This is a genomic window from Acinetobacter tjernbergiae DSM 14971 = CIP 107465 (assembly GCF_000374425.1).
Taxonomy (GTDB): Bacteria; Pseudomonadota; Gammaproteobacteria; order Pseudomonadales; family Moraxellaceae; genus Acinetobacter; species Acinetobacter tjernbergiae.
Genome location: NZ_KB894367.1, coordinates 1 through 57671, shown reverse-complemented (window position 1 = coordinate 57671; position 57671 = coordinate 1). Strand labels below are relative to the sequence as shown.

At 37.8% G+C, this 57671-nt stretch carries 55 protein-coding genes and 2 pseudogenes (1 of these 57 running past the window's edge); 40 read left to right on the top strand and 17 right to left on the bottom strand.

Features of this window, described 5'->3' with window-relative positions; genetic code table 11:
* The 15 genes from C502_RS0111855 to C502_RS0111785 all read left to right on the top strand — a co-directional run.
* Positions 1-870, top strand: partial view of an IucA/IucC family protein gene (locus C502_RS0111855; protein WP_018679037.1) — the end only. 915 nt of this gene lie to the left of the window's left edge; only the last 870 of its 1785 coding nucleotides appear in the window; its start codon lies beyond the left edge, outside the window; it ends in the stop codon at positions 868-870.
* Positions 863-2344 (top strand): lysine N(6)-hydroxylase/L-ornithine N(5)-oxygenase family protein, encoded by a 1482-nt coding sequence (locus C502_RS0111850; protein ID WP_018679036.1) that lies wholly within the window; start codon positions 863-865, stop codon positions 2342-2344. The genes C502_RS0111855 and C502_RS0111850 overlap by 8 nt, the downstream gene beginning before the upstream one ends.
* Positions 2341-4158: an IucA/IucC family protein gene (locus tag C502_RS0111845; protein WP_018679035.1), complete on the top strand. Its 1818-nt coding sequence runs from the start codon at positions 2341-2343 to the stop codon at positions 4156-4158. Before C502_RS0111850 ends, C502_RS0111845 begins: the two co-directional genes overlap by 4 nt.
* A 33-nt stretch (positions 4159-4191) precedes the next feature.
* On the top strand, positions 4192-4839 hold the full coding sequence (locus C502_RS0111840) for a GNAT family N-acetyltransferase (RefSeq protein ID WP_018679034.1): 648 nt from the start codon (positions 4192-4194) through the stop codon (positions 4837-4839).
* Positions 4836-5207: a hypothetical protein gene (locus C502_RS0111835; protein WP_018679033.1), complete on the top strand. Its 372-nt coding sequence runs from the start codon at positions 4836-4838 to the stop codon at positions 5205-5207. Before C502_RS0111840 ends, C502_RS0111835 begins: the two co-directional genes overlap by 4 nt.
* Complete coding sequence (locus C502_RS0111830; RefSeq protein WP_018679032.1) at positions 5204-6454, top strand: MFS transporter; 1251 nt, start codon at positions 5204-5206, stop codon at positions 6452-6454. The genes C502_RS0111835 and C502_RS0111830 overlap by 4 nt, the downstream gene beginning before the upstream one ends.
* 9 nt (positions 6455-6463) lie before the next feature.
* Positions 6464-8719 (top strand): TonB-dependent receptor, encoded by a 2256-nt coding sequence (locus tag C502_RS0111825; protein WP_018679031.1) that lies wholly within the window; start codon positions 6464-6466, stop codon positions 8717-8719.
* Positions 8720-8770: 51 nt separating this feature from the next.
* Entirely contained in the window at positions 8771-9991 is a 1221-nt protein-coding gene (locus C502_RS0111820; RefSeq protein ID WP_035308176.1) for an MFS transporter, read from the top strand.
* A gap of 221 nt (positions 9992-10212) precedes the next feature.
* Positions 10213-12342, top strand: a complete 2130-nt coding sequence (mtlD, locus tag C502_RS0111815) for a bifunctional mannitol-1-phosphate dehydrogenase/phosphatase (RefSeq protein WP_018679029.1) — start codon at positions 10213-10215, stop codon at positions 12340-12342.
* A gap of 79 nt (positions 12343-12421) precedes the next feature.
* Positions 12422-13045 carry a 2'-5' RNA ligase family protein gene (locus tag C502_RS0111810; protein ID WP_018679028.1) on the top strand — a complete coding sequence of 208 codons (624 nt, stop codon included), beginning with the start codon at positions 12422-12424 and terminating at the stop codon, positions 13043-13045.
* Positions 13046-13047: 2 nt separating this feature from the next.
* Positions 13048-13575 carry a bifunctional adenosylcobinamide kinase/adenosylcobinamide-phosphate guanylyltransferase gene (cobU, locus tag C502_RS0111805; protein WP_018679027.1) on the top strand — a complete coding sequence of 176 codons (528 nt, stop codon included), beginning with the start codon at positions 13048-13050 and terminating at the stop codon, positions 13573-13575.
* The gene (gene cobT, locus C502_RS0111800; RefSeq protein ID WP_018679026.1) at positions 13568-14638 is read left to right on the top strand and encodes a nicotinate-nucleotide--dimethylbenzimidazole phosphoribosyltransferase; all 1071 of its coding nucleotides are present in this window, start codon (positions 13568-13570) and stop codon (positions 14636-14638) included. Before cobU ends, cobT begins: the two co-directional genes overlap by 8 nt.
* Positions 14628-15224, top strand: coding sequence for a histidine phosphatase family protein (locus C502_RS0111795; protein ID WP_018679025.1), 597 nt, complete (start codon positions 14628-14630; stop codon positions 15222-15224). Before cobT ends, C502_RS0111795 begins: the two co-directional genes overlap by 11 nt.
* A 145-nt stretch (positions 15225-15369) precedes the next feature.
* Positions 15370-16950, top strand: coding sequence for a histidine-type phosphatase (locus tag C502_RS0111790; protein WP_018679024.1), 1581 nt, complete (start codon positions 15370-15372; stop codon positions 16948-16950).
* 102 nt (positions 16951-17052) lie between these two features.
* Entirely contained in the window at positions 17053-17793 is a 741-nt protein-coding gene (locus C502_RS0111785; RefSeq protein ID WP_018679023.1) for an adenosylcobinamide-GDP ribazoletransferase, read from the top strand.
* A 56-nt stretch (positions 17794-17849) separates the two neighbouring features.
* Here C502_RS0111785 and C502_RS0111780 read toward each other — a convergent pair whose 3' ends face one another.
* From C502_RS0111780 to C502_RS0111765, 4 genes are all read right to left on the bottom strand, one after another.
* Entirely contained in the window at positions 17850-19316 is a 1467-nt protein-coding gene (locus tag C502_RS0111780; RefSeq protein WP_018679022.1) for a PepSY domain-containing protein, read from the bottom strand.
* Positions 19317-19319: 3 nt separating this feature from the next.
* Positions 19320-21431, bottom strand: coding sequence for a TonB-dependent receptor family protein (locus C502_RS0111775; protein WP_018679021.1), 2112 nt, complete (start codon positions 21429-21431; stop codon positions 19320-19322).
* Between the two features lie 75 nt (positions 21432-21506).
* On the bottom strand, positions 21507-22007 hold the full coding sequence (locus C502_RS0111770) for a hypothetical protein (protein ID WP_018679020.1): 501 nt from the start codon (positions 22005-22007) through the stop codon (positions 21507-21509).
* 130 nt (positions 22008-22137) lie between these two features.
* Positions 22138-22755, bottom strand: coding sequence for a TetR/AcrR family transcriptional regulator (locus C502_RS0111765; RefSeq protein ID WP_018679019.1), 618 nt, complete (start codon positions 22753-22755; stop codon positions 22138-22140).
* 139 nt (positions 22756-22894) lie between these two features.
* On the opposite strand from C502_RS0111765, the gene C502_RS0111760 reads away from it, so the two are divergent.
* The 3 genes from C502_RS0111760 to C502_RS0111750 are packed head-to-tail and all read left to right on the top strand — an operon-like array spanning position 22895 to position 26444.
* Positions 22895-23725, top strand: coding sequence for an enoyl-CoA hydratase-related protein (locus tag C502_RS0111760; RefSeq protein WP_018679018.1), 831 nt, complete (start codon positions 22895-22897; stop codon positions 23723-23725).
* A gap of 42 nt (positions 23726-23767) precedes the next feature.
* Entirely contained in the window at positions 23768-25288 is a 1521-nt protein-coding gene (locus C502_RS0111755; protein ID WP_018679017.1) for a phytoene desaturase family protein, read from the top strand.
* Positions 25281-26444: an FAD-binding oxidoreductase gene (locus C502_RS0111750; protein WP_018679016.1), complete on the top strand. Its 1164-nt coding sequence runs from the start codon at positions 25281-25283 to the stop codon at positions 26442-26444. Before C502_RS0111755 ends, C502_RS0111750 begins: the two co-directional genes overlap by 8 nt.
* 61 nt (positions 26445-26505) lie before the next feature.
* Here the strand turns inward: C502_RS0111750 and C502_RS0111745 are convergent, their stop codons facing one another.
* From C502_RS0111745 to C502_RS0111725, 5 genes are all read right to left on the bottom strand, one after another.
* The gene (locus tag C502_RS0111745) at positions 26506-27597 is read right to left on the bottom strand and encodes a 3-deoxy-7-phosphoheptulonate synthase (RefSeq protein ID WP_018679015.1); all 1092 of its coding nucleotides are present in this window, start codon (positions 27595-27597) and stop codon (positions 26506-26508) included.
* 117 nt (positions 27598-27714) lie between these two features.
* Positions 27715-28602: a sulfite exporter TauE/SafE family protein gene (locus C502_RS0111740; protein WP_018679014.1), complete on the bottom strand. Its 888-nt coding sequence runs from the start codon at positions 28600-28602 to the stop codon at positions 27715-27717.
* A 459-nt stretch (positions 28603-29061) separates the two neighbouring features.
* Positions 29062-29343 (bottom strand): hypothetical protein, encoded by a 282-nt coding sequence (locus C502_RS0111735; RefSeq protein ID WP_018679012.1) that lies wholly within the window; start codon positions 29341-29343, stop codon positions 29062-29064.
* Positions 29340-30896 carry a PepSY-associated TM helix domain-containing protein gene (locus C502_RS0111730; protein WP_018679011.1) on the bottom strand — a complete coding sequence of 519 codons (1557 nt, stop codon included), beginning with the start codon at positions 30894-30896 and terminating at the stop codon, positions 29340-29342. The genes C502_RS0111735 and C502_RS0111730 overlap by 4 nt, the downstream gene beginning before the upstream one ends.
* A 2-nt stretch (positions 30897-30898) precedes the next feature.
* Entirely contained in the window at positions 30899-31192 is a 294-nt protein-coding gene (locus C502_RS0111725; protein ID WP_018679010.1) for a hypothetical protein, read from the bottom strand.
* Between the two features lie 248 nt (positions 31193-31440).
* On the opposite strand from C502_RS0111725, the gene lpxB reads away from it, so the two are divergent.
* Positions 31441-32619 (top strand): lipid-A-disaccharide synthase, encoded by a 1179-nt coding sequence (gene lpxB / locus C502_RS0111720; RefSeq protein WP_035308164.1) that lies wholly within the window; start codon positions 31441-31443, stop codon positions 32617-32619.
* A 33-nt stretch (positions 32620-32652) separates the two neighbouring features.
* Here the strand turns inward: lpxB and C502_RS0111715 are convergent, their stop codons facing one another.
* Positions 32653-33522 (bottom strand): DUF2797 domain-containing protein, encoded by an 870-nt coding sequence (locus C502_RS0111715; protein ID WP_018679008.1) that lies wholly within the window; start codon positions 33520-33522, stop codon positions 32653-32655.
* Between the two features lie 38 nt (positions 33523-33560).
* On the opposite strand from C502_RS0111715, the gene C502_RS0111710 reads away from it, so the two are divergent.
* Together C502_RS0111710 and C502_RS0111705 are read left to right on the top strand one after the other, a co-directional pair.
* Positions 33561-34022 (top strand): DUF6231 family protein, encoded by a 462-nt coding sequence (locus C502_RS0111710; protein WP_018679007.1) that lies wholly within the window; start codon positions 33561-33563, stop codon positions 34020-34022.
* Positions 34023-34136: 114 nt separating this feature from the next.
* Positions 34137-34763 carry a YidB family protein gene (locus C502_RS0111705; RefSeq protein WP_018679006.1) on the top strand — a complete coding sequence of 209 codons (627 nt, stop codon included), beginning with the start codon at positions 34137-34139 and terminating at the stop codon, positions 34761-34763.
* Between the two features lie 60 nt (positions 34764-34823).
* Here the strand turns inward: C502_RS0111705 and C502_RS0111700 are convergent, their stop codons facing one another.
* From C502_RS0111700 to C502_RS0111690, 3 genes are all read right to left on the bottom strand, one after another.
* Positions 34824-35915, bottom strand: coding sequence for a porin (locus tag C502_RS0111700; protein WP_018679005.1), 1092 nt, complete (start codon positions 35913-35915; stop codon positions 34824-34826).
* A gap of 254 nt (positions 35916-36169) precedes the next feature.
* Positions 36170-36583: an HIT family protein gene (locus C502_RS0111695; protein ID WP_018679004.1), complete on the bottom strand. Its 414-nt coding sequence runs from the start codon at positions 36581-36583 to the stop codon at positions 36170-36172.
* 93 nt (positions 36584-36676) lie between these two features.
* Positions 36677-36946, bottom strand: coding sequence for a YARHG domain-containing protein (locus C502_RS0111690; RefSeq protein WP_018679003.1), 270 nt, complete (start codon positions 36944-36946; stop codon positions 36677-36679).
* 240 nt (positions 36947-37186) lie between these two features.
* Here C502_RS0111690 and C502_RS0111685 point away from each other — a divergent pair, with 240 nt between their 5' ends.
* Complete coding sequence (locus C502_RS0111685; protein WP_018679002.1) at positions 37187-37423, top strand: hypothetical protein; 237 nt, start codon at positions 37187-37189, stop codon at positions 37421-37423.
* An 86-nt stretch (positions 37424-37509) separates the two neighbouring features.
* Here the strand turns inward: C502_RS0111685 and C502_RS0111680 are convergent, their stop codons facing one another.
* Entirely contained in the window at positions 37510-38382 is an 873-nt protein-coding gene (locus C502_RS0111680) for an NAD(P)-dependent oxidoreductase (RefSeq protein WP_018679001.1), read from the bottom strand.
* Between the two features lie 3 nt (positions 38383-38385).
* Entirely contained in the window at positions 38386-39471 is a 1086-nt protein-coding gene (locus C502_RS0111675; protein WP_018679000.1) for an alpha/beta fold hydrolase, read from the bottom strand.
* A 134-nt stretch (positions 39472-39605) separates the two neighbouring features.
* On the opposite strand from C502_RS0111675, the gene C502_RS0111670 reads away from it, so the two are divergent.
* The 6 genes and pseudogenes from C502_RS0111670 to C502_RS18300 all read left to right on the top strand — a co-directional run.
* Positions 39606-40793 (top strand): O-succinylhomoserine sulfhydrylase, encoded by a 1188-nt coding sequence (locus C502_RS0111670; RefSeq protein ID WP_018678999.1) that lies wholly within the window; start codon positions 39606-39608, stop codon positions 40791-40793.
* 12 nt (positions 40794-40805) lie between these two features.
* Complete coding sequence (locus C502_RS0111665; protein ID WP_023274592.1) at positions 40806-41135, top strand: YbaB/EbfC family nucleoid-associated protein; 330 nt, start codon at positions 40806-40808, stop codon at positions 41133-41135.
* Between the two features lie 84 nt (positions 41136-41219).
* Complete coding sequence (gene recR, locus C502_RS0111660) at positions 41220-41816, top strand: recombination mediator RecR (protein WP_018678997.1); 597 nt, start codon at positions 41220-41222, stop codon at positions 41814-41816.
* Between the two features lie 279 nt (positions 41817-42095).
* Positions 42096-43238: a ribonuclease D gene (locus tag C502_RS0111655; RefSeq protein WP_018678996.1), complete on the top strand. Its 1143-nt coding sequence runs from the start codon at positions 42096-42098 to the stop codon at positions 43236-43238.
* A gap of 376 nt (positions 43239-43614) precedes the next feature.
* Complete coding sequence (locus tag C502_RS0111645; RefSeq protein ID WP_018678994.1) at positions 43615-43929, top strand: hypothetical protein; 315 nt, start codon at positions 43615-43617, stop codon at positions 43927-43929.
* Between the two features lie 11 nt (positions 43930-43940).
* Positions 43941-44159, top strand: a pseudogene (locus C502_RS18300) (hypothetical protein); the annotation flags it as partial.
* Positions 44160-44237: 78 nt separating this feature from the next.
* On the opposite strand, the gene C502_RS0111635 reads toward C502_RS18300, so the two are convergent.
* Complete coding sequence (locus C502_RS0111635) at positions 44238-45758, bottom strand: jacalin-like lectin (protein ID WP_018678992.1); 1521 nt, start codon at positions 45756-45758, stop codon at positions 44238-44240.
* 357 nt (positions 45759-46115) lie between these two features.
* Here C502_RS0111635 and C502_RS19540 point away from each other — a divergent pair, with 357 nt between their 5' ends.
* From C502_RS19540 to aroC, 10 genes are all read left to right on the top strand, one after another.
* Positions 46116-46331 (top strand): hypothetical protein, encoded by a 216-nt coding sequence (locus tag C502_RS19540; RefSeq protein ID WP_023274591.1) that lies wholly within the window; start codon positions 46116-46118, stop codon positions 46329-46331.
* Positions 46332-46345: 14 nt separating this feature from the next.
* Positions 46346-46825, top strand: coding sequence for a hypothetical protein (locus C502_RS19535; RefSeq protein ID WP_228129337.1), 480 nt, complete (start codon positions 46346-46348; stop codon positions 46823-46825).
* A gap of 563 nt (positions 46826-47388) precedes the next feature.
* Positions 47389-47694, top strand: a complete 306-nt coding sequence (locus C502_RS0111625) for a YcgL domain-containing protein (protein ID WP_023274589.1) — start codon at positions 47389-47391, stop codon at positions 47692-47694.
* Complete coding sequence (locus C502_RS0111620) at positions 47687-48073, top strand: hypothetical protein (protein WP_018678990.1); 387 nt, start codon at positions 47687-47689, stop codon at positions 48071-48073. The genes C502_RS0111625 and C502_RS0111620 overlap by 8 nt, the downstream gene beginning before the upstream one ends.
* A 41-nt stretch (positions 48074-48114) precedes the next feature.
* Positions 48115-48966, top strand: a complete 852-nt coding sequence (locus C502_RS0111615; protein WP_018678989.1) for an AAA family ATPase — start codon at positions 48115-48117, stop codon at positions 48964-48966.
* Positions 48967-48978: 12 nt separating this feature from the next.
* Positions 48979-50166 carry a vWA domain-containing protein gene (locus tag C502_RS0111610; RefSeq protein ID WP_018678988.1) on the top strand — a complete coding sequence of 396 codons (1188 nt, stop codon included), beginning with the start codon at positions 48979-48981 and terminating at the stop codon, positions 50164-50166.
* A 36-nt stretch (positions 50167-50202) separates the two neighbouring features.
* On the top strand, positions 50203-51408 hold the full coding sequence (gene trpB, locus C502_RS0111605) for a tryptophan synthase subunit beta (RefSeq protein ID WP_018678987.1): 1206 nt from the start codon (positions 50203-50205) through the stop codon (positions 51406-51408).
* A 171-nt stretch (positions 51409-51579) separates the two neighbouring features.
* Positions 51580-52593 (top strand): 50S ribosomal protein L3 N(5)-glutamine methyltransferase, encoded by a 1014-nt coding sequence (gene prmB / locus C502_RS0111600; RefSeq protein WP_018678986.1) that lies wholly within the window; start codon positions 51580-51582, stop codon positions 52591-52593.
* Positions 52594-52604: 11 nt separating this feature from the next.
* The gene (locus C502_RS0111595; RefSeq protein WP_018678985.1) at positions 52605-52970 is read left to right on the top strand and encodes a hypothetical protein; all 366 of its coding nucleotides are present in this window, start codon (positions 52605-52607) and stop codon (positions 52968-52970) included.
* 15 nt (positions 52971-52985) lie between these two features.
* The gene (aroC, locus tag C502_RS0111590; RefSeq protein WP_018678984.1) at positions 52986-54077 is read left to right on the top strand and encodes a chorismate synthase; all 1092 of its coding nucleotides are present in this window, start codon (positions 52986-52988) and stop codon (positions 54075-54077) included.
* A 79-nt stretch (positions 54078-54156) separates the two neighbouring features.
* Here aroC and C502_RS0111585 read toward each other — a convergent pair whose 3' ends face one another.
* Positions 54157-55386 carry a GGDEF domain-containing protein gene (locus C502_RS0111585; protein ID WP_018678983.1) on the bottom strand — a complete coding sequence of 410 codons (1230 nt, stop codon included), beginning with the start codon at positions 55384-55386 and terminating at the stop codon, positions 54157-54159.
* Positions 55387-55719: 333 nt separating this feature from the next.
* Between C502_RS0111585 and C502_RS0111580 the strand changes: the two genes are divergently transcribed.
* Entirely contained in the window at positions 55720-56469 is a 750-nt protein-coding gene (locus C502_RS0111580) for a TenA family transcriptional regulator (RefSeq protein WP_018678982.1), read from the top strand.
* 122 nt (positions 56470-56591) lie between these two features.
* Positions 56592-56842 (top strand): annotated as a pseudogene (locus C502_RS19530) (phage/plasmid replication protein, II/X family); the annotation flags it as partial.
* Positions 56843-57671: the final 829 nt, after the last annotated feature.

Below are 57671 nucleotides of genomic sequence, written 5' to 3'. Positions count from 1 at the left end.
AAAGAATGCCACCGTGGTGAACTGACACATCGTCTATGGCACAGTGAATTGGGTCAGAATATTTTAAAACAGTGCCCAAGCTTAAAAGCGGTGAATGATCCAGCGTGGATTGCTTTAAAAATTGATGATGAAGTGGTGAATGAAAGTATCTGTATTTTCCGCGATCAGCCATTCCATCCACAGCAACAAGTGACTTGTATTGCTTCTTTATGTCAGGATCATCCAAGTAAACCGCTCAATCGTTTTAATACTTTATTTGCAAAAATCGCAAAAGCACATCATGAAACTGATTTTTCAGAGATTGCGCTAGATTGGTTTAATCGTTTCCTTGAAGTCAGTTTGCAACCTTTAATGTATGTCTACCATCGTTATGGTATGGCTTTTGAATCACATCAGCAAAATGTGTTATTGGAGCTAGAGAATCATTTTCCAAAAACCTTGTGGATACGAGATAACCAAGGTTTCTATTATATTGAAGAGTTTGCCACTGAAATTCTGCAAGCCTTACCTGAGCTGAAAGAAAAAGCTTTTGCTGTTGGCCCTAAAGATTTTGTCGATGAACGTTTTAGCTATTATTTTTTTGGTAATACCTTGTTCGGCATAATCAATGCGATTGGTGCAACAGGCTATATCACCGAAGATGAATTGCTTGAACATTTAAAAACTTTCTTACAGGTGCAATTACAGCAATATCCAGACAGTACCTTATTACAGGGGTTATTGTTCAATCCAACTTTACCTTATAAGGGTAATTTACTGACTCGTTTGCATGAGTTAGATGAACTGATCGCACCTGTCGAAAATCAATCTGTCTATGTACAACTGCCAAATCCGCTGCGTATTTCACAGAAGGATGTCAGTTATGCTTGATTTTATTGGAATTGGTCTAGGACCATTTAATTTAAGTCTTGCCAGTCTGCTACAGAATAAAAGTGCATTAAACTATGCATTTTTCGAGCAAAAAGCTCAATTCGATTGGCATGCAGGAATGCAGTTACCCAATACGGTATTACAAGTGCCATTTATGGCGGATTTGGTGTCGATGGTTGATCCAACCAGTCCATTCAGTTTCTTGAATTATCTGCGTCATCATCAACGTTTATATAAATTCTATTTCTTAGAGCAACCACATATTCCACGTTGTGAATATAACCATTATTGCCAATGGGTTGCAGAACAGCTTGACTGTATTGAATACCAATCTCGTGTTTTGATGATTGAACCTCAAACCATCGGTTTTAAGGTACTAGTTGAGTCAGAAGGGATTCAGCACAGTTATTTATGCCATCATTTGTTGATTGGAAGCGGCAATGTGCCTTATTTGCCTGAATGTCTGGCAAAAGTTCAGCAACAGCAACCACAAAAATGTCTGCATTCAGCTCAATATATGACGCATGCTGATACGGATTTACATGGCGATGTGGTGGTGCTTGGTTCAGGGCAATCTGCGGCTGAAGTCTTTATTGATCTGTTTGATAAACAGCAAGATGAGGCAAATCATTCATTTGATTTGCATTGGTTTACCCGCTCTCAAGGTTTTTTCCCAATGGAGTATGCACCATTGGGACTGGAGCACTTTAGCCCTGACTATGCGCAGCATTTTTATGATTTGCCAGTCGAGAAAAAAGAGCAGCAATTGCAGCAGCAAGCTTTGTTGTACAAGGGGATCAGTGCAAAAACCATTCGTGAAATCTATCAAAAGTTTTATCATCGCAGCATCGCGGGTCAAAGTTTACAAACACATTTACATAGCCAATGTGATTTGAAAGATGCCGAAGTGTTGGATACACAAAAGATTCGACTGCATTTCCAACATCGTGCCACGGCGCAAAGCTTCCATCTTGATTGTGATTTCCTCGTTGCAGCAACAGGTTATTTTACGCCTGACTTTGGTTTTATGCAGTTGCTGAAACCTTATATTGAATTTGATCATAAACAGCGCTGGCAAATTACCGAGGACTATCGGGTTGTACATCATCTGAATGGTCATATTTTTGTTCAAAATCAAGAAATGCATAGTCATGGGGTTGGTACACCAGACTTAGGTCTTGGCGCTTATCGTGCAGCTACGATTATTAATCAATTGGCTGAGCGTCAGATTTATGAGCTTGGGCAACAGGTACAGACTTTCCAGCATTTTAACCTCTCTCAAAATCCTAAAATTTGTATTTCAGACGATAAAACACGTTCTGATGACTGTCTTTGTGAAAAAGCGGTCAGCAAAAATCACTCAATTTTAAAGAAAACAGAACAGAACGCGATTACGACACATTCGGGTAATCGTTCTGCAAACACGCGGACACAGACTGCTTCTGTACATTCAACTTATGAGAAACTGATATGAACTTTGCAACTTTAAAAATTAATCAGCAGCAATGGCGTGCCGCTGGGCAGCGTCTCATTGAAATGGCGATTGCAGAGTTTCTATATGAAGAAATTATTGAAGTTAAAGCCTTATCAGTAGGACGTTATCAGCTCGATCTCGGCAATCGTCATTATGAATTTCAAGGTCATCAATATCGACTTGGGCACTGGAATATTCAGGAAGGTTCGGTACGTGATGTAACCAATGGTCAGCAGAGTGATCAGCCTGCTTGGAATTTACATGAGTTTATTGTCGCAATGTCTGACAGTTCCAATGTAAAGCCATTCACCAAAGCGTATTTGATTAAGGAAATGAATAATACTTGGTTGGCAGAAGCACATTTGTTCAATGAAACGCGTTTGCCAAGTGCTGCGGTTTTAACTGAATCGCATTATAAAGTTGAAGGCATGTTACGCGGTCATCCTTGGTTGATTATGAGTAAGGGGCGTATGGGCTTTGGTTATGATGATTATTTAAGTGCTGCACCAGAGCTATCACCAGAAGTCAAAGTATTATGGTTGGCAGTACATCGTAATTTGGCTGAGTTCCGCAGTACTGAACAATGGGATGCTTGTGCTTTGTATCAACATGAGTTTGATGCAAATGAACTTGAACAATTCATTGATGTTCTAAAAGAAAAAAATCTCGACCCTCAAAATTATTTTTTGATTCCTGTGCATGCTTGGCAATGGCATCAATGGCTCGTTCCAACTTATGCCAATCAAATTGTCGATCAAAAAATTATTGAGTTGAATATTAGCCAAGATAGCTATGTGCCCATGCAGTCTATTCGCACACTATGTAATACATCCAACTTACAACGTCATTACATTAAACTGCCAGTGAGTATTTTTAACACGGCTGTTTATCGTGGATTACCTTCAAAACGTAATCTTGCAGCGCCTGCTGTTACTGCATGGTTAAAGCAAATTCATCAACAAGATCAAGACTTACAAAAAACAGGTGTGATTTTCTTGGGTGAAGTGGCGACCTTAACGATTCATCAACCGTGTTTTGACCAAATTGAAGGTGCGCCTTATCAATTTAAAGAACTCTTTGGCTGCTTATGGCGTGAAAGTGTCGGTCGCTATGTTGACCCATCACAGCAAGTACTTTCTCAAGCAGCGCTATTACACCGAGATATTTCAGGTCAATCCATCCTCAGTGTACTGATTCAAGCATCAGGTTTAAGCCCTTTAGCTTGGTTAGCGCAATTTGCGCAAGTCTGCTTAAGTCCGTTATTGCTTTGCCTGTATCGCTATGGTTTAGCTTTTTCACCGCATGGTGAGAACACCATGTTGGTGCATGAAAATGGCGTGCCGAAAGCATTGGTTTTAAAAGACTTTATCGATGATATCAATTTGGTGGATGAAGATTTCCCTGAATTAGGTCAACTGCCATCTGAAGCTAATTTGTTATTACGTCATGAAGCAACCGATTTAAGTCATTTCATTTTCACAGGTCTGTTCATGGTGCATTACCGTTATATCTGTAATGTGTTCTTGCAAGATTATCCTGAATATTCAGAACTTGATTTCTGGCAAACCATTTCCAACGTTATCGTTGAGTTTAACCAACAGCATCCTGAATTGGCTGAACGTGCTGAAAAATTTGCCATGTTACGACCAACTTACACCAAGATTTGTTTGAACCGTGTGCGTCTATTTACCACAAGTTATAACGATGAAGCAGAACGTCCTGTGCCTGTTTTCCTAGATCCAATTGCAAACCCTGTGAGCCCAGAGACATTGGCGGAATGGGGTACTCAACAAGCTAAATCTAAAGCTGGCTAACTATTTCTAAGATTGAATAAATAAAGGTCTGATATGAACACAATCTCTCAGCGACTCCCTGATTATTATGAATACCATGAGAATGGGACGCAATATTATTTAAGACAAGTGCAATATCCACAAGATATTCCTTTATTACATCAATGGATGCATGAGCCACATGTGATTCCACAATGGCAATTGAATAAATCTGCACTGGATTTGCAGGTGTATTTCGACAAGATGCTTGCAGATGACCACCAACGTTTATTGATTGTGGGTGTGGATGGCAAAGATGTGGGTTATACCGAAATCTATGAAGGTAAACGAGATCGTTTAGGTCGTTATTACGAGGGTGATGACCATGATCTAGGCTGGCATCTACTTTTTGGCGATAAGTCTGTATTTGGTAAAGGATTTTTGCGTCCAACTATTCGCTTGCTCAGTTTCTATATTTTTGAAAATTCTCAAGCCAAAAAAATTGTGGGTGAACCAGATCATACGGTTAAGCCTTATGCAGCAGTGGTCGAGGAGATGTGCTACGAAAGCCAACGTCTCATTCCAATGGCTGAGAAAACTGCCATGTTGTACTACTGCTTTAGAGAAACTTTTTATAACAAGTTTGGTCAATCTCTCCAAACATCACAGCAATTACAACAACAGCTCGCAGATCAGCCAGCCAAAGTCCTGAGTGTTACATGAGTTTATCAATCAATGAGATGCACATCTTAGACATGCGTTTTGCCGCGCATGTCTCGGTGGCAGAATTTGAACAATGGTTAGCGCATATTCAACAATATTTCGAGCAAAAAAGAAATTTTGTGCTGATTATGCAAACTGAGGTGAATACCGAATTTCCCGAAGAATATCGAGCAATTCAAGCGAAATGGTATAAGCAATATAAACCTGATTTTTATCAACATTGTTTGGGATTTGCACGTATTGCTCAAGATGAAGCAGATCGGATTCGATTGGACACGCCAGCTTTGCAAAAAGCGTGGCATGTGCCTTATTTCGTCAGTTTGAACCAAGCCGATGCTGTGCAATGGGCTGTGCAGAGGTGGTTATGAATCAACAATTGAATCATGACAATGCCTTCCCAATCAAAACAGTATCCACACTGAGCCTATCGGTTGTGGTGGTACTGTACCTAGCACATGCCTTACCACTGTATTTTTACAATGTGGCTTTACCTACGATTCTACGTCATCAAGGCGTGGATTTACGTTGGATTGGAATGTTGTCGCTATTGTATATCCCATGGGCGTTTAAGTTTTTTTGGGCACCATTGCTTGATCGTTTTTATTTGAAATCACTTGGTAAACGCAAAACTTGGCTGCTATTTACTCAGATTGCATTGGTTTTGGGCGTGGTGGCTTTGGCATTGACACAGTTTGACTATGGTTTAAGTGTCTTTGTGATTGTCGGTTTATGGATTTCAACCTTTGCTGCAACCCAAGATATTGCGATTGATGGTTATACCGTCGAAACATTTTCCGAGTCTGAATATCGCCTTGGCAGTATGGCGCAAAGTATTGGGGTTGCTTTAGGCAGTATGGTGGGGGGTGCTGGCACTTTATGGTTGTATCAACTCTATGGTTGGCAAACGGCATTGATTGCTTTAGCTGCAATGACAGCACTCACAATGTTGGCTATTTTCCAAATCAAAGAAAGATCGAATACAGAAAAAATTGCCAAGCAAGCACCGAGCCTCATCCGAGCATTTAAACGCCCTGAAATGTTATGGGCTTTGGCTTTGATTGTCTGTTATCGCGTGGTTGAAGCCCCCGCGATGGCCATGCTCAATCCCATGTTGATTGATCAAAAGTGGTCATTGGCACACATTGGCGTACTGATGTCTGTAGTCGGGGCTGGTGTCGGTTTATTGGCCGCAGTATCCGCAGCATTTTTATTAAAAAAATTAGCAGCGACTCAATTATTGATTTGGGCTGGTTGGGCACGAACTTTGATTTATGCCTTGCTTGGGGCTGCTGTCTTACTGAGTTGGTTTGATCAATGGCAAATGTTACTTGGTGTATTTGTCGTGGTCATTTTAGCCATTCGTTACGTTGCAATGACCGCTTTATATGCTCATTTCATGCAAACCAGTTCTAAGGAGCAAGCAGGAACAGACTTTACGATTTTAGTCTGTTTTGAGCTGCTTGTTTATTTCATTGGCGGAGCGATGTCGGGTTTCTTGGCTAAGGCATTTGGCTATGGAAATTTCTATCTCATTCTCGCAGCCGCATCTGTACTGAGCATCTTGCTCAGTCAAGTTCTAGTTCACAAAGCAAAACAAACGCAACAACATACCTAGGGGTAATTTATGAAAGTTCGTTCACTTTCGACATCATTCACACTGTTGAGCTTAGCCATAAGTACACAACTTTATGCTCAAACTGTTGAAACAGCACCATCTACTCAAGCAGTTGTTGTAGAAAGTCAAAAAACAGCACAACTTGCACCGATCGTAGTGACAGCAACTCGTTCAGCTCAAAGTATTGCGGAAATTGCGGGGACAGTACAATCAATTGAACAAAAACAAATTGAGCAACAAGCTGCTGCTGGGCGAAAACTTGCAGATATTTTGGCTCAACTCGTTCCTTCACTGAGTCCAAGTAGTGGTACAACCACCAATTATGGTCAAACGATGCGTGGTCGTCAGGTACTGGTTTTGATTGATGGTGTCGCACAAACAGGTTCACGTGATGCTGCTCGTCAACTGAATAGTATCAGCCCAGACTCAATTGAAAAAATTGAAGTGGTTTCAGGTGCAAGTAGCATTTATGGTTCAGGGGCAACAGGCGGTATTATTAATATTATTACTAAAAAAGGTACTGGGGAAGGTTTAAGCTTTGAATCAAAAGTTGGCGTGACCTCTGGTGATAATTTTAAAAATGATGCACTTGCTTATGAGGCTTATCAATCAGTCGCATTTAATCAAGGGGATTGGAATGGTTTCTTAGGTGCAGGCTATACCAAACGTGGGGAAATCCAAGACAGTCATGGTCATCGTATTGGGCCTGAAATCGCACAAACTGATCGTCAAGACACTGAGACAGTCGATGTAAATGGTCGTTTAAGCTGGCAATTAACAGACAAGCAAAAGTTAAGCTTTGGCGCTCAATATTATGATGATCAACAAGATTCAGAATATGGCCCTGATTATGGTACAAACTTTGCTGTTTTAAGAGGAAATGCCCCGAGCTTAAAAGCTTTAAAAGGTTTCGAAATCGATAAACAACCCTTTACTAAACGCTATGCGGTGAACGCACAATATCAAAATACGGACGTGTTAGGGCAAGAACTGAACGTTGAAACTTATTACCGTAATGAAAAAGCAAGATTTTATCCAACCATTTTAAGCAACTTTATTCCAGCAGGCTATTATTTAGCATACCAATCAGAATCTGATATTGATGTTGCGGGTGTGCGTGCAGCCATGACATCAAAACTGAACCTTATTGATCGTGATTTAAAACTCACTTATGGTCTTGATTATGACCATGAGAAAGATAAGCAAACAGCAGATCTCTATAGTTTTACCAATAACGGGCTGAAATATAAAAATACAGGTCGTAGTTATGCTTTTGGTCCAGATGCAACCATTAAAAATTTGGGCACATTTATTCAAGCGAATTATGATTTAACCGATGCTTTGAATGTTCAAACAGGCATACGTTATCAACGTATTGAAAGTGATACAACAGCATTTAAACCAACCGTTGCAGCGATTCAAGGGGATATTACGGGACAACCCGTTGGAATGGTTGCGGCTGGTTCAGTCAAACATGATAAAACTTTATTTAATTTAGGTGCTGTTTATAAATTAAATGATCAACAACAAGTGTTTGCTAATTTCTCACAAGGCTTTAGTTTACCTGATATTCAACGTGTATTGCGTGATGTTTCAGCAAGTTACGTTGTGCGTTCTGAAAATGTAAATCCAATTACCGTTAACAACTACGAGTTGGGTTGGAGAATGCAGAATGATCATGGAGCGAATTTAGGTTTAACCTCGTTCTACAATACATCTGATAAGGTGATTCAGTTTAAAGCCGATCGTTCCGTGACTGTGGCTGACACAGACCAGCGAGTTTATGGTTTAGAAGCAAATGCAAGTATGCCAGTACTCGATCAATTTAATGTTGGTGGAACAGTTTCTTATACTAGAGGTCAATTTAAAGATGCTGCTGGTACTTGGCGAGAGCTAAATGCTTTACAAGTTTCTCCAATCAAGGGAACAGTATTTGGTGAATGGCAAGATAATCAAGGCAATGGACTACGAGTACAGATGCTTGCAGTCAAAGGAACAGATAAAGCCTATGAAGACGCTTTAGTTGCTAAATACGATACCAATGTTCGCCCTAACGCTGCGACCAAAATCAAAGGCTATGCTGTGATGGATGTGATTGCCAATGCAAAAGTAGGCCCTGGAACAGTTGGTTTTGGTGTCTATAATGTTTGGAATACAGAATATAAAACGGTATACAGTCAAGCTGCTGAAGCTGTATATGGTGCAATCTCAAGTTTAGCTGCACAAGGTCGTACTTATGGTTTGAGCTATACCCTCAAATACTAATTCAATCAAAAGGCATCTTTTTAGATGCCTTTTCTTTTTATGACATTCATTATGCAAAGAAATTTTAAATTATTGGCTTGGGCAACTTTAGCCAACGGCACTTGTTTTTCCATGATTTTGCCTTTACTTGCACCTTTAATTCGGCAGTTACACTTAACCGAGCTTCAGGGGGGCATGATTGTATCTGCGGGTGCGATTTGTATGGCAATTGCTTCAATTTTTATTGCTAAGCATCAAAAAATACAAACACCATATCAATTGATGAATTATGGTTTTTGGGGGATGACCATTACATGGGCGATTTTTACACTCATCCTTTATTTTGGCATCAATCAAAGTTTAGCTCCTGTCGCAATTTTTATACTTCTTATACTCAGCCGTTCAAGTACAGGGGCATTCATGGCAATGCCACAAATTGGTTTACAAAGTTATGTGATGCAGCATGTCATTAATACAGAACAACGAAGTCAGAAAATGGCAATGTACGGTGCAATGAACAGTTTAGGGATGATCATTGGGCCATTTGTAACTTCTATTTTGTTGCTAGGTGGGATTTTATTGTCAATGTGGGTGGCTGTTATTGTATTGATGATCTTTAGTGTTTTACTGACCGTATTTTTTCATAAAGACACGATTGCTCAGATCAATTTAATACAACAACAAAGCTTAAAAGATGAATCAACAGCGTTTTCAATCAAGCCAGCTTTACCGTGGTTAATCCTTGGTTTTAGTACTTATATGGCAATCGTGACTTTGAATATGACAGCAGGATTTTATATTCAGGATCGCTTTCAACTCAACATACAGCAGAGTGCAAGCTACTTTTCTCAGTGTATGTTAATTGTTGGTTTTAGTTTGGTTCTGACTCAGATTATTATCGTGAAAATTGTCAGATTAAGCTTACAAGCCTTGGTAGGCTTAGGGATTACGGCAATGCTTGCTGGTTTATTATTGTCGTTAAATGCAGATCAAATCATCTTTTTCCAAGCCAGCTATATTTTATATGGAATAGGGGTTGCAAGCCTGCTTCCTGCATTTACGACAGGGGCAGCACAATCAGTGAGCCAAAGTGCACAAATTAAAATGGCAAGTTTATGTACTGCAATTCAGGCGCTTGGTTTAATTGTTGCACCTTTGCTCAGTACATTTTTATATCACTATGCGATCAATTTACCTTTTTATTTACTCAGTGTGTTAATGCTCAGTGTGGGTTTGTATTTGGCTTGGATATTAATCCTACAGAATAAAACATCGACTAAGCTCGTGATTTAGATTCGAGTTTATAAGCACAAACATTTGCCATTTTTGCTTAAAAACCAAGCATATTTTTTGGGGTAATGCAAATTATTAACAAAATGAGAGGCTCTTGAATCAAAAAATAACCATTTTAGTGTGTTTTTTGATCAAATTTATTTCATTTATTTACGCCTTGGATTTTGATGCATTTTTTTAGTTAACCTAAGAAAAGTCTGGTTCATAGCAAAGGAGTAAAAATGTTAATTTTTCATGATTATCCTGTCCAAGGGGCACTTTTTGATATGGATGGAACAATGTTTGATACTGAGCGTTTGCGCTTTCAAACATTGAAACAGGCCTCCAATGAGTTGATTGGACAGGAGTTCTCAGATGAATATTTGATGCAGTGTCTAGGGTTAAGTGCAAAAGCATCTGAACAACTGGCACAAAAGTTTTATGGTACAGATGTTCCTTATACTGCTATTCGCAAACGAGCAGATGAAATTGAACTGGCGTTTGTTCGTCAAAATGGTGTTCCCATTAAAAAGGGCTTAATCCAAGTTTTAGAGCGTCTGCGTAAGTCTGGTTTAAGAATGGCAGTTGCAACATCGAGTCGTCGTGCGATTGCAGAAGAATATCTAATTAATGCCAATGTCTATAAATTTTTTGACTTATTGGTTTGTGGTGATGAAGTCGAACAAGGGAAGCCACACCCTGAAATTTTTATCACAGCAGCACAAAGACTAAATCTACAACCGCAACAGTGCCTTATGTTTGAAGATTCAGAAAATGGGATTAATTCTGCATCTGAAGCAGGTGGAGTCACAATTTTACTTAAAGATATCAAAGAGCCGAGTGATCAGGTGTTGGCTCAAACAAGATTCTATTATCAGGACATGAATGAATGCCTGAATGCTTTAGATCAATATATTCCTGAAATGGGCATGCCGCAGTTGCAAGAATCTTTTCCACAAAGTTTGAATCAATTAACCGTTGGGATTCATGGTTTTGGTGCGATCGGTGGTGGATATCTTGCACAAGTATTATCACATTGGGATGGTTTTACTCGACCTCAGCGAATCTTGGCATCAACTAGAAATCGTTTATATCTTGAATCTGTAAATAGTTTCGCAAGCTATAGTATTCGCTATAACCAGTGTTCTTATGACGAACGTATCGAAAATCTAACAGTGATTGATGCGGATAATCAGCCGCAAATGTTAGACATGTATATGCAATCGAGTTTGATTGTGCTGTGTTTACCAGAACAGGCGATTCCATCTGAAGCAAAAATAATTGCAAAAGGCTTGCTCGCACGTTTTATGTCACAAGAGATACAAAATGATGAGCCAATTACTTTCTTAATTGTGTTGAATAAAGTTTGTGCAAAATATTTGGTACTGAAGCACCTCCGTGAAGCTTTGCTTGAAATAACAGATGAAGATATTGCTGAGCATATTTTAACTGAACATTATTTCTGTGATACGGTCGTAAACAGGATGGCTTCTAAACTTACAGATCAGGCGTTGTATCGCCAACTCAATATCAAACACCAATTATTTAAACAATATCAGTCTGATTTAAATGAAGATAGCATTGAACTCTCAGATGAAACGGCTTTAACTGAGCAACAAGAACAATACCTGAGTTCATGCTTAGACGATATGAAAGGGCAATTCCAAGCCGGCCAGTTCCTACAGAATATGGACTTAATTTTGTTTCATAGCGAAACGGATATGCCAATTTATGTAGAGAATCGCAGTCCATTACTTCATAAAATGCGTCAAATGATTCTGGTTGATCAGATTTCGGATATTCAAATCATTAAAAATCGTTTGTGGAATGGTTGTCATGCCATGCTTGCTTGGTATGCCAGTTTAAATGGGCATGAGACGATTGGTATTGCAATGGCTGATTTAGCAGTTCGACAATATGCTGAAAGACTGGTTGATGAAGTTAAATTAGGTTTAGCTAATTTAATCCCAAATCAGAAAAAGCAATTGGATCGAATGGCTGAAAGTTTTTTAAACTCATGTCGATCTGCTTATAAAGATCCGTGTGAACGTGTTGCAAGAGAGCCGTTAAGAAAGCTTAATTTTAATGAGCGTGTTTTAGGAAGCTTAGAGAATCATATTCAACAACAGTTGCCTCATCAAAATCTCTTAAATGGGGCAATTTATGGATATGCCCATGCTTTGAAGATACTTGAATTAGACGAAATATTGATTGTTCAACACATTCAAAAAAATGTCGCCTACATGGATGTGACCGAAACTCAAAAGAAACAGTTGTTAGATCAGCTTTATCAAGGTATTCAACATGAATTAGCCGATGTCGATTTAGCGTTTAACGAGATGTTTGGGGAGATCAAGTCGGAGTCTGTTTGAAATGAAATATTGAAAAGAACTTTAATGTTTTAATTGATTTGTGTTTGAATAACACAACTTTAAAGATGATTTAGACGTTGTGTTATTACAGGCATCTACTCAACTGATTGCAACTGAACTGCGAGATTATCCTGAATGGCATTTGGGTCGTTCAGACTATGGGCTGTGGTATATCGAAATTGATCAACCTGAATTGATTCGGTATCTAGATCAGCTCAGAACACCATTTTCAAATCTTCTCATCCCATCAAATCAGCGCCAGTATCACATTACTTTGTTTGTTTGCGGTTTTTTGACAGCAGATTTTAAGAAATATGATGATGATTTCCAGCTTGTACAATTAAATCGACAGATCGACTTACTTAAACAATTGCAGTTAAAGCCATTTGAACTAGAAATCACCCAGATTGATAGTTTTAGTAGTGCTTTATTTTTACAGGTCAATGATACCAATAACACACTGTCTAAAATTCGCCAACAGCTTGCTCAAGGTTCAAATGAAATTGCAGCACTCGATTATTGCCCACATATCACGTTAGGACTTTATCAACAGACATGGCAAAGTGATATCGTACTGGAACGCATCAAAAATTTAGCGACTAGACAGTTTAAAATTCAGGTCAATCATTTAACTTTCGGCTATTATAAGGCACAGATTTTACAAGGATTACTGTATCCTTATCATCAAATGAGATTAGGTTAAATATGTTACAGCTCATCTTAGGTGGTGCTCGCTCAGGTAAGAGCCGCTTGGCTGAACAAATGGCGAAAGAACAAGGTGTCACTGTTGTCTATGTTGCGACTGCACAAGCGTTAGACCAAGAAATGCAGCAACGGATTAAGCATCATCAACAACAACGTCCTGATGATTGGCAATTGTGTGAAGAACCTATTTTTCTTGCGGATCAACTGTTGCAATTAGATCAAGAGAATCAAGTGATCTTGGTGGATTGTTTGACCTTATGGCTCACCAATTTATTGTTATCCGATCATGCTGAATTACAACAGCAGCAAACAGACAAATTTTTAAACCTATTACCCCAACTCAAATCACACATTATTTTAGTGAGTAACGAAACTGGACTGGGTGTAGTTCCTATGGGTGAAATTAGCCGTCAATTTGTGGATGAAGCAGGACGTTTACATCAAGCTTTAGGGCAGTTAGCAAATAAAGTGGTGTTCTGTGTGGCAGGTTTTCCAATGATTTTAAAAGATGAGAAAGAACATGACTGAACAAGTAACTTGGTACTTAGAACCGATTCAACAACCTGATTTAGATGCGAAACAGCAAGCAGAACAACGTCAACTGCAATTAACCAAACCAACAGGTGCATTGGGTGATTTAGAAACAACGGCAATTCAACTCGCAAATTTGCAGGGTACAGTTCACCCTAAAATTCAACAGCCTTGGATCACGATTTTTGCAGGTGATCATGGTGTCGTGGAAGAAAATATCTCGGCTTACCCACAAGCAGTTACGCGTCAAATGCTACAAAATTTTGCTTCAGGTGGTGCAGCGATTAGTGTGATTGCCAAACACCATCAAGCACATTTACAAGTTGTTGATTGCGGTACTGTCGGTGAGACCTATAATTATGTTGGCGTTGAGCGTCATTGTATTCGAGCTGGTACAGCTAATTTTGCGCAACAAACAGCCATGACTGAGCAAGAATGCCTTGCCGCGCTTGAACTGGGTAAAAATAGTGCGGATCTCGCAAAAGCGCAGGGAAGCGATATTTTTGTTGCAGGTGAAATGGGCATTGGGAATACCTGTTCAGCTTCAGCACTTGCCTGTTTGTTACTGAATGAATCAGCGCAGCAGCTTACAGGCTTAGGCACTGGAATCAATATTGAACAATTACAACATAAAATTAAAGTCATTGATCAAGCGGTCAAGCTCCATAGACCTCATGTTGCGAATGATGCTTTAAAAATCCTAGCGGCTGTTGGTGGCTTAGAAATAGCTGCCATGACAGGGGCTTATTTACGTTGTGCGCAAATTGGTTTGCCGATTGTGGTGGATGGTTTTATCAGTTCAGTTGCAGCTTTATGTGCGATGCGTATTCAATCTCAGAGTCGTGAATGGATGTTATTTGGACATCAATCAGCAGAATATGGTCATCAACGTATCTTAAAAGAACTTGCAGCACAGCCAATCCTCAAAATGAATTTACGTTTAGGGGAAGGCAGTGGTGCTGGTGCGGCATTATCTATGATCCAACTTGCTTGTGTATTGCATAATCAAATGGCAACTTTTGCGGAAGCGGCAGTAACAGGTGATAAAGTTGCAGATTGATTTACTGCGACATGGTGAAACGACTTTAAGCCATACGCTACGTGGGCATTTGGATGATGATCTGACTGAACAGGGTTGGTTGCAAATGCAATCAACCATTCAGCAGTACATGACTACTTCAGTGGATTGGGATGTGATTATCAGTTCACCTTTGCGGCGTTGTCGTCGCTTTGCAGAGCATTTGGCAGATCAACTCGGATTGCCAATGCGGGTCAATGAGCATATCAAAGAAATGTATTTCGGTGATTGGGAAGGTATTTCAACCCAAGCCATTTATGAAGCCGAACCTGAGCGATTAGCAAACTTTTGGCAATTTCCTACGCAATATCATGCGCCAAATGGTGAGTCTTTAACCCAGTTCCAACAAAGAATTTTCATTGGTTTTGAGCAGATTTATACTCAAATACAAGCACAAAATGGGCAAAAGGCTTTAGTCATTACGCATGGTGGTGTCATCAAATTACTCACCTGTTTAGCACAACAACAAAACCCAGATGATTTATTAAAAATGCCTGCCGAATTAGGCAAGTTATATTCATTTTCCTTATCAAAATATCACGAGAAAATGCAGTTCGAAATTCTATAACTTTTGAGATTGAATCAGAAAATGATGTAATTATTGACTAAAAGTTAAATAATTCTTTAAAGGGAAATGTTAATTGCTCAATGTAACTGAACTGTCATTACTGTTTCCTATGATACATAGCACGTATAATCAAATTGACCATTCTATGAATATTTTATTTAAAAGCAGTATGTTATGTGCAAGTATATTATTGGCAGCATGTAATAATAATGAGCAACAATCACAGTCTAGCCCTGAACAAAATACCTCATCAAAATATTATCAAACCAAAACACCATATCAACCTCAACAAGACCTTAAAAAATACGAAGCAATTCCACAAGGTTTTAAACCTGTTTTTACAGAGTTAGTAGCACGTCATGGCTCAAGAGGATTATCGAGTATTAAATATGACTTGGCACTTTATAATTTATGGAAACAAGCCAAGGCCGAGAATGCTTTAACGCCTTTAGGTGAAAAACTAGGTGCCGATTTAGAAACTATGATGAAAGCCAATATTCTGCTTGGTTATGGGGTGGACGGAATCCGTCAGTATGGATATGGCAATGAAACGATGCTCGGTATTCAAGAACATCGTGGTATTGCAGACCGTCTTTTACAGCGTTTACCTGAGCTATTTAAAATAGCAGCGACACAACCTGAATCTATTTTAGTTCAAAGCTCAGGCGTAGATCGTGCGGTTGACAGTGCCAAGTTCTTTACTGCTGAATTGATTCAACAGCAACCCCAATTGAAAAATCAAGTTACACCTGTTTCATATACCAGTTTAACCAGTACCAGTATCCCCTCTATTGAGGATGGCGGCGTAGATCGTTTTAAACTTTATTTCCATAGCTTGAATAAAGATCAAGATTTGGTGAGTCCATTATCAACTCAGCAACAAGCAATCTATGATGCAAGTCAAGCCTATCAAAAATTTGAAGCTGAAGATGTATATCTAAAAAATAAGTTAAATGATTTGGCAAAAGATACACGCGCACAGCAAATTGCAATGAATGTACTTAACCCAATTTTTAAGCCTGAATTTCTCAAAAAATTAGGTACGACTGGTTATACTTTCAGTAATAACGGTGCTTATACCGTGACATCACCAAAAGGTGAAACCATTACTGAAAAAGGGAAAGGAAAAAATACCATTGCAAGTGCTGTGGATGCAGCAGCTTATCTTTATGAGTTGTATTCAATTTCTGGTGGTATGCAGCTTGAATTAAAAGATGTAAATTTTGATCAATATATGCCTGTAGATGCAGCAAAATTCTATGCTGAATTTAACGATGCAAATGATTTTTATGAGAAAGGGCCAAGCTTTCAAGAATCAAATGCTGTCACCAGTAACATTGCTCAAGGTCTAAAACAAGATTTGTTTAAGCAAGTAGATGCAATTGTCGATAAACAACAATCCCACCGTGCTGTGTTACGCTTCGCACATGCAGAAATCATTATTCCACTGGCGACTAGTTTGGAATTACATGACATGATGCAGCCTTTGCCTTTACATCAAACATATAACTACAGCAATAGTACGTGGAGAGGTGAAGTAGTATCGCCAATGGCTGCGAATTTACAGTGGGATATTTACCAAAATGCTCAAGGCACAACTTTGGTAAAAATGCTCTACAATGAAAAAGAGACCTTGTTTAAATCATCATGTAAATATGCACAATATAGTACCAACAGTTTTTATTATGACTATCTGAAGCTTAAACAATGTTATCAAATTCAATAATCTAGTTGATTTATCATTTTAATTTGGGAATAGGGTTCTATTCCCATTTTTGTTTCTTCATAATCTGTAAATCATCAATATTGTTTGACTGAGATTTCTTGCATGACAGCTTTTTGGATTGCTTTGCAATTTTTAACAGTTTTGCCCATTGAATTAAAAACAATGCCAAGTGCAAAGCAAAATGGTCAAGCGATCTTATTTTATCCATTTGTGGGTTTGTTGATCGGACTCGTACTGCTTGGTGTGTCTCTGATTTTAGTCAAACTGCCAATTTTATTGATTGCCAGTATCATTTTAGTGTTATGGATATGGCTCACGGGTGGGCTCCATCTTGATGGTTTAGCCGATACAGCAGACGCTTGGGTGGGTGGTTTTGGTGATCCTGAACGTACACTCAAAATTATGAAAGATCCAAGCTGCGGTCCAATCGGTGTGCTGAGTCTGGTTGCTGTTTGTTTACTTAAATTTGCTACGCTGTATGTGCTGCTTGAGCAGCACTTCAATGCGTTTTTGATTCTAGTTCCAATGCTTGGGCGTAGTGTTCCATTATTTTTATTTTTAACCACAGCTTATGTTCGTGATAAAGGGCTAGGACGTTCAATTACTGATTTTATTCCAAAGAAACTTACATGGACTGTTTTTGTCATTACAATTTCATTACTTTGTGTGTTCGAATGGTTGGGATTGGTGACTTTCATCTGCTTTATTGCTGTATTATTTTATTTAAGAGCTTTATTTATCAAAAGAATTGGTGGGATTACTGGTGATACTGTTGGTGCTGCAATTGAGCTGATTGAGACAGGATTAATGCTAAGTTTTGTGGTTGCTTCATTTTATATTTGATGGGTTTAATTTTAAAAAATTGATCCTCCTTAAATTAAGAAGGATCAACACAGAACTTAGGATGCTTTTCGGGCTGCTAATCTACAACCTAAGATCACCAATAAAGCGATGAGTCCAGCAATACTACTTAACAAAATATCCCTGAGTGTTTTATCTAGTGGTAGCCATGTCCACTTATGTAGATATGCAAAACTAAAACCTTCTAAAGCATCTTGTTGAGTGACTTGCGCTGCAATCACACCGCTACTTGGCTCAATATACAGCCTGAGTTGATCACTTAAATTGCTTTCAACTTTTACTACGGGTAAACGTTTGTTGATGAAACCATATTCACCACTAAAACTGGTGACCCAAGAGCTTTGAGTAAAGTGATCCACTGGTAAATGTAAATAGTCGGCAGTCAACTGCTTACTTTGCTCAAGCGTATTTAATTTTGTAGCGGTATGTGCATCAATCAATTCAATTGCAGGGGCAGCGCTTTTAGAATGATTATGATGATCATGTTCTTTGGCCGCGGTCATGCTGCCTTGTAGCTGTGGTTTGTCTGTCAATTGAACCATCCAACCTGCTTGAGCGTGATCTTGAGCAAAGGAGATCGGTACAAGGTTAAGGCGTTGTATTGGCTGTTGAACAGCCGTTTTCCATGCGATAGCACTTAAACTCTGTGTATAAAACATCGGTTGAATGTTCACAATCTCAGATTTTTTATGCCAAACATGATAGAAACCACTGAATATCCATAGCAAGATAAATACACTTAAACTGATGCCTAAATAGCGATGTAAAAAGCGAATCGGCTTGTGAGCTAAACGATGGTTCTGGCGATTACGAATCTTAAAAAATAATCCAATTCCCATGCAGGTAAGAACTAAAATGCCAATTAAGGCAATTTGCATCAGTATACTTTGTCCTGTCCACGGTTGATCGCCCCAAGTCCATGTATGACCTAAACGAAATATTTTCGCCATCCACATTTTTTGGTCATTAGATAGCGTGGCTAATCGAGATTGTGATGGATCGACATAAGCCCTTAAACCATTGTCAAAACTTACACGCCAAACAGGCAATAAACGATTCACACTTGGATAGTCATCACTAAACTCAGTGATCAGTTCAGTCGAAACGATCTGTTGTTTGGCTAAACCCGTATACCAAATTGCAAGACGTTTTACATCTTGTTGCTCTGCATCTTCAATGAGTTGACCCGATCGACTATCAAAATACTCCGCAATGTTTTGATTTGGTTTTAAAACTCGATAAGCCACAAGTTCAGGTTGTAACTGAATGGCTTGTAATGCGGAAAACGCTGTAATTTGATGTTGTTGCAATACTTGAGGTGCAGACAAAGCATTTTTTAAGTTGAGTTGCTGAGATGGTGGCATTCGTTTGACGGGTTGAGGTTGTGTTGCGCTCATGATTGGATGCAACACACCTGTTAAAGACCACATCAAAACCAAAATGCCGAGCACCATCCCCAAGCGACGATGTAATTTCAGTCGTTTTGTGAGTTGGCTGGCATTCATTGTTTATTTCCCAAAATGATAACGTAAACCTAATAAATAAGTTCGTGGTGCAGCTGGGGTATAACTAGCTTGGTTATTGCTATATGACGTGCTTTCAGCATAATGCACGTCTGCGGCATTGATGATTTGCCCATAAACCTCATAAGCATTTTTACGATAATTGGCGCGTAAATTTAGAATGGTATGCCCATCATATTTTTCGGTATTGGCATCATTGATCCAGTAAGAGCCAACATAAATACCTTCAGCCGACAGCAATAATGCTGGAATAGGTTTGATTTGATACTCAATCGTGCCAAAACTTTTTGGTGAGCTTGGCATCGTATTATCGCTATAGTTGAGCGTAGATGAAGGCTGAAATTCTTTATATTCGTGTTTGGCGATACTTCCAGAAACTTTCAGGCGTTGATCATATCGTTCACTCAGTTTCCAAGTTCCACCAATCTCAATGCCTTGATGTAAAGTTTTTCCTGCATTTCGTGGTTCACGAGTATTATCAGGTTTTGTATAACTTAGAACTTCATCCTTACCTTGTAAACGATACAAGGTAATTTCACCATCCAGTCGATCATCTAAAACTTTGAAACGTAAACCTGCATCAATATTATTAAATGTTGCTTCTTTTAAGTCTGGTGTGACGAGATTTGCACCATATAAACTACTGACCTCTGGTGGCACAAAACCTTGTGACCAGTTGCTATACAGATCTAATTCGGGTGTGATGTTCCATACAAAACCAAGTTGAGGGCTTGCCTTATGAAAACTGCGCTTTCCATCTGGCGCACCTGTAACTTTTGATGGGACAAGTTTGTTATCAAAGTCATAACTGATCCAATCATAGCGAGCGCCACCGACTAGATTGAGGTTGGGCAAAGCTTGCCAATTTGCTTGTGTATAGAATGCTTGGTTATTGACATCAACTTTGAAGTCACGTAATAACTGACGTTGTTTGTAACCTGTATAAACAAGCGTATTTGGATCACGAAAGACTTCAATATCATTGGTTTGAGCTTGGTTTGGAGAATGATCTGCCATCGCCCCAACGATTAATTTTACCTGATCAAAGCTAATCGAATGTTGTAAATTTAAACCATAAGATTGAAAAGCGTTATAGGTGGTTTGCCCACTATAAGTTCCTGTAGGTTTTTTATCTTTTACATCAGTGCGAATATTGTAGCTCGGATTTTGATCTGTCGTATTATCACGATAATACACGGTTAATTGGCTTTGTTGCTGATCATTCCATTGATGGTTAATCTGTGATGAAAGACGGGTTGAGTCTACTTCTCGATATGTAAATGTTTGATAACTATAACCTGGACGTTTGTTAAAATCTTCAGCATTAAGGCTACCCGTCATATCGGTTTTTAAATGGTTGTAGCTGAAAATATTTTTGATTTGAGTGGCATCTGATATACGCCAATCATGTCTTAAAGTCACACTTTGCTTATTACTTTCAGCATGATCTTGCCAGCTATCACCACGATCACTGGCATAGGCAGACAGTCTTAAACCATGTTCACCGTACTCAGTATCAAATGTATTGGATGCACCAAAGTCTAAACGGCGATAACCTTCAGAGCTTGCACTCAGACCTAAATCAGCTGTTGGGGTTAAACTCGGCGCTTTGGTGAGGAAATTAATCGTGCCACCAATTGCATTACTTCCATACAAGCTACTTGCTGGACCACGCAAAATTTCAATGCTATCAATTCCAGCTAAATTTACTTCATATAAAGCATTGTGGTTAAACACACCGACTGGACGGATCGAAATACCATCTTCTAAATATTGATAAACAGCAGAAGTCGTGATGGGTTGACGAATCGACATCATGTGTTGTTCGTTACCCAAATCATTCATCAAAACACCAGGCGTCTGATTGAGCAACTGACCAATAAAAGTGGCATGTTTATTTTCAATGTCTTGACTGGTAATTTTGCTAATTGCAGCAGGGGTATTATTAATAGATTCGCCTTCACGACTTGCTGTTACCACGATTGTATCTAGCGTTTTAGTCTGATCTTGAGCTGATGTTTCAGCTAAAGCCATAGAACTATAGGTAATCGATAGACATGCTGTCGTTAATACTGACAAACGAAATTGAGTATTCATATTTAACTCTATAAAAAGCAATAAACGAGGCTGTACCGCAGTGAGACACTGGATACGAAATGTTAAAAAAGCATTTTATAGAGCGAGCGGTGGTGCTTGTTTAATTGGAAAGATATAGAAGATACGTGGAATTTGCAGATCTTCTGACCACGTATAACATAGGCATCGTACACGACTAAACCAAGCCAGTACAAAGATTAAAATAAATGCAATTAAAGGAATAATTGCAACAGCATCTAAACCATGTGTACATAAAGGACAATGCTTCATGATTTGACTAGCAAGGGCAAAAACCTCTTTGGCATAATCACTGAGTTGATCATGCTGAGTCGGTTGTGAATGCTGTTGGTGATGCATTTCATGCATGGCATGATGGTGACTTGAATGAGATTCAGACAACATCAAACTATTTTTAATATCTGTGACTTGGCAATGTGTAGGCATTGCATAGAGTGCAGGTACGACCCCAGTATGTACCATCGTTGGTAAGAAGATATGCCAGAGTAAACAAAGCAAAGTAATCGCACCGAGCGAGGCGCGCCACTTTAGCAACTGTTGACGAAAACTGGACTTCATATCAGCGATACGTCGTAGGGGAAATGTGGCAGCAGTATAATTAAAAAAATGTTACGGTTCAAAACAAATCAGATACGTTGTGCAGAATACGTGGCGAGATTTATGCATTACCCATCGTAATTTTGAATTTTTATGGCATTAATGAAAACAAATGTTTAAGACTTTGCAAGGCATTTTCAACCAATTGTTCTTCATCAATAGTTTCAGGTAATACAATCACCTGATGAATCAATAACGATGCCATACCATGAATATGTGACCAACTGGATAAAGCTGTTATTCGCACCATCTTTGAATGAATTTCTTGATCAAGAATTTGAGCAATGGTCTGTTTTAGAACCTGAAATGCTTGTTCTCTCGCACGTTCTAACTCAGGCGTTAAAGTCGCTTGTGTGATCTCTGAGCCAAACATCAGTTGATACATTGTAGGATTACGTTTAGCAAAACGAAAATAAGCCAAGCTAACTTCTTTTAAAATTGTTGTTGCTGTACTCTCAGCTAAAGCTTGATTTAAAACAAATTCTAATTCCGAAAATCCTGTTGCAGCCAATCGGCTCAAAAGCTCATCTTTATTCGCAAAGTGATAATAGACGGCTGTTGCACTCACACCCAACTGTTCTGCTATTGCTCTGATCGAAATTTTAGTAGGTCCAACTTCTTCAAGCATGCGTTTGGCTTGAATCAACAATTGTGGTTCAAGATTACCGACATGATACGTCTCACGTGGTTTAGCTGCATTTCTTGGCATGTAAAAAATTATAAATTTGAATGATGTCTTTATCTTAGCATATCAAATTAATCTTTTTGATGTTAAGTATCTTTACAGTGTAAAGATTAAAACATACACTGTCCTTGTTCTATTTTCACTCAACAAAAGGAAAAGCAGCATGGAGAAGTGCTATGAGTGCTTTCATGTCACAGTACATGAGGGTGTTGCTCATTTACAACTTTCACGACCACATAAAGCCAATAGTCTCAATTTATCATTTTGGAAAGAGTTTCCAAAAGCAATCCAACAACTGAATCATTCAGGTCTCGTGCGTGCCATGATCATTTCAGCAGAAGGTGAGATCTTCTGTGGAGGGTTAGACTTACAGATGTTTGCTGAGCGTCCAGAATTTCATGCTCAAAATGTATTAGATCGAGAAACCATCCTGTTGAGCCTGACCGAAATGCAACAAGCATTGAGTTGTTTAGAAACTCTGCGTTTCCCTGTGATTGCAGCAATACACGGCGCTTGTATTGGTGCAGGCTTAGACTTAATTGCTGCCTGCGATTTTAGTTTTGCAAGTATGCAGGCACAATTCAGAATTGAAGAAATCAATGTTGGTATGATGGCAGATGTTGGGGTATTACAGCGATTGCCGAAAATTATCCCAGATAATATTGCGCGATATTATGCATTTACAGGAGAAACATTAACGGTTACTGAAGCTTATCGCCTCGGTTTAGTGGTTAAAGTACTAGAAAATAAAGAACAACTCTTACAGCATGCGTTTAAAATTGCACAAAAAATTGCGAGTAAACCACCTGTTGCCATACACGGCAGCAAACGAAGTCTCGTCTATGCACGTGATCATAGTGTCTCGGCGGCACTAGAGCATACGACTTTGCTACAAGCAGCGATTCTAAATGGCAGCGATATTCAGCAGTCGATTCAGGCACGAATGAGTAAATCAATTGCTCAGTTTGATAATTTACATGAGTTTAGTTTTTAATTTTTTTATTCATATCTTACTGGTGTTAAGATGAGGTGAAGCATGTCAAATTATGATGTGGTGGTAATCGGTTCAGGCAATGCGGGTTTAACGGCGGCTGTGACTGCTCAGCGAATGGGCAAGAAAACGTTGTTGGTAGAAAAACATAATATTCCAGGAGGATGTGCAACTTCATTTGTACGTGGTGATTTTGAGTTTGAAGTTGCATTGCATCAATTAAGCGGTCTTGGTACCGAAGATAAACCTTTCATTATGCGCCAGATTTTCAACGAACTGGGTGTGATGGATAAAGTTCAATTTGTACAAGAAAAAGAGCTTTACCGTTTAGTGATTCCAAATGAGCTAGATATTACTTTACCCGCAAGCTGGTCAGGTATTCGTAAGGTATTGCATGAACAATTTCCACAAGAAATAAGCAATATCGACCACTTTATGCAGATTTGTGAACATTTAACGATGGAGAGTTTTAAAACAGTTCCACATGCGCAAAGGTTACAAGATCAAGCATTCTTAGAGGCACATTGTCCATATTTTATGAAATATGGTTTTAGAACACTATCCGATGTTGTGAATGAAATTTTTCAAGATCAGAAATTAATTTCTGTGGTGATTGCATATTGGTATTACACAGGCGCAGCACCAAATCGTATGTTATTTAGCGATTTAGCTATCATGTTATATGCCTATGCAGTTTTTAAGCCGTGGCATATCAAAGGTGGATCACAGGCAATGTCCAATGCTTTACTGGAATCTTTCTTGGAAGCAGGAGGTGAAGCCCGATTTAACTGTGGCGTAGAGAAAATTTTGACTCAGGATGGGAAAGTTTCTGCTGTCCGTTTGGAAGATGGAAGTATTCACTCATGTCACGCAGTGATTTCTAATGCTAGCCCAATTTTAACCTTCAATGAACTATTAGATATTGAAGCTCCAGAAAAAATCAAACTCGACTTCAAATCAAGACGCATGGGCACTTCAGCATTTGTGATTTATTTAGGGTTAGACCGCACCCCTGAGCAATTAGGTATTCACGTACCTTCGATGTTTATTTCCAGAACCACAGATTGGGAAAAAGTTTACGATGTGATGGAAACTTTTCATAGCCCAATTAGCGGCATGTTGACTTGTTACAACGTGGATGATGCGGATGCTGCACCTACAGGCAAAAGTCAGGTGGTTCTAGTCTGCCTACAATATGCAGATGTTTGGAATAATGTCGCACCAGAACAATATGCCAAAGTGAAATATGAATTTGCAGATCAATTGATTGACTTGATTGAATCAACAGTTTGCCCAGAAATTCGTACCCACATCGAAGAGTTAGAAGTTGCAACACCACTAACCATGATGCGTTATTTAAATAGTCCAGGTGGTGCGATTTATGGTTTTAATCAAAATTCGACCGACTCCGCCTTGATTCGTGATCGTTTAAATAGGGTTGAGGGGCTTTATTTTGCAGGTTCATGGACATCAATGGGCGGATTTCAACCGACTTATACCGCAGGCGTATCTACAGCAAGAGCTGTCGTTAAAACATTACAAAAACAGGAGTTAGAACATGTCTGAGATCAATGTATTTAATGCAGTGTCTGGCTTCCATGAAACCCTAGCATTTAAACAACAATTAGAGCAAACAGGAACTGATTTTTCAGAGCGTCATGGGCAAGTAAAAACTCTGATTGATCAACTACACCCGAAACGACTTCAGCTTCAAGTGAAAGATATCTTGACTGAAACAGCAACGACCAAAACCATTCGTTTCGTTGCAACTTCAACTAAACAATTACCAGCCTTTCAAGCAGGTCAATACATCAATCTATTTGTGAACATTAATGGTGTAAATACAGCTCGACCTTATGCAATTGCATCCATGCCCTTAGAGTTAGATTTTTACGATATTACAGTGAAGAAAGCAGATGGAGGATTTGTTTCACATTATCTCGTTGATCAACTACAAGTAGGTCAAATCATTGAAAGCAGTGGCCCAATGGGTAATTTTTATCATAATCCACTTTTTCATGGGCATGAATTGGTTTTCCTTGCGGGTGGTTCAGGTAGTGTGCCTGCTAGAAGTATGTTACGCGATATATTGACCAAAAATTTAACGTATGATTTCCATTTGATCTATGTCAATAGCTTTGAAGATGATGTGATTTATGCCAATGAATTACGTCAACTCACAAAGGAATTTCCGAATTTCAAACTTACGGAGTTTGTCACTCGCCCAAGTGATCTTTATCAGGGAACAAGGGGACGTTTAAGCCTAGAGCGGTTGCAAAATCTACTTGGGGAAAGTCGACAACAAATGTTTTATATTTGTGGGCCAACGCCATTTAATGAAAACTGCCTAAAGCTGTTAACAGAAATCGGTATTCCTAAACGTCGAATTCGAGTTGAAGCGAATGGCGCACCCAAACATCCAGAAACTCAATTAGGTTGGCCACAAAGCATTTCCTTGGATCAGATTGTGACGATTACCGTCAAAGGTAAAGGGCATTATCAATCTAGAGTAGGCGAACCATTATTGAATAGTTTGGAACGAAACGGTTTTTTTGTTGAAAATGCATGTCGTTCTGGAGAATGTAGCTTGTGCCGAGTCAAATTATTGTCAGGTAAGGTATTTAACCCACAAGAGGCTCATCTGCGTAAATCAGAACAACAATTTGGTTGGATTTATAGTTGTGTGGCTTTCCCTGTTACAGATATAGAAGTACAGATTTAATATTTTAGACACTAAAATTAAAAACAGGCTCATAAGAGCCTGTTTTACATCTATTTAAAGATTAACGATTTGGCAAAACATCTTTTAATGCTTCATGCATTTCTAATAATGCTCTTTCTGTTGTATCCCAATCGATACAGCCATCAGTCACAGATTGACCGTATACCAAATCACATAGGTTTTCAGGAATATCCTGACGACCGCCTTTGAGATGGCTTTCAACCATGATACCTACGATTGATTTATTACCATCAAGAATTTGTTCTGTGATGTTTTTGAGAACCAAAGGTTGTAAGTATGGGTCTTTGTTTGAGTTTGCATGACTGGTATCAATCATGATTTTGTTACTCACTTTTGCTTTAGCTAAAGCAGCCTCTGCATCAGCAACTGATGAAGCATCATAGTTTGGTTTACCATTACCACCACGTAAAACAACGTGTGCATAAGGGTTACCATTGGTATTGATAATTGCAACTTGACCATTTTCATTTAAGCCAAGGAAGCTATGACCATGTTTAACTGATTGCATTGCGTTGGTTGCAACCGTTAAACCACCATCAGTACCATTTTTGAAACCGACAGGTGATGATAAGCCAGAAGACATTTCACGGTGTGTTTGGCTTTCTGTAGTACGTGCGCCAATCGCAGACCAAGAAATTAAGTCTTGATAATATTGTGGAGAATTTGGATCAAGTGCTTCGGTCGCACATGGCAAGCCTTTTTCATTTAATTCAAGTAAAAGTCCGCGACCAATATGTAGACCTTTCTCAATATTGAAAGAATCATTCATATCTGGATCGTTGATTAAACCTTTCCAACCTACGGTCGTACGTGGTTTTTCAAAATAAACACGCATCACAAGGTACAAAGTATCTTTTACTTTTTCACTTAATTCTTTTAAGCGATCGGCATATTCATTTGCAGCTTTAACATCATGGATTGAACAAGGCCCAATCACCACAAACAAACGTTTGTCATTGCCGTCTAAAATATTACGTACAGTTGCACGTCCTTGTAACACAGTTTGAGATGCAGCTTCAGATAAAGGAAGATCAGCTTTCAGTTCCGCAGGGGTAATTAGAGTTTGAATGCTTTTAATATTAACGTCGTCGATATCTGGCTGAGAAACTGGATTTGACTGTAGAGTATTCATTGCTGTCACAAATTCAATCGAAAGAAGAGGTTATTTTGTCTACGAATATAGCATGAAAAGCCGATTGATTAACTATCGATTCGCAAAATTGCGCAAAAACAATCGGCTTTTTTAGAATTAAACTATCGTTGATGAATGGCTTACTTGTTGAACGACAGCAACTTTATGCGTTTCAACTGGTTTCGGTTTTGCTTTTATTGGGTTCACCATAAAGTTAATGCCAAGTGCAAATAAGGTAATACCTAGAATTCGGCGAATTAATCGTTCTGGCATACGTGAGCTGATTAAAGTTCCGACAATGATTGCAGGGATCGAGCCAACAAGTAACCACATCAATAAGCTAAAGTCGACATTCCCAGCAGACATGTGGCTTAAACCAGCGACTGCCGTAAGCATGACAGCATGCACAACGTCAGAACCAATAATACGAATCATTGGTAAATTAGGGAACATAATCACGAGTGCCATGATGCCAAATGCGCCAGCACCGACAGAAGATAGGGTGACGAAAACTCCCAAAACCATACCCATGATCAAGATATATAAGCGTTTATGTTGAAGTGCATGCTGTTCGCTTTCCATATTCGCTTGCTCACGATTACGAAAACGATCAAATAACTTTTCAATTTGGCTACGGAATACAATTGAGATACCCGTCAATGTCAACATAAAGCCCAATACCATGGTCAGTACAGCTTTATAGTGCGTTGATTGGCTTAGATAATGTTCGAGTACCCAAGAAGTGGCAAAAGATGCAGGAATACTCCCTAGCGCAAGCCAAAGAACAATTGGCCATACAATATTCAGTTTTTTTGCGTGTACAACAGAACCACAAAATTTAGAAATAGAGGCATATAATAGGTCTGTACCAATGGCAATATGAGGCTCAATTTTGAATAAACTAATCAAAATAGGGGTCATCAGTGAACCACCGCCAACACCTGTAATACCTACACAGAAGCCAACCAAAACCCCAGCTAAAATAAATTCCATCGGACCGAACATCGACAATATGCCTAATTATGCTAAAACGAGCATATCTTATGCTTTTTTTAGATAAACCGTTGTGATGAATAGTGATTTATTTATGAAAAAAAAAGCTAAAGAGGACATGTTCATTTGAATTAAAAATTCTATTGCTATTTATCTTACTAGTAATGGTTCTGTGTATGAATAAAGGTGCTCAAAGGATTTTCAGACCAAATAATGTTAAAAATAATTCAATGCCTGATTGCAATGTTTACTATGAAGACGTATGCAAATATTGGCAAGAGCGAAATAGATTCTGCATGTTGTCAAGAGAATCTCTATTGTTTAGGGAGCGTTGTGAAAAATGAAATGTTGTGGTGACAAAGATCAAAAGGCTTCAGAAGAAGACCATAGCCATCATGGGCATTGATGTTTAAAACCCTAAGTTTAAGCATGCACTACTGATGTAGTGCATGCTTTTATCCATATGAAGGTTTATTTTTTATTTGGTTTTAGTTCATTGACCGATAAAACCAGCATAAAGGTCACAGGTGTTGCAAATATCCACCAACTGATAAATCCAACTGAGTTTCCATACTCTAAACAAAGTAGGCTTACTGCAACTAGAAAACAGATAAATGCAGAAATGCCGATTGGGGTTTTAAAACGCTTCAAGAATTGTTGTTGAGTAGCTTTTGCCTTGGTGATTTGTTTAGCACTAGATCGGTATAGTAAAAACATACCGATGAATGTTAATAAAAGGCTGAAAAAAATCATGCTTTTACCTCATTCTTGGCTAATTTTGTTTTGATCTTTTGTGTAGATTTTTCTTGAATAGGTTGAATGTTTCTAAAAATAAATACAGCAAATAAGGCACAAACGAACAGAAATAAATCAATACGCAAGAATAACCAATAACTTGATAAATCTGAAATCAGTCGATGATTGATTAAATAGACCAAATCATATACGGGTAAAGCAAGGGCAATCAGTCCAAAGATAAACACTTGTGATTTCCATAAGTATTGTTTCTTGGTGAAAAAAGCAAGAAGCAGACTAAGTACCCAAGTACTGAAGAAGGTATAGATTTCATAATTGGGTGTGGTTTCAGTGATATGTATAAACCGATTGGCAAATAAATAGCTAAGCATTGCGATTGGTAAACCAATAAATGCAGCAATATTTAAACGATCAACCAAGTAATAGCCAAAATGAAATTGTTGAGATTTATTTTGAATCTGGCGTTTTAAACTCCATAACAATAGCCCCGAAGCAATCATTAAACAGCCCAATATACCAGAGCAAAAGAAAGCGAACCGTAATACAGGTTGTGCAAAAGTTGCCATATGTAAACCATATACACCAGCATTGAGTGTTGCAACGGCGCTTTCATTTTTGGTATTCGCAAGGACTTTCCCATGCGTATCAAAGGTGATCTGCGCTTGATTTAGCGTGATAGAGCGATCTTCTAATTGCTTAAATGTGATGATGGCTTGATCCGTATTTGGATTTTTAACCTCGATAGAAGCTAAAGCCTGATCTCCCCATTGCTGTTTTACCGTTTCTAATAATGTATTGATAGATCGCATTTCGGTTTTAATTGGTGCTGTTTGCTGATCCGTACTTTTATTTATGGTTCTAATTTCAGTGAAATATTGAAACGGGTGATCTGGATATAATTTTTTCATTCCCCATGGCAAATAGAGGTAAAAGAAAATCGCTAATCCTGTAAAGGTAATTGTCAAGAAAAAGGGAAGTGCAAGGACTGAAGATACATTATGAAAATCGAGCCAAGAACGTTGTGATTTAAAGGTTCTCAATGTAAAGAAGTCTGTAAATATTTTTTTGTGGGTAATAATTCCTGAAACCAATGCAATCAACATAATAAAGGCTGCAATACAAATCATCAGTCGACCGATCAGAACAGGCAAGCCGTATAGTTGAAAATGAAAATTATAAAAAAAGTCTCCACCTTGGGTCGCAGAGAGTTTCAATTCTTGCCCCGTATTCGCGTCTAAATTACGGCTTTCATAGCCTCCAGTGGCTTTTTCCCAGTAAATTTTATTTACAGGCTCTTCAGGGTTCGCGATATTGAGATACCATGATTTAGCATCAGCTGCATTTTTTTCTAAATATTGAGATGCAGTCTGAATCGCAGTAGCTTGGTTGATTTGATATTGTGAGAGTTGAGGCTGCATCCACAAATTAATTTGATGACGATAATATGAACTTGTTCCCATCAAAAAAATAGCAAATAAAAGCCATCCAAAAATTAAACCTGCCCAAGCATGTAACCACGCCATTGATTGGCGAACGCCTTTATTTTGCATTTTTAATTTAAACCCAAAGATAAGCCAAACAATGTACCTGTCAAAATTAGGCTGATCACAGTCAGTTTGAGTAATGAGTTTGCACAAAAACTAATGATGATGAAGCCCAAATAAAAGAGAGTCGCAATAAATGCTGCCAGATAAACGGCTTCCGCTTTATCTAAAACCGCTGTTAATAACATGGTCAGGCTAATACTTAAATACATCATACAGAGATAGCCAAGAACAAAGCTCAGCACAAAGCGATAGAAAATGCTCAGTCGATAGACAAGCGGAATAGATGCAGATTTAGCCATAAAGGGTCTTGAAGCGGAAGAAGGGAGAAATAAATCACATATGGAAATGATTCTTGTTTATATTAAATCTTCGCTGAATTTCAATCAATTCTTCATTCATCGTAAATCTAGATTGTATTTAGAATAATAAATGCCATCTTAGATAATATTTACTGTTCACCAATCATGAACAAATTGCATTATTTCTAGTGATTCGGTGTAAAATCATTCTGTTAGAATCATTTAAAAATTTGAATGGGGCATTGGTCTTGTTAAAGCAAAAACTAAAAATTGGTATCGTCGTTGGAGAAGTTTCAGGAGACACTCTAGGCGTCAAACTGATGCGTAGTTTTCGTGAACAAGGGATTGATGCTGAATTTGAAGGAATTGGTGGGCCGCAAATGATTGCGGAAGGTTTCCATAGTTATTATCCAATGGAAATCTTATCGGTTATGGGAATTGTCGAGGTTTTAAAAGATTTAAAAAAATTATTTGCTGTTCGTGATGGTTTAATCGAGCGTTGGGCTGAGCATCCAGTTGACATTTTTGTTGGGATTGATGCACCAGATTTTAACTTACGTTTATCTAAAACCATTAAAGAAAAAACCTTACCGATTAAGACGGTTCAATATGTCAGTCCATCGGTTTGGGCATGGCGACAAGGGCGGGTTCATGGGATTAAACGTAGTATTGATCTGGTGCTGTGCTTATTTCCATTTGAAAAAACCTTTTATGAAAATTATCAGGTGCCCGCGGCCTTTGTTGGGCATCCACTCGCAAAACAATTGCCATTAAAAAACCCAATTGTAGACGCAAAACATCAATTGGGTTTGTCAGCACATGAATTGCACGTTGCTTTATTGCCTGGCAGTCGTAAAAGCGAAATTGATCGCTTATTGCCTTTATTAATTGGTGCGGCGGAGATATTACATAAAAAATACCCTGAGCTTGAGTTTCTGATTCCTGCAATTAATGATGCACGCAAACAACAAATTGAGCATGGGATTCAGAGTTTAGATGCGACACTAAAATCAAAGATTTACATTCTAGAAAATACGGATGCAGAATCTAAAATTGGTCGTATGGTCATGAATGCAAGTGATATCGTTGCACTCGCATCAGGAACAGCAACGCTTGAAGCGATGTTATTACATCGTCCAATGGTGACATTCTATAAGTTGCATTGGTTAACTTATATGATCGTCAAATTGCTTGTGAAGATTCCTTATTATTCTTTACCGAATATCATTGCAGGTAAAAAAGTCATCCAAGAACTCATTCAAGCAGATGCGACACCTCAAAATCTTGCGATCGAAATCGAAAAGTTAATGGACAATGAAACGGCGCATATTCAAATGATGCAGCATTTAAGTATGCATAAACGTTTAATTTCAGGTGAAACAGAAGATCCTGTAACTGCAATTTTAAATTGCTTAAAAGCAAATTAAATAGAAAAGGTGGCTTTAAATGCCACCTTTTTATTAGGTTCTTAGAATCAGTTCGTAACCTGTATATTTACGAATATTGATTACACCAATATCGAGTAACAGATATTGTCCTTTAATACCATGTAACACACCTCGAATTTTTGGCGTTTTATCCAAGTTTAACGATTTAATTTTTTCAGGATATTGTTCAACAGGATAAATAAACTCTTTGGGTAACTCATGTTCTAAAAATTCCAGCTCTTCATTGAATTCAAGATTTTGGCTAAACTCATCTCGAATCGTTTGAATTTTAGGTGCGAACTCTTCAAGAATTTGATCTCGTTGCTCAATGAGGTTCAAGGGTTCAGCTTCACCTTTGAGGAGTTTACGCCAATCCGTCTTGTCAGCAATTTGAGTACCGATTAGCGTTTCCAAATGACCAGATAAACGACGGGAACCCACTTTCAAAATAGGTAGAGCTTGTGTAGCACCTTGATCAAGCCAACGCGTCGGCATATTAACGATACGGGTAATTCCGATTTTCAAAGCACTGGAATTGGCTAAATACACAATATGTGGTTGAAAACAGACCTTGTGTGCAAATTCATCTTCACGACAAGTTCCGAGGTGATAATGGCAGGTCTCAGGCTTCATAATACATAAATCACATTCCGCTTTTGTTTTAAAACATTTAAAACAATGTCCTTGCGAATATGACTTTGGTGTTTTAGCGCCACAAGAGGTACAAAAAACATTGCCCGTCCATTCAATCTCTAATTCCTGACCTAATATAAACGGTAGATCAGTTTCTGAACGATCTAATATAAATTTATATTCAACATTTGCCTTGCTGCTTGGTTGATCAGTTACACTATGCGTTTTGAGCGCTGCATGCATTTTATGACAAATGCCTTGTAGTTCCATCAATAAACTCTCATCTTTTTCAATCAAGGATTGCAGTTATGGCTGAACAAAATGTCATCACTTCTATGCTAGACGATTTATCCCAAGAACAGCCTATTCATACTGCACTTTGTATCGGTCAGCAGATTGACCAAAATGCTTCAATTCAATGGCACTATTTTAACGTAACTGACTTTTTAAATCAGCCATTTACACAACGTTATGATCTCGGTTTTGTATTATTTGATACAGATGAAATGCAAAATATGAGTGAAACCCAAAAAGTGCAGTTATTAGTGAAACTACGAGATTTGATGGCAAAACGGATTGTTGTTGTTAGCAAATTGGGGGATGAGAAATTATTGCGTTCACTTGGTTTTACTCAACTCATTGATAAAACGACGCATGATAGTGATTTTGCTTTGTGGCAATTTAATATTTTGACCTATAAGCATGTACCAGATTGGTTTAATTCTAAGTTCTGGGCAAACCCAGAAAATTGGAATAAGTTCCGTTGGTAAGTGCTCTAGAATGTATTGCAAACTCTTGCAAAATTTAACAATTCAATTTTATTCTGTCGTTTCAAAGCAGCGTATGCTTTTGGGTAAATAATTCCAAAAGGGAAAATTTAACTCATGACAGATTTAACCAATATTGTTGAAATTTTAGCAAAACAGGCATTAGGTGGTCAGCAACAATCAGGGCAGAGTGGTTTAGGTGGCGGCTTAGGTGGAGTGTTAGGTTCAGTACTAGGGCAGCTCGGTGGGCAACAGCAAAATACACAAAATCAGCAAAGCGGTTTGGGTGGAATACTAGGTTCTGTTTTGGGGCACTTAGGTGGTGCAAATACTTCAATACAAAATAACACGACTGGGACTAGTAATACGGCGCAAACTTTATTGATAGCGGTTTTACCTTTAGTTTTGGCTTGGATTCAAAAGCAAGGCGGCTTGCAGGGTGCCTTGGATAAACTAAAAAATGCCGGTTTATCGAATCAAGTCCAAAGTTGGGTAGATCCACAGCAACAAAATGCACAAGATGTGCCAGAGCAAAATATTCAAAGTTTATTTGATGACCAAGATGTAGAACAAGTTGCACAACAAATTCAGGCACCGAAACAAGCCATTTATGGTGCAATTGCTTCAGTTTTACCACAAGTGATTGACTCATTAACACCTCAAGGTGGAAACACCAATCCACAGGAAGCCAACAATGACATTCAACAGGTTTTAAACATTGTGAGTGGTTTCTTAAAAAAATAAAATAGATAAAACAAAAGGGCAATATGCCCTTTTGTTTTTTATTTAGAACTGAACTTCAAATTAGAAGTTATATTCCATACCTAAACCGATCACAGTTTTCTTATCATCTTTAGTTAGCCAGTCACGTTTTTGTTGACCAACAACACCATAGAAACGAGCTTGTTTGTTGATTTGGTAATCCGCACCTAGACCGTAAAGATCTTGTTTGCGATCTACACGACCATTAGATTCAGTGGTTGCAGAAATATATTCAGCTTTCAACTTGATTGGCGTAGATGGAATTACATATGCAGCTGTTAAACCATATGCATCTTCTTGCAAACCCTTGTAAGAAGTTACCACAGAAGGAGTACCAGCTGTAGTGGTTACGGTGTCATCTGATGGTTTAGCCGTTTGCCATAATGCACCAAATACCAGACCATCAACACCAGCTTGAGTTAAATCTAAAGAACCTGTTACACGAACAGCGTCAGTATAGATGTCAGATAAGCTATATGCGCTATATTTAGATGCAACACCAAAGTTACCTGCTACAGCAGCAGCTAAGCCAATATCTTTGTTGTCATAAGTGATCGAAGCTGAAACACCATCACCAAAACTATCACGACTACCTTTTTTACCTTTAGCAGCACTATCAGCAGTAGAAGATTCTTCGCCTTGTTGGAACATAATATTAAATGCTACGCCACCTAACAGTTTCTTATCAGTTTCAAAACCAATAACATTGTTTAAGCGGTCTTCGCCTGCTAAAACAGCAGTCATATCTAATTCATTGTGATCATTAAAGATATCTTGGTTATTGCCAGCTGCTGTTTTAAGGTATGAGTCAAAACGCCCAACTTTTAAAGTTGCAATACCATCAGCCTTAATACCAATATAGCGGTTACGCATACCAAGGTCAGTACCATCACCATCGGTATTTACTTGCCATTCAGCTAAGTAAACTGCTGAAAGGCTATCTGTTAATTTTTCTTCGCCCTTAACACCAATACGAGAAGCGTTTGAATTTACTTTTGTTACGCTTTCGTCTTTAAAGCCATTCTTGTCGATTTGATCTAAAGTTACATTGAGCTTACCATACAATGTTGGTGCTGCTTGCGCTGCATTCATGGCTAAAGTTGCTACAGTAGCAGCAAGAAGCAATTTTTTCATTGAGATTTCTCCAAAACACTTTTTTGTAAACGGCAGTTGCCTTCATTACTGTTATAAGCTTGCTTATGTACAAAAAGTTACATAGCTCACCGACTTGTATGCAGTATCGGCAAACTTTGTTACAGAGAAGTGAAAGAAAAATGACAGTTTAATGACGATTCATATTTGGTAATAATTTTCTTTGTTATTGATTTTAATCATATTGCAAAGTAAAAACGGAGTCATGAGACTCCGTTTAGAGAAATAATTTTAACTTAAAGTGCTGCTTTAATCTTTTCAGCCAAAGCTTTAATTTTCTCTTGATCTCCCATTTGTACCGCATGGCGACCAAGCTCATGAACTGAACTTGGAATCAAATGAAAATGTACATGAGGAACGGTTTGTCCAGCAGCAACACCTGAAAGTTGCATTAAGACAATCCCTTTCGCATCTAAAGCAATTTCAATTGCTTTAGCAATTTTTTGAACGATTTGAATTGTGTATGCAGCCGCATCAGCAGGTAAGTCAAGCAAAGTAACAGCAGGTGTTTTAGGAATAACTAAAGCATGACCATCTGCTTGGGGCATGATATCCATAAAAGCGAGTACCTGATCATCTTCATAGATTTTGATTGCAGGTAATTCATTACGAAGAATTTTTGCAAAAATATTTTGGTCGTTATACGCCATTATTAATCCCTTATAAGTAGAGTAAATAAAAATAAAAAATATCCTCTCTAATAAAGAGAGGATGGGCAAGCGATAGGTTTATATCAGCTAATTTTATTTACAGTTCAATTCTTTTTGGCGCTCTTTAATCTTGTCTAGAAGCTGTTGCTCTTTGTCGGAAAATTTTGGCTTGGTTGTACGACAATTTTCATTACCAAATTTTGCTTTAGCATCGGCATCTTTAAAACAAAAATCTTTAGAAGCATAGAGAAGGTTGTGATCATCTTGAAGTTTTTTACACTCTTGTTCAGGTGTCGCTGCTTGAGCATTAAAACCAATCAAGGTTACTAAGCCAGCAAAAACAGCAGCAGTAAACTTATTCATGAGGTGTTCCTCTAATTAAAAGGGTAGTAACCAAGAGTCTTATTAAACATATTAATGGTTTCTGCTTTGGTCACAACGTAAATACTAATATACGGTCTATCAATGAAATTTCAATGAAACTATATTGTGTAAGTGTAATTTTTATTCATAATTTATTCACATACTAAATAAGAACCTGAGGTGTAGCAAAAGTATTTAAAGAATTTCTAAAATATAATGTAAATTTAAGTATATTATTGTATGCTTATTGCAATTATTGAGAATAATTCTTCTTTTGGGGTGGTAGCTATGAGATTGAATGAGAAAATGGGCGTAATTGCTTTTTATGCAATTCTTGTTGTATCCCTCATTATATTCGGTTTTGGGATCGTATCTAGAGATAATATGATTTCTGGTATTGGTATATCATTGTTTATATGCGCATTTTTGGTAAAATCTGAATTTAAGTTAGAAGTATTATTTTGGAGAAATCGCTAACTAAAGTTAGGTTAAGATAGGAGAATAGGGCTACTATAATATAACAACCTGTTCTCCCATTCCAATTCACCTATACCTTGAGATTTTTACTTCAGTATAATTTTTGTCCATGCTTCATACATTTTTACAGCAGAAGAAAAGTCACTATTCGGTTCGGCTGTAAGGTTTGCTGCTTGGATCAAACTTTGAGTGAGTGCAAGGATCGGGGCTGGAAGTTTCGCTTCATGCACTAAATCCAATGCAATACCTGTATCTTTTGCGAGCAAAGGCAATGCAAAAGTTACAGGGAATTCACGGCTGAGAACACGCTGTGGAAAAATAGTTTCTGTGACCATGCTTTTACCGCTAGATGCATTAATACAATTTAAAGCCGCATCTAGGTTTACGCCATGTGCTTTGAGTGTGCTAAACCCTTCAGCAACTGACCATAAATTGACTGCCAGTAACATGTTATTAATTGCTTTTACGGCAAAACCAGCACCAGAATCGCCTACATGTTGAATTAGTTTTCCGATTGCCGCCATAGCAGGATAAGCACACTCAAAAGCATTAACATCTCCGCCCACCATAACCGTAAGTGTTGCATTTTCTGCACCAATGGTTTGTCCGCTGACAGGCGCATCGAGAAAATCAATATTTTGTGTTTTCAATCGTTCTGCTAGACGGCGCGCTGCCTCAGGAACACCACTGGTGCAATCAATCCAGATTGCACCTGATTTAATGTTCACATTATCAATTAATGTTTCAACATCATCACTGGTCGGCAAGCAAGAAAAGATCACATCTGCCTGAACAGCTTCAGTAAGTTCAACCGCTAAAGTGCCATATTCTGTTGCATGTTGCTTAGCTTTATCAAAGTTACGATTCCAAACGTAAACTTTTTCGAAATACTTGGGTAAATGCGCAGCCATGCGATAGCCCATAGCACCTAAACCGATGAATGCAACAGATTGAGTCATAGTTTACCTTTTTATTGGAGTTGAGCGTTCTGTTAACCAAGTTGTCAGTGTTGGCCAGAACTCAATTGAACTGTTTTGACTAGACATTAAACCTAAGTGCCCGCCAGGTATCAAAGTAAACGTGACATCTTGACTATTTGTCAACTGTGTTAAAGGAAAAGCTGCCTCAGAAGTAACAAGTTGATCGCTTTTACCGGCACCAACTAACAATGAACATTCAATGTTTTTAAGCTCAATGGTTTTATTCTTTAATGTGATTGCACCATTTTTTAATGGATTTTGCATCCAGACATTAAACAGCATATCTTGGTTGATACCACCGGGGTAATCAATCATATTGTTTAAAAAATGGCTCAGTGTTGCATCTTCTTGTACCAGTTTAAGGTTATCGAGATTTTTGAGTAACTGAATATTGCCATCAATCCAGCCTTTTGGGTCTAACAGTTTGAAGCCGAGTGAATTTAAGAAACCTGGTGAATGGATCATTAACTTTGGTAGGCGATTATAAATATAGTCCTTGATCACTGGATTACGTGTAGTGACATAAGCTAAGGTTTTATAAAGTCTGCCAATATAACCTGATGCGTAACTATCAATCGGGCTACCTAGAACGATTAAATTCTTAACAGCATTAGGTTTATGCCGTGCTGTATAAAGTGTTACAAAAATTCCAGCCATACTCCAACCGTGCAAAGAAATCTTTTCTGATTTGGAGTGCTTTTGGATAGCTTCAATACAACGTGGAATAAATTTATCGATAAAAGATAAGAAATTCACTTGGTAGTTCTTGTAAGTCAACTTACCCCAATCAATTAGATAAACATCAAAACCACTCTCTTGAAAATGTTTAATCAAAGAACGGTAAGGATATAGATCATAAATATCCATGTTGATGGCTAATGGCGCTGTGAAGACCAATGGCTCTCGGTAACGTTTATTTTCTGAAGCATAAAAACGTACACGGGTTTGCTTAAATTCTGCAATCACTTGATAAGGTGTCGATTGTGACAATACAAGCCTATCTGCATCGAAGACACGCATAGCGAGATGTTTAAAATTTATTTTTTGCTGTTCTACAAGTGATTTCATCTTTGAAAGTCTCATCATGAGTCAAGATTGCACGAAGTCTAAGCGATAATTTCATCTTACGCCTTGACCTTAAATACATTAGACGCTCAAAATGTTGGCACATTTAAACACCTGATCATAAGGCATACAAAACGATGAATCCAAGCGATGATTTAGAATACCAACTGGAAACACTGGCTATTCGAACAGGGCATGATCGTACCTTTGAAGGGGAACATAGTGAACCTATCTTTTTAACGTCTTCTTTTGTGTGTGCAAGTGCTGCTGACGCGGCTGCAAAATTCTCTGGGCAAATCGCAGGAAATACTTATTCACGCTATACCAATCCAACAGTCCAAGCATTTGAAAAGCGTTTGGCGATTTTGGATGGTGCAGAACGTGCAGTTGCGACCAGTTCTGGGATGGCAGCAGTACATGCTATTTGTATGGCATATTTAAAAGCAGGCGATCATGTGATTTGTTCTCGCGCTGTTTTTGGTTCAATTATTGCTCTATTTGAAAAGTATGTTGCGAAGTTTGCGGTTGAGGTAACTTTTGTTGATTTAGGCGATCTTGAGGGTTGGAAACAAGCCATTCGTCCGAATACTCGTTTACTCTTTATTGAAACACCATCGAATCCACTAGCACAAGTGGGTGATATGCAGGCGATTGCAGATATTGCCCATGCACACGGTGCATTATTTGCTGTCGATAACTGTTTCTGTACGCCTGTATTACAACAACCAATCAAGTTCGGTGCTGATTTAGTGCTTTATTCAGCAACCAAGTATATTGATGGTCAAGGTCGTGCCTTAGGTGGTGCAGTTGTCGGAAAGCATGACTTACTTGAAGAAATCAACGGTGTGATTCGTACTTTGGGTAATTCAATGAGTCCATTTAATGCATGGATTTTTTTGAAAGGCCTAGAAACTCTGAGCATTCGTATGAAGGCGCATTGTGAAAATGCACAAATACTTGCGGAGTGGTTACATCAACATGAAAAGGTTGAGAAAGTTTACTATGCAGGTTTACCAGATCATCCTGGACATGAGTTGGCGAAAAAACAACAAAAAGGTTTTGGTGGTGTCGTCTCATTTGTAGTGAAAGGTGAACGTCAAGGTGCTTGGACAGTGATTGATAACACGCGTTTCTTATCAATTACCAGTAATCTAGGGGATGTTAAATCAACAATTACACATCCAGCAACGACCTCGCATGGTAGAATGTCTGCCGAAGCCAAACAGGCAGCAGGAATTGAAGAAGGCTTAATTCGTGTCTCTGTTGGTTTAGAAGACATTAATGATATTATTCGTGACTTATCACGCGGTTTAGATTTAATTTAACGAGAGAAACTTATGAACATTAATATGCTCATGCAGCAAGCTCAGCGCATGCAAAAAGATATGGAATCAAATCTTAAAAAAGCCAAAGAAGAGCTTGCTAAAACTGAAGTGCATGCTGAAGCGGGCGGTGGTTTGGTCAAAGTGACGATGACTTGCCGTAATGTCGTTAAACGTATCGAAATTAGCCCAGACTTGTTACAAGATGAAGCAGATATGATTGAAGATTTGATTGCTGCTGCAATGAATGATGCAGCACGTCAAGTTGAAATCATTTCAGAAGAAAAACTTCAAGGTGCGAATTCAGGTATGGGCTTACCACCAGGTTTATCTGGCTTATTTTAAATCCCTCCCAGTCTCCCTTTTTTTAAAGGGAGGAGTACCCCTCTTTATTAAAGAGGGGTTAGGGGAGATTATGAGAGTTTATTTGTGTTTAGTGAACGATTTGAACAACTAGTTCAAGCATTGCGTATTTTACCAAGCGTTGGTCCGAAATCTGCACAACGGATGGCATTACACCTATTGATGAAAAATCGTGAGGGTGCATTTGGATTGTCTTATGCATTGCATGAAGCATCAAGCCATATCCATGAATGTCTTGTTTGTCATTCACTCACTGAAAATGACGTTTGTGATATTTGTGCTTCTGTAGAGCGAGATGAACAATTACTCTGTGTGGTTGAGTCTCCTGCCGATGTGATGGCGATTGAGCAGAGTGGAAGTTTTCGTGGGAAATATCATGTGCTTGGTGGGCATTTGTCTCCGCTGGATGGTATCGGCCCCGAAGAAATTGGGATTCCATATCTGATTCAGCGTTTAAGTCAAGGGCAGATTGAAGAAGTGATTTTAGCAACCAATGCCACTGTGGAAGGTCAAGCGACAGCACATTATTTGGTTGAAGCAACGAAACATTTGCCGATCCATATGACTCGGATTGCTCAAGGTGTACCGCAAGGCGGTGAATTGGAATATGTGGATAGTCATACCTTGAGCCAAGCTGTACACAATCGTATGAAAATGAAGTAGTTTTATATTTATTGTAAATTCATGCTATTAATTTAAGCAAATAACTCACCTTTATATTTTGTCTAACATTATTTTAGGTATATTTGTTTTAATTTATGGCACTATGAGCAAACGAAAAGGATTTTCGTTTTTTATGAATGAAATAGGAGTAATTTCATGTTTTTCATGTGGAATAGTGATTAAATTATTTTTTTATATCTGATTTAGTTTCGTTTTAGCAAAAAATTGTTGTTTTACAATCGAATTGCTAGTGTTTTTTATTATTTTACTTGAGCAAATATGTTTCAGTTCATTCAACAGCAAAAAGACCTTGCTGTTCTCCTTAGCCAAATGGAACAATGTTCTACCTACGCACTTGATACCGAGTTTATTAAGGTTGATACGTTATATCCCAAACTTGGGGTTTGCCAAATTAATTGTAATGGTCAAATTGCTCTATTAGATGGAGCAGCACTGGATCTAGAACAATTTTGGCAAAAAATATTTGCTGCTCAACAAAATATCTTTCATGCCTGTAGTGAAGATATTGATCTGATTTATCATTATGCCGATCAGAAACCACTAAACAATGTATTTGATACACAAGTGGCAATGGCTTTTCTGGGTCATGGTCTTCAGGTGAGCTATCAAAATGCATTAAAAACTTGTTTGAATATTGATATAGATAAAGATCAAACTCGTTCTGACTGGTTAGCACGTCCTTTAAGCCAAGATCAAATCACTTATGCCGCAAATGATGTCTTATACTTAACAAGACTTGCGGAGACTTTGAAAAATGATTTACAAAGCAAAGGGCTTTATCAATATGTTTTGGATGATTGCCAGAATCTAACCAAAGAAATTGCCATAGAGACTCCATTAGCAGAGCTTTATACTGATATTGGTAATTATCGTCATTCACGTCGTGAATTAATGCAATTACAACAACTTTGTATTTGGCGTGAACAAATTACTAAAGCGATGAATCAACCACGTAGCTTTATTCTTAAAAACACAACTATGCTCGACTTGGTGGAAAAGAATCCACGTAATAATTTTCAGCTCTCGCAGGTTAAAGACATTCGTCCAAATGTTGTTCGTGAGCATGGTAAAATGATCTTGGACTTGTTGAAATTTCTACCGCCTGAAAATGAGTGGCCATTAAGAATGGCTCGACCTGTTAAAAGTAATTCAAAAGAAGTTGCACCTCAGGTCGATGCTTTAATTGACCGTGTCGTATTTGAGACAGGAATACCTAAAGAAGTATTGCTACGTAAGAAATGGCTGAATGCAATTTATGAATACGTGGTTTTTCATTTAGATGAGCATGAATTACCAAGTTATTTATTGGGTTGGCGTTATGATATTTTAACCAAACCACTGGTTACACTATTGCGAAAAGACATTGAGTACTTAGCAACACAGATGAAGAATGCTAAGTAAATAGAGTAGCCATGAAATATAATTAAAAAAGCCACATAAGAGTGGCTTTTTTAATTATATTTCAACTGGTCTTAAATGGTAAATCAATACCAACATCAGCATCGTTCCATACTACTTCATGACCTGAAGCCTAGAATTCTGTCATTTTTTCTGTTGCATAACCTGCCAAAGTCTGTGCTGATTTGCCTGCTTTTTTATGCAAGTGAATAGACAATATGATTGGATAAAAAACACATACGCTATAGCCACAGGTGAGATTAAGTACGATCAAGATATTAAAGGTACTTATTTTGAATAATATTTTCCAATAGGCGATAAATATCAAAATATATCGCATATTTTTGATCCAAATCATCTCTATCAAGGTGATGTGAGATTGCCACGACAAACGCAACTCTTTGCTTTAGGTAGTATTCTACATTTAATACAGAATTCATATTCACGGTCACATACACATCGTGAATTTGGAGTATGGAAAATTAAAGAATTTTATAAATATCCGAATCATAACCACTGTTTAAGCGATGCAGGGGCGATAACAAATAAAACTGAGATTGAAAAAGCAGTTAGTATGTCGACAAGATACTTAAAAATGAAAGATGGTAAGGAAAATGATTGGTGTACTCATATAACTCCTTTTATTAAGGGCGTATTTGATATGAGTGATATTATCGATGAAAAGTGTAAGTAGTCTTTAGGCATATCCATTTCCAAGATGATCCAACATTTGTTGATGGTGTGAATGGTGCTACCAATGAATCGTTATTAAATATCCTGATTCATCGTACCCAATACCTAGACAGTAAATTCCCATCAGACCAGAACAAACAAGCTATTGCTGCAATGCAAACAGCTTTAGCTGCATTTGATGCACGTACAGCGGAACGTCAAGCGCACGGTGTTGAAGGACAGTACGTCTAGAAGTAATATTTAATTCAATGTTTTATATAAACAAAAGCTATCAATTTGATAGCTTTTGTTTTACTTAAATTTTAAAAATTACTTTTTCCAAATAGCTGGCAATAATTTGGCGTATACCACACCAAATTGATCTAAAAACTTACCTGATTTTCCTCTAAATCCTGCTACAAAATATCCATCTGGAATATTGCAAGTGAAAGCACCGCCACCATCTCCGCCACCAGAAATACTCTGACCGTTCGTTGCTCCAAATTGAAGTTTATCTATATAGCCACCAGCTCTGCCAGATATTGCATTTACCCAAACTCCTAATGTTAATTGAAGGTCATAACTTCCACCACCACCACTACCACCGTGCTCATTAGTGTAAGTTCGTTGTACTGGGTCAGAGCATTCAAATGTAGAAACAATTTTATCGACATATTTACCCGAATAAAGTTTTACATTTATTAAGCGAGTCTTTTTCTGAAAATATGAGCTTTGATTAATATCATTGAATACTGAACCACCAGAACCACCATATGAGTCAGAATCCTTGAAATTAAACTGTAGTAGAGGTTTGCCGTATTTCAATGAAGGTAAATCGGGAAGTAAAAATTTATTGATTGGGTCATAAGTATATTCTTCTTGTTGTGATTTTAATTTTTGAAAGTCATTTAGCGCTGACTCCAAGACTTTATTAACTTGACTATCACCTGAGTAATCATAATGTTTGTAAATTGATTCAATATTTTCACATTGATTGATCAACTCATTTATATCAATTCCTTTTTTGGTGAAGTCTCCAGTAGGATCAGTAAAATAAGCTACATTTCTTCGAACTTGATCTAATACATTTGCAGGAAAATCTGGTACGTGATCATAACTTGTAGATTCATAAGATATAATCGCAGGATTATTAATTTCTTGATCAAAAAAAGTTAAAGCGTAATTAATAATATTATCTTGTGAAGGTAAGTGTGGATCCTTGAGACCAGATACTATTTGTTGAAAAGTAACCGTAGATGATGATGCTTTACATACCTTTTCTAATTTCATTTGAAAGTCGGCAGATAAACTCCCTCCAAATAAAGATATACCACTTGCGGATAATTGTGTTTCTAAAGTAGTTCTCTGCTCACTTGTTTCACATATGAATGCATATACAGCATAATATTCAGCTCCAGTAACCAATGACGAAATATATGAATCACCATATTTTTTTACAAAGTCTTTGACTTCTTCATCGGTTTTTGGAACTTTAATTCCACTTTTTAAAGCCACATTATTTGTTCGTGTCACATTTTGTTTGTCAGATGCTTTTACAATAATACATAAACTTTCTTTGGTCAGACTAAGCTGATTAACAAAGTTAACTTTTGCTTCACCCGAGAATCCACCATAGCCTGCTGAAACTGATGAGGAAATATTTAAAGCAGAGTAAGTTTGTTGAAGAGATTTAGTAACTATATATTGTAGTTCGCTTACCCCAGAGTGGACTAATGGGTTGCCATCAATAGCAGTATTTAGTGCTTGGGCTGTAACATTATTATATCCTTGAAACATTGAGGAAGCAGAAGAGTTTAATATTGAACCTTCAAGCTCTTGTTTAGAATTCATGACATTTTCCTTATTTGTTGAATTAATTATTTTATATTTTAAGTTTGCCATTTTTTATAGGCGTAATTTTTATATCAAATTAAATTTTATAAGTATATAAATATTGTGTTTAATTTTTGAAAAATGAAACTTTTTGATATAAGTTGTTTTTTAGATTAATTAAATATGATTTTTAGTTATTTTAAATTGGGTTTGGAAGTTATTTTGTTATTAAAAGAATTTAAAGTATTTTGGGTTTGAAAGTATGTATAAAAATAGTAGTTTTGAACATCATTAAATAGATTGTAAATAATTTCAATATTTAGCCTTAATCTGACTGTAAGAATAGCCATAATACCCAATCTATTGGGGCTTTTCATGTCTGAAACAGGTCGAAAAACGAAAAGGATTACATATAACCTTGAACGTGGACGTTTGTATTTAGGTAAAGACCGAGGCAATGTTGATATGAATGAAATGATCAGACAGATCAATAGTCCTAAAGTCCAAGAAATGGTTAAAACTAAGACTTTGTACGGTTATAACGGTCATGAAATCCGTAAGCGTTATGGGAGAATCCGTCTGATTCAGTGATTATTGATGATAAGGTGGTTTATTTTGAACGGTCATTTAGAACAATCGAAGCTTATGCTGATAAAGACGGTAATATCACACATGTCACTGAGTTTTTAGATAATAAATCTGGCGAATATGCGCGTACTCAGTATCAAGCACGAGTAGGTGACTTTAGTTCAGCACAAAACTATAAGAAGGCTGGCTTAGGCCTGATTCCTATAGGCTTCTATGGCTTTGACTATGTGACACAGCCAAACTACACAACAAATGTTGGCAACGATCAGCTATTTGATGGCTTGGCCATTCCAGTTGAACAAGATGGATTGATTGCGTCTCGTATGATGAATGACTCAGAAGCAATGCTTGTAAAATATCGCAAAAGCCAAAATGCTGATGTAACAGGTAGTGCAACGTCTTTTATACAGCTTTTAAATCATCGTCTAATTTATGGGCGATTGCAACTACAGACTTGTGTGAGTTTGAAAGTGCATAATCAGTTGCTTACTGTTTAAATTCAGGACTAAAACGTTTGGCTATTTCTTGTATCTCCAGAGTTAACGTTACGTTATCTTTAGAGGGAAGTAATGTCCATTATTTTGGCTAGGATCATCTTGTGTAGGTCACTAGAGGCGTTGTGATTTTCGATTGGGATAGGTTTAGTGTTCATAACGAATTTATTTTGATTAAGTTACAAAATCAAGTTAAGCATAAATAATCTTCAAATTTATTCTTTATGGACAAGTCGCTTTAACCTAGAACTAAGTACAGACTATATAGTCAAAAATAAAGCACCTCATGCATCCTTGATGGGTGATTTAGAATTGAATAAATTGTCATAATTGCTAAAATATATCTTAGTCCTTGTTTCCATTTTGTTTTTGTTTTGCATCTATTTTGCAAGGCTGAGATTATTGTTATAAAAAACAGTTATCTACATGGTATTTTATTTGATGCTAAGTAGTGCGTTAACATTCGTTAATGTACCGATGTTTTTTTTCATGTATGCTGTTTAAGGACTGTTGGAATTGAATGAACTGCCAACAGCCTCTAAGATTGATAAGAGTTGTGAGTAAACATGCACTGCGATATTTATAGATCAAGCAAGAAAGACGAAATGTATATGTATATTGCTCGTCCAAACTATTCTGCTGATACGGAACAAGAAAATCCTTTTGAATCTGTTCCTGAGACTGTTTTACAAGCATTTGGCAAAGCAACTTTTGTAATGCATTTAGAGCTGCATAATGAGCGCAAACTCGCACGCGCAAATGTATTACATGTCTTAGACTCATTACAAACCAAAGGCTTTTTTATTCAAATGCCGCCAGAAGGATTGATCAATCCAAATGCGGTAGCGCCAGAGGGGTTGCGTGGTGCTTGAAACGATAACTGCAATTTGGTCTCACATTCTTTCGCTACTGGAACAATTTCCTGAAGAGAATGTTGCGATTATTGTTTATGTTACAGGTGCAATGATTGCTTTGTGGTGTTGGTATCGTTTGATGTCACGTTTACCCAATCCAATCGGCGGGATTCTATGGATTATTGCTTTTGCAATTCTTGTAACACCAACAATTTCGGAAGGGCCAAATTCAGCATTAGCACCTGCGATTTTTGGTTTGCTTTTTGGTGTGATCACTAAAGAGCATGTTTTAATCTGGTCAAATTTATCATTGATTCTATTTGTCATTGGTACAGGGTTATTGGTTGGCTTTTGTTGGTCAAAATACTCTGCAAATAAAACTGCACGTTCGGTTTAGATATTCACATAAAGTTAAAGATAGAAAAATAAGGTTTTCAAATGTCTGCTGATACACAACACTTCATTGGTACAGATCAATATATTGCAACTGATAGCTTAAAACTTGCGGTAAAAGCCGCACGTGCCTTACAAAAACCATTATTGGTGAAAGGTGAGCCAGGCACAGGTAAAACTTTGCTTGCAGAGCAAGTTGCAGAGAGTCTTGGTTTAAAGCTAATTACTTGGCATATCAAATCAACAACCAAAGCGCAGCAAGGGTTGTATGAATATGATGCTGTTTCACGGTTACGTGATAGCCAGTTGGGTGATGACCGTGTCTATGACATTAAAAACTATATTAAACCGGGTAAATTGTGGGAAGCATTTACCAGTGAAGAACGTTGTGTATTGTTGATTGATGAAATCGACAAAGCAGATATTGAATTTCCAAATGACTTATTGCATGAACTCGACAAAATGTCATTTTATGTTTATGAGACAGGTGAAACGATTACAGCAACACAACGTCCGATTGTGATTATTACTTCAAATAATGAGAAAGAATTGCCAGATGCATTCTTGCGTCGTTGTTTCTTCCATTATATTGAATTTCCTGATGAAACCACCATGCGTGAAATTATCGCAGTTCATTTCCCAAATATTTCAAACACTTTGGTCAGTGAAGCATTGCAAGTGTTCTTTAAATTACGTGAAGTCACCAATTTAAAGAAACCACCATCAACCTCAGAGTTAATTGATTGGTTAAGCTTGCTCATGGCGGATGATATGCCAGAAGATGTATTGCGTAATCATGATAAATCAAAAGCAATCCCGCCACTGTATGGTGCGCTGATTAAAAATGAACAAGATGTACAATTGCTTGAACGTTTAGCATTTATGTCACGCCGCTAAGAGTGTTTACCAATGTTTGTGCGATTGTTTTACACCTTACGCAAATATGGCGTACCTGTTACAACTCGTGAGCTGATTGATCTTAATCAGGCGGTTGCTTCAGGACTTGTGTTTGCAGATCAGGAAGAGTTCTATCAATTGGCTAAAACAATTTTAGTCAAAGATGAGCGTTTTTTTGATAAGTTCGATCGTGCTATGAAAGACTACTTTGATGGCATTGAAACTTTTGATTTGGACGAGTTACTCAAACAAGTTCACAAGTTACCCAAAGATTGGTTTGATCTTGAGTTACTTGAAAAGCATTTAACCCCTGAGCAACGTGAAGAATTAAAAAAAGCAGGTTCTCTCGAAGAACTGATGAAAATGTTGGAAGAACGTTTACGTGAACAACATAAAAAACATCAGGGCGGCAATCGTATGATTGGTACGGGGGGAACGTCACCTTTTGGTGCTTTTGGTGATCACCCTGAAGGTGTTCGCATTGGTGGGCCGGGGCGTAAACGTTCGGCTGTAAAGGTGTGGGAGCAGCGTAAATACCAAAATCTTGATGATGATCAAGTTTTAGGAACACGTCAGATGCAAATTGCTTTACGCCGTTTACGTAAGTTTGCTCGTCAAGGCGCGGCTGAAGAGCTCGATGTTGATGGTACTATTCGTGAAACTGCTAAACAGGGTATTTTAGACGTACAGCTTGTGCCTGAACGCCGTAACCGTATCAAAGTTTTGATGTTATTTGATGTCGGTGGCTCAATGGATGCCTATATTGCTGAATGTGAAAAGTTATTTAGTGCAGCCAAATCGGAGTTTAAAACCCTAGAATACTTCTATTTCCACAATTGTCTTTATGATTATGTATGGAAGGATAACCACCGTCGTAGTTCGACCCGTATGAATACATGGGATTTATTTCATACCTATGGTCGAGACTATCGTGTAATTGTAGTCGGTGATGCCAGTATGGCACCATACGAATTAAAATCAGCAGGTGGTTCAGTCGAATATATGAATGATGAGGCTGGAGAAGTATGGTTAAGACGTTTACGTCAGCACTTTGATAAAACAGCTTGGCTGAATCCTGAAATGGAAGGTTATTGGCATTACACCCAGACCATTAACTGGATTAAAGATATTTTTGAAAATCATATGTATCCAATGACATTAAAAGGCATTGAGGATATGACCCGTTATTTGTCTCGTTAGCGTTTATACGCATACTTTATAAGAATAGGAGGAATCATGGAACATCAAATTAATGGGATTGCTTTACCGAATGAAGCAGGTTTCTTTGGTAATTTTGGTGGTCAGTTTATTCCTCCTCATTTGAAAGAAGCGATGGATGAAATTAATGCGGCGTATGAAGAAATTCGTCATACACCTGAATTTCAAAATGAATTGAATGACTTATTTAAAAACTATGTAGGTCGACCAAGTCCATTATTTCATGCGAAGCGCCTGTCCGATCAACTCGGCGGTGCTCAGATTTATCTAAAACGCGAAGACCTCAACCATACTGGTGCGCATAAGATAAATCACTGTTTAGGTGAGGCTTTGCTTGCCAAGTATATGAGTAAAAGCAAAGTCATTGCCGAAACGGGTGCAGGGCAACATGGTGTCGCTTTAGCCACAGCTTGTGCATTAGTGGGTATTCCTTGTGAAATTCACATGGGGCAAGTCGATATTGAAAAAGAACATCCCAATGTCGTGAAGATGAAAATCCTTGGCGCGAAATTGGTTTCAGTTACACAAGGGACTGCCACATTAAAAGATGCAGTGGATAGTGCCTTTGAAGAATATCTAAAAGACCCTAAAAACTATATTTATGCAATTGGTTCAGTGGTTGGACCACATCCATTTCCGAAAATGGTACGAGACTTCCAGTCGATCATTGGTAATGAAATCAAGATCCAGTCAAATGAGCGTTTTGGGCAAAATCCTGACTATGTTGTTGCTTGTGTTGGTGGTGGATCGAATGCCATTGGTGCATTTACTGCATTTTTAAATGTACCAGAAGTGAAATTAGTGGGAGTAGAACCCGCAGGTCATGGTTTAGATACAGATAAACATTCTGCAACGCTCACTTTGGGTAAGCCTAGTCAGATTCATGGTATGGCATGTTATGTACTTGAAGATGAAAATGGTGAACCGCTACCTGTACATTCTATTGCATCAGGATTGGACTATCCGGGTGTTGGCCCACAGCATAGTTTTCTAAAAGAACTTGGTCGTGTGCAGTATGAAACGGCAACTGATCAAGAGTGTTTAGATGCCTTTATGACACTTTCGCGTGTTGAAGGCATTGTTCCTGCTTTAGAAAGTTCACATGCAGTCGCTTGGGCGATACGTGAAGCACCAAAAATGGAGCGGAATACCAAGATTGTGGTGAATCTATCTGGTCGTGGTGATAAAGATGCTGATTATGTGGCTGAAAAATTAAGCCTATAAGTTTGAGTTTTCCAATATTTATGACTGAAAAACCACTTCATTCAGATGAGGTGGTTTTTTTATTGTTAAATTAGGCTGAATCCTGTTCTAAACGGGTTAAAGCGTTGCTTTGCTTTTCTAGGCTCAGGTAAAATAAACCGTTTTGCAATTAGCACTTTTGGAGACGCCTAAGTGGAGCGACCTACGATCAGCCCTGAACATATACAAGAAGCGGCTGAAAATTTAGTAACCATTCGAGATTTTATTCGTTTTGGTGTAACAGCACTTCGTCAATATGATGCGCACTTAGGTCAAGGTACTGAAGATTATTTTGCAGAAAGTTCAGCACTCGTTTTGCAAACCCTTTCTCTTGAGTGGAAAGCAGATGCAGAAATCTTAGATGCGAAACTGCTCCCAACTGAAAAAGCAGAGTTCTTAAGTTTATTAGAACGTCGAATTAATGATCGTATTCCAACATCATATTTATTGAATTTGGCTTATTTCTGTAATAAACCATATTATGTAGATGAACGTGTACTGATTCCTCGTTCACCAATTGCCGAATTGATCGAACAACGCTTTGCGCCATATTGCTTGAATGAAAATGGTCAAATGCTTGAAGCATTGAATAACTTACCTGAAAATACCCACCCAAAAACACCTCAACGCATTTTAGATATGTGTACAGGTTCAGGTTGTATTGCGATTGCTTTAGCTTATGCATTTCCAGATTCTGAAGTGGATGCAACTGACATTTCCAAAGAAGCTTTGGAAGTTGCATCCATTAATGCTGAACATCATGACAAGCAATATCAAGTTGCTTTGCTTGAGTCTGATTTATTCTCAAAAATTCCTGCTGAAAATCAATATGATCTCATCGTAAGTAATCCACCTTATGTGGATGCAGAAGATATGGCAGATTTACCAGAAGAATTCTTACATGAGCCTGAACTTGCACTTGCAGCGGGTCAAGATGGCTTAGATTTAGTCCGTAAAATGTTAGCACAAGCGGCTGACTATTTAACTGAAGATGGATTAATTGTAATTGAAGTCGGTAACTCTGAATGGGCAATGCGCCAAAACTTCAATACTGTTGATTTCCACTGGTTAACGTTCCAAAAAGGTGGTTCTGGTATTTTTGCATTAACTGCGGAACAATGCCGCCGTTATAAAGACATCTTTCAACAATCTGTTGAGCAGATCTAGAGTCATACATCATGCCAATTGCAGACATTCTACTTACAATCAAACCTGATTTAAATCAAACCCAAATTCAGCAGTTTGAAGATGGTTTGATTTTATTAAAAAATCAGTGGAATCAAAGTGATATTGATGCAATTAACTCAGAGGTTTTTAAACAAGAAGTCTGTCAGCAATTTGATAAACTACTTATAAACTTAGGGTATGATGAATTTGATCCTGATGCCACAGAGCCATTGGTTCATTGTCTTTATTTAGTCTCGGATTATAAAAATCTGATTGAATATATTGTCCTAGCTTATCGTCAACTATGTGATGAAGATGTTTTAGGGCAGGTCTATGAATTAATGCTAGATGAAATGTGCGACCGTTTTGATGAATAAAATATAGGTTAAAAAATGGCAGGAAATAGTATTGGTCAGTTATTTCGTGTGACCACATGTGGTGAGTCACATGGTGCGGGCTTGATGGCAATTGTCGATGGTGTACCACCAGGTCTTGAACTTTGTGAAGCAGACTTACAAAAAGATTTAGATCGTCGTAAACCAGGTACTTCTAAGTTTGCAACGCAACGCAAAGAGCCAGATCAAGTTGAGATCATTTCTGGGGTTTTTGAAGGAAAAACGACAGGAACATCAATTGGTTTATTAATTCGTAATACAGACCAGAAATCAAAAGACTACGGTAATATTGCTCAGACTTTTCGTCCGGGGCATGCAGACTATACTTATACACAAAAATATGGCTTCCGTGACTATCGTGGTGGTGGTCGTTCAAGTGCTCGTGAAACTGCAATGCGTGTTGCTGCGGGTGCGATTGCAAAGAAATATCTTACTGAGAAATTTGGTGTTGATATTCGTGGACATGTAACACAAATTGGTAATGAAATTGCTGAAAAATTAGATTGGTCTGAAGTGCCGAATAATCCATTTTTCTGTGGTGATGTTGATGCTGTTCCTCGTTTTGAGCAACTTGTCACGTCATTACGTGAGCAAGGTACAAGTTGTGGTGCAAAACTAGAAATTGTTGCTGAAAAAGTTCCTGTTGGCTGGGGTGAACCAGTATTTGACCGTTTAGATGCTGATATTGCTCATGCAATGATGAGTATCAACGCAGTGAAAGGGGTTGAGATTGGTGATGGTTTTGCCGTTGCAGGACAATTCGGGCATGAAACGCGTGATGAACTGACGACAGATGGTTTCCTTGCTAATCATGCAGGCGGAATTTTAGGCGGAATTTCGAGTGGTCAAACGATTCGTGTAGCAATCGCATTGAAACCAACAGCAAGTATTACTACACCAGGTAAAACCATTACGATTGATCGTGAGAATACAGATGTACTCACCAAAGGTCGTCATGATCCTTGTGTGGGTGTTCGAGCGACTCCAATTGCTGAAGCAATGCTCGCGATTGTACTAATGGATCACTTCCTAAGAAATCGTGCGCAAAATGCAGATGTTATCCCACCATTTCAACCAATCGAATCGTAATCATTTTTGCACACTTGCGCCCAAAGGGGCGTAAGTGTGTTCCTTATTTTATACAATTTAACTGTCTTCATCTGCTACTTCATAGAGTTTCAGAAATCGTTTGATCAACCGTTGCGATATGATATTGATTTCGACCATTACTTTTTGCTACATATAAGGCATGATCAGCTTTAGAAATAAACTCGGATAGACTGTCATTTAAATGCGGAATCATGGTTGCAACACCAACACTGATCGTAACGTATTTGGAAACACTACTTCGAGGATGAGCAATTGCAATGTTACGCACCAATTCCATCAAACGTTGAACTTGGATAAGTGCTTGTTCTTTGTCAGTCATCGAAAATAAGAGTAAAAATTCTTCACCACCATAACGTGCCGCAAGATCCCCACTTCGAGACGAAATAGAGCCTAACAGAATGGCAATACGTCTCAGACATTGATCACCTTGAATATGCCCTAAAGTATCGTTGTACAGTTTAAAATAATCAATGTCCACCATCATAATGGTAATCGGAACTTCATGGCGAATTGAACGTTTCCATTCATTTTCCAGAACCTCATCTAAATATCGTCTATTTGCCAAACCAGTCAAAGCATCTTGTTGCGATAGAATAGAAAGCTGTTGTGCTTGGCGCATCAGTTCAAGCCGATTTAACTCGATCATACAATTTTGTAGGTAATTTTCTCGATGTTGTCGATCGATTGCATAAGCTAATGCCATACCAAGAAAACTACTAAAGGTATAGGTTCGATTTAAATAAGTCCAATCAATAGAACCGTGTAGCCAGATACTTGCCACAATACCAATGAGCCCACCAAACCATCCAGCAAACATTGCGGTATAAAACCGCATTCCGACAAAACCATAAATAATAACAACTGCATACATCATTGCAGCATGGAAGAATACATTATTATGACCTTGTTCTAATACATTAATCAGGGTGAATGTAAGCGCAACAGCACCTGTCGCCCCTAAACAGACATAATGATCAAACCATTTATTCATTGAGGGTGCAAAAGAAAGTAACCATGCAAGAACAATGATCATACCCACCCAACCATAATATGCGATCCATTCGGAACGCATCTCGATTGGTAAGATTTCATAAGTACCAAAACTTAAATAGGAGTATAGTCCCAAAATGATAGGGGCACGATAGCGAAATTCATGTGCAGCTTCAGTTCTATACTGATCTTTATAGATATTTTCTAATTCTTTAGGAAACCAAACCAAATTTAATCCACGAGAGATTAACAAATCAATTTGTTCTTGCCCCAACAGATTGGATGCTTTTAACTTCATTTTATCTTCACCGCCCCCAATGTTTTTATAAATGTAAATAGGGATTGTTTTAACTACGTTACACTGAATTTAATAAAATGTGTATTAGATTACATAAAATTAAGAATTTTTATGATAACTAAATTTCATTATTCAGTATTCACTCTGTCTTTTGGTGTAAAATAAATCTATACCAGTAATATAATGATTAAATTTAATAAAATGCTACACATATAAAAAATGTTACAAATTAAATAACAATCATTGTATATTTATTGTATTAAGATACAATTTATAAAAAGTACAATCATGGAATATGGTTGAAATAGGTCATACGAAATAGGATGCATCGAAATGACTATCATAAAGCAGCAATACGGAACAAAACTAGAAATTACAACTCATTCAGAATGGTCTCAGCAATTTTGGGATGAACTTTTACCTGTAAAAGAAAAAGTTAGTAAGCACCCTCTATTTCAGGACATGGCGAATGGAAATTTAAACCTCGAATGTTTTCGCTCAGCACTTTTGAACTTTTATCCTTTAGTTGCTCATTTTCCATCTTATATGGCTGGAGCCTTGGCTAAAGCAACAAATTTTTCTCTTGACGGGGTCACAGAAACTCGAGACTGGTTAATTCAAAATATTAAAGTTGAAGAACGCCATTTGCATTGGTACCAAGATTGGGCTAAAGGTTTTGGTTTAACTGTTGATATGTTAAATGAAGTTAGACCACCTGCTGCAATGAATGCTGTAAATCATTTCTTATGGGATATTAATTTTCGAGGAACTTTAGCAGAAAGTATCGCCGCAACCAATCTAGCGATAGAATGGGCGACGGGGGATTGGACAATACAAGTTTATAAAGGAATACAAACATATACAGAACATCCTGAAGTCAATATTAATAAACGCTCTTTGGCTTGGCTAAGAGCTCATGCTCATTATGATGATTTACACCCTTATGAAGCTATGGAGCTAATTAAGAGGTTATGCGATAAAGATCCAATTTTACAGAGGAAAGCGTTTTTTGCTGCAAAAGAAGGTTTAGCTTATTATGAGCTTGCTTTAAATGAATGCTATAAATTACAAAATAATAATTAAAAATACCGTATAAAACAGCTATTTAGTAGGGGTGCTAAGTAGCTGTTTTTCTAATAGATTTTAAAATTAAGTTAAATAATTTCTTTTCCCATCGAAATGTTAAAAAAACTATAAAGAACAATTCTAAGTTGGTTATTTACACCAATACTTGTAAACAAAGCTTTACCAAAGCTAATATAATAACGCATATAAATTCTATTGCTTAATGCATCAAGTTGGCTTTGAAGCTACTAAAAAATTATATGTTGAGCGTACATTTTATGATGCTTTAGAGCTTTTAAAAGCATGTGCGATTACTAAATTTCACCTTCAAAATCTTGCCAAGAATCCTAACGGTAAGGTCATTCCATTTGTACGCCTAATCGAACTCAAGAATTAGCGTTAAGCCGTTGCCTAAAAAAGATTTAACTCAGTCACAACAACCTCCAAAGCCTTGAGCATTTCGTTATGACAAAGGAAGTAGTTAAGGTTTATCTGAAAGAATAAGAGCTCAAGAACGTTGTTCAAAGCCTTCGATTGGTTGAGAAAATTCTTACTGATTTACAAAACGTTGAGCGTTATAACGCTGACGAAGATCAGTTAGAAATGGCTGTTGATTTGCTTAAATGCAATATAGGTAGAATAAAAACACTATATTAATCATGAGCTTATATCTAATAAAAAAATATATTAGTGCGTATAATATCCGCATTATGTTACTTAACTTCTTCGTTGTACAAATAGATCCACTGGAGAGTCTCCAGTGGATTTTTTGTCAATGATGCTATGCTCTCAGCAGCACTCGGATGTTATTTAACATCAATGCTCATTATGCGTATATCGAAAGTGCGAGGAGCGGAACGGAGCGGGGGTGCGACGCAAGGAGCAACAACCCGTCCACGTACCGCACCGCAGCACAGAATATTTTTTGATCGTTTGAGAAAGGGCACACTACTGTCTAATAGTGTGCCTGAGTTCGGAAAGTTTTTTGTATTTTGCTCTTTGAGCTATATATAACGGAGCTTTCAGTATTAATGAGAACGAATCGCAATAACAGGCTATTTTGATTGTTATTTGAACTTTTTACCTATCATTTCTTCTATGTTGTATTGGCTTTTGGGTGGTTCATATCCATCTGGTACTTGGTTATTTAAATCAAATATTAATTCTACATATTCAACTTTTTGATCTTTCCTTTTAAACTTTTCTTTTTCATGTTCTTC

What these genes read in the sequence shown, in the direction of transcription:
- C502_RS0111850 (WP_018679036.1), top strand. Translation starts at nt 863, where the DNA reads ATGCTTGATTTTATTGGAATTGGTCTAGGACCATTTAATTTAAGTCTT.
- C502_RS0111845 (WP_018679035.1), top strand. Translation starts at nt 2,341, where the DNA reads ATGAACTTTGCAACTTTAAAAATTAATCAGCAGCAATGGCGTGCCGCT.
- C502_RS0111840 (WP_018679034.1), top strand. Translation starts at nt 4,192, where the DNA reads ATGAACACAATCTCTCAGCGACTCCCTGATTATTATGAATACCATGAG.
- C502_RS0111835 (WP_018679033.1), top strand. Translation starts at nt 4,836, where the DNA reads ATGAGTTTATCAATCAATGAGATGCACATCTTAGACATGCGTTTTGCC.
- C502_RS0111830 (WP_018679032.1), top strand. Translation starts at nt 5,204, where the DNA reads ATGAATCAACAATTGAATCATGACAATGCCTTCCCAATCAAAACAGTA.
- C502_RS0111825 (WP_018679031.1), top strand. Translation starts at nt 6,464, where the DNA reads ATGAAAGTTCGTTCACTTTCGACATCATTCACACTGTTGAGCTTAGCC.
- C502_RS0111820 (WP_035308176.1), top strand. Translation starts at nt 8,771, where the DNA reads ATGCAAAGAAATTTTAAATTATTGGCTTGGGCAACTTTAGCCAACGGC.
- mtlD (WP_018679029.1), top strand. Translation starts at nt 10,213, where the DNA reads ATGTTAATTTTTCATGATTATCCTGTCCAAGGGGCACTTTTTGATATG.
- cobU (WP_018679027.1), top strand. Translation starts at nt 13,048, where the DNA reads ATGTTACAGCTCATCTTAGGTGGTGCTCGCTCAGGTAAGAGCCGCTTG.
- cobT (WP_018679026.1), top strand. Translation starts at nt 13,568, where the DNA reads ATGACTGAACAAGTAACTTGGTACTTAGAACCGATTCAACAACCTGAT.
- C502_RS0111790 (WP_018679024.1), top strand. Translation starts at nt 15,370, where the DNA reads ATGAATATTTTATTTAAAAGCAGTATGTTATGTGCAAGTATATTATTG.
- C502_RS0111785 (WP_018679023.1), top strand. Translation starts at nt 17,053, where the DNA reads ATGACAGCTTTTTGGATTGCTTTGCAATTTTTAACAGTTTTGCCCATT.
- C502_RS0111780 (WP_018679022.1), bottom strand. Translation starts at nt 19,316, where the DNA reads ATGAATGCCAGCCAACTCACAAAACGACTGAAATTACATCGTCGCTTG.
- C502_RS0111775 (WP_018679021.1), bottom strand. Translation starts at nt 21,431, where the DNA reads ATGAATACTCAATTTCGTTTGTCAGTATTAACGACAGCATGTCTATCG.
- C502_RS0111770 (WP_018679020.1), bottom strand. Translation starts at nt 22,007, where the DNA reads ATGAAGTCCAGTTTTCGTCAACAGTTGCTAAAGTGGCGCGCCTCGCTC.
- C502_RS0111765 (WP_018679019.1), bottom strand. Translation starts at nt 22,755, where the DNA reads ATGCCAAGAAATGCAGCTAAACCACGTGAGACGTATCATGTCGGTAAT.
- C502_RS0111760 (WP_018679018.1), top strand. Translation starts at nt 22,895, where the DNA reads ATGGAGAAGTGCTATGAGTGCTTTCATGTCACAGTACATGAGGGTGTT.
- C502_RS0111755 (WP_018679017.1), top strand. Translation starts at nt 23,768, where the DNA reads ATGTCAAATTATGATGTGGTGGTAATCGGTTCAGGCAATGCGGGTTTA.
- C502_RS0111750 (WP_018679016.1), top strand. Translation starts at nt 25,281, where the DNA reads ATGTCTGAGATCAATGTATTTAATGCAGTGTCTGGCTTCCATGAAACC.
- C502_RS0111745 (WP_018679015.1), bottom strand. Translation starts at nt 27,597, where the DNA reads ATGAATACTCTACAGTCAAATCCAGTTTCTCAGCCAGATATCGACGAC.
- C502_RS0111740 (WP_018679014.1), bottom strand. Translation starts at nt 28,602, where the DNA reads ATGTTCGGTCCGATGGAATTTATTTTAGCTGGGGTTTTGGTTGGCTTC.
- C502_RS0111735 (WP_018679012.1), bottom strand. Translation starts at nt 29,343, where the DNA reads ATGATTTTTTTCAGCCTTTTATTAACATTCATCGGTATGTTTTTACTA.
- C502_RS0111730 (WP_018679011.1), bottom strand. Translation starts at nt 30,896, where the DNA reads ATGCAAAATAAAGGCGTTCGCCAATCAATGGCGTGGTTACATGCTTGG.
- C502_RS0111725 (WP_018679010.1), bottom strand. Translation starts at nt 31,192, where the DNA reads ATGGCTAAATCTGCATCTATTCCGCTTGTCTATCGACTGAGCATTTTC.
- C502_RS0111715 (WP_018679008.1), bottom strand. Translation starts at nt 33,522, where the DNA reads ATGGAACTACAAGGCATTTGTCATAAAATGCATGCAGCGCTCAAAACG.
- C502_RS0111710 (WP_018679007.1), top strand. Translation starts at nt 33,561, where the DNA reads ATGGCTGAACAAAATGTCATCACTTCTATGCTAGACGATTTATCCCAA.
- C502_RS0111705 (WP_018679006.1), top strand. Translation starts at nt 34,137, where the DNA reads ATGACAGATTTAACCAATATTGTTGAAATTTTAGCAAAACAGGCATTA.
- C502_RS0111700 (WP_018679005.1), bottom strand. Translation starts at nt 35,915, where the DNA reads ATGAAAAAATTGCTTCTTGCTGCTACTGTAGCAACTTTAGCCATGAAT.
- C502_RS0111695 (WP_018679004.1), bottom strand. Translation starts at nt 36,583, where the DNA reads ATGGCGTATAACGACCAAAATATTTTTGCAAAAATTCTTCGTAATGAA.
- C502_RS0111690 (WP_018679003.1), bottom strand. Translation starts at nt 36,946, where the DNA reads ATGAATAAGTTTACTGCTGCTGTTTTTGCTGGCTTAGTAACCTTGATT.
- C502_RS0111685 (WP_018679002.1), top strand. Translation starts at nt 37,187, where the DNA reads ATGCTTATTGCAATTATTGAGAATAATTCTTCTTTTGGGGTGGTAGCT.
- C502_RS0111680 (WP_018679001.1), bottom strand. Translation starts at nt 38,382, where the DNA reads ATGACTCAATCTGTTGCATTCATCGGTTTAGGTGCTATGGGCTATCGC.
- C502_RS0111675 (WP_018679000.1), bottom strand. Translation starts at nt 39,471, where the DNA reads ATGAAATCACTTGTAGAACAGCAAAAAATAAATTTTAAACATCTCGCT.
- C502_RS0111670 (WP_018678999.1), top strand. Translation starts at nt 39,606, where the DNA reads ATGAATCCAAGCGATGATTTAGAATACCAACTGGAAACACTGGCTATT.
- C502_RS0111665 (WP_023274592.1), top strand. Translation starts at nt 40,806, where the DNA reads ATGAACATTAATATGCTCATGCAGCAAGCTCAGCGCATGCAAAAAGAT.
- C502_RS0111655 (WP_018678996.1), top strand. Translation starts at nt 42,096, where the DNA reads ATGTTTCAGTTCATTCAACAGCAAAAAGACCTTGCTGTTCTCCTTAGC.
- C502_RS0111635 (WP_018678992.1), bottom strand. Translation starts at nt 45,758, where the DNA reads ATGAATTCTAAACAAGAGCTTGAAGGTTCAATATTAAACTCTTCTGCT.
- C502_RS19540 (WP_023274591.1), top strand. Translation starts at nt 46,116, where the DNA reads ATGTCTGAAACAGGTCGAAAAACGAAAAGGATTACATATAACCTTGAA.
- C502_RS0111625 (WP_023274589.1), top strand. Translation starts at nt 47,389, where the DNA reads ATGCACTGCGATATTTATAGATCAAGCAAGAAAGACGAAATGTATATG.
- C502_RS0111615 (WP_018678989.1), top strand. Translation starts at nt 48,115, where the DNA reads ATGTCTGCTGATACACAACACTTCATTGGTACAGATCAATATATTGCA.
- C502_RS0111610 (WP_018678988.1), top strand. Translation starts at nt 48,979, where the DNA reads ATGTTTGTGCGATTGTTTTACACCTTACGCAAATATGGCGTACCTGTT.
- trpB (WP_018678987.1), top strand. Translation starts at nt 50,203, where the DNA reads ATGGAACATCAAATTAATGGGATTGCTTTACCGAATGAAGCAGGTTTC.
- C502_RS0111595 (WP_018678985.1), top strand. Translation starts at nt 52,605, where the DNA reads ATGCCAATTGCAGACATTCTACTTACAATCAAACCTGATTTAAATCAA.
- aroC (WP_018678984.1), top strand. Translation starts at nt 52,986, where the DNA reads ATGGCAGGAAATAGTATTGGTCAGTTATTTCGTGTGACCACATGTGGT.
- C502_RS0111585 (WP_018678983.1), bottom strand. Translation starts at nt 55,386, where the DNA reads ATGAAGTTAAAAGCATCCAATCTGTTGGGGCAAGAACAAATTGATTTG.
- C502_RS0111580 (WP_018678982.1), top strand. Translation starts at nt 55,720, where the DNA reads ATGACTATCATAAAGCAGCAATACGGAACAAAACTAGAAATTACAACT.